A 45,331-nucleotide genomic window follows, 5' to 3' on the forward strand; every position below is an offset into this window, starting at 1 on the left:
CCCGAACCACTCACCACCACACCAGCAACAACCAAAGCCGAGACCGTTATCGGAGCAGATACACGCATTCGGCCACACCCAATCCTCGACGTCGTGGGAGCGGCCGTCCGGGACATCCCCTGCCCAGGCCGCTCTGGACAACGTTGTCCAGGTTACCCACCAGTCAGGTCCTTATTCGGTATTTCCGGTTGATCACTGGTTACCGACGGTGAAACCGATGCCGGAGCGGGCTTTCGGCCGGAGCTTTTCTTGCGACCGCCCTTTCCTGCGCTGTCCGTCCGGCTCTCCGCATCCGGGGATTCCGCGTACTCCATGCGGTCCAGAATTCCTTTCAGCTCTTCCAATTCCCGGCGCAGGTAATCGCGCGTGGCCACTTCGCCGACCGCGATGCGCAGCGATGCGAGTTCCCGGGCCAGGAACTCGGTGTCCGCCTTGGTCTGAGCGGCCCGCACCCGGTCCTCCTCCAGGGCGACCCGGTCCCGGTTGTCCTGCCTGTTCTGCGCCAACAGGATCAGCGGCGCCGCGTAGGCGGCCTGAGTGGAGAACGCCAGGTTCAGCAGGATGAACGGATACGGGTCCCAGCGCAGCGCGACCACGAAGATGTTCACCAGGATCCAGACCACCACCACGATCGTCTGGACCGCTAAATACCGACCGGTCCCCAGGAATCGCGCCACTCGCTCGCTGCTGCGGGCCAAAGCCTCGGCGTCCCACTCCAATCGGAACCGGCTTTCCACCGGCGTCTCCAGCCGTTGGCGGGCCCTGCTGTGACCGAGCCGCACGCCCGGGTCGTTCTCGCTCACGGTGTGTCCTTTCGGGCGTGCGCGGGGTCGTGCGGGCTCACGCTCCGCCCCGTTCGTCGGTCTCTTCCTGGTCGCGCCAGTCCTCGGGCAGCAGGTGGTCGAGGACGTCGTCGACGCTGACCGCGCCGAGCAGGTGATTCTCCTCGTCCACCACCGGTCCGCAGACCAGGTTGTAGGTCGCGAAGTACCGGGTCACCGCGGCCAGAGGCAGTTCGGGACGCAACGTCGACAGATCGGTGTCGAGGATTCCGCCCACCAGGTGGGCGGGTGGTTCGCGCAGCAACTGCTGGATGTGCACCGAACCGAGGTAGCGGCCGGTCGGCGTAGCGGTGGGCGGACGGACCACGAACACCATGGAGGCCAGCGCGGGAGTGAGGTCCGGGTTGCGCACGCGCGCCAGAGCTTCGGCCACCGTCGTGGAGGGGGTGAGAATGACCGGCTTGGGCGTCATCAAGCCGCCCGCGCTGTAAGGGGAGTGCTCGAGCAGCCTGCGCACCGGCTCGGACTCTTGCGGGTCCATCAGGGCGAGCAGCGATTCGGCTTCGCCCTCGGGCAGTTCGCCCAGCAGGTCGGCGGCGTCGTCGGGGTCCATCGCCTCCAGCACGTCGGCGGCCCGGCGCACCTCCAGGTGGCTGAGCAACTCGACCTGCTCGTCGTCGGGCAGTTCCTGCACCACGTCGGCCAGACGTTCGTCGTCCAGCGCGACGGCCACCTCGATCCGCCGTTTCTCCGGCAGCTCGCGCAGTTGCTGTGCCACGTCGGCCGCGCGCATGCCCTCGAACCGTTCGAGCAGTTGCGTCACGTCCTGTCCCGGCCTGCCGATCTCGTGGGGCGTCAGGCCGGACACCCTGGTCCAGTCCACCACGTGCACCGTGCGCCTGCGGCCAAGCCTGCGGTGCCCGCGCACAGCCACCCTGCTGACCAGCCAATCCCTGGAACGCGCCTGTTCGATGCCGAGATCGGCCACGTGGACGTCCACGCCGGCCAGGTCGGGCAGGTCGGGGTCATCGACCCGCACCATCGAGTCGACGATCTGCGCCAAGGCGAGCATCTCGCCCGGTCGCTGGGTGAAACGGCGCAGGCTGACCGTTCCGGTGTTCAGCGTGACCACGCCGGGCTCGATCGCGGTGATCCGCAGAATCGGCACGAAAATGCGCCGCCGGGTGGGCAGTTCGACGACCAGGCCGTGCACGCGGGGCTGCTGGCGGTCGGACCGCACGGCCACGACGACGTCACGAATCCGGCCGATAGACTCCCCGTCCGGTCCCAGTACCGCCAAACCGGCCAGCCTGGCGACGTACACCCTGGTAGCTGCCATGCTGCCAAGGCTAGATGTTCGCGCGCGGGTGTTCGCATCCCGCCACGATCGACGGGAGTGATCATGAAGCCACGCCGTTCGGTGCTCGCGTGCCCGGGCAGCAACCCGAAGATGATCGAGAAGGCCAAGACGTTGCCCGTCGACGAGGTGTTCCTCGATCTGGAGGACGCGGTCGCTCCGGTCGCGAAGGCCGAGGCGCGGGCGAACATCGTCGCGGCGCTGAACGACTCCGGGTGGGGAACGCAACTGCGGGTGGTCCGGGTGAATGACTGGACCACCGAATGGACCTACGCCGACGTCATTTCCGTGGTCGAGGGCGCGGGCGCGCGGCTGGACGCGATCCTGCTGCCCAAGGTGACCGACGCGGGCCAGGTGCGCGCGCTGGACCTGCTGCTGACCCAGCTGGAGAAGACCTGCGGCTTGGACGTCGGACGGATCGGCATCGAGCCGCAGATCGAGAACGCTGTGGGACTGCGCGACATCGACGCGATCGCCACCGCGAGTCCCCGGGTGCAGACCCTGGTCTTCGGCCCGGCGGACTTCATGGCCAGCATCAACATGCGCACGTTGGTGGTCGGCGAACAGCCGGAGGGCTACGACACCGGCGACGCCTACCACCACATCCTGATGACCATCCTGCTCGCCGCCCGCGCCCACGGCCTCCAGGCGATCGACGGCCCGTACCTGCAGATCCGGGATGTGGACGGCTTCCGCCGAGCCGCCGCGCGCACAGCCGCGCTCGGGTTCGACGGCAAGTGGGTGCTGCACCCCGGTCAGATCGAGGCGGCCAACGAGATCTTCAGCCCGCGGCAATCGGACTACGACCGCGCCGAGGAGATCCTGGACGCCTATGCCTTCCACACCTCGGCGGCGGGCGGCGCCCGCGGCGCGGTGATGCTCGGCGACGAGATGATCGACGAGGCCAGCGCCAAGATGGCCCAGGTGATCGCGGAAAAGGGCCGCGCCGCCGGAATGACGCGCACCACGCGTTTCACACCACCGCGGGATGCGTCGGAATAGCAGAATGGAACTATGACGAATCCCTTGGGGAACTCGAGCCGTGCGCGGCAGGCCCTCCCGACGCCTCCGTCGGGCTGGCCGGTCGGCTCCTACCCGACCTACGCCGAGGCGCAGAAGGCGGTCGACTATCTGGCCGACAACCAGTTCCCGGTGCAGGACGTGACCATCGTCGGTGTCGACTTGATGCAGGTCGAGCGGGTTCTCTACCGGCTGACCTGGGGCAAGGTGATCGGCGGCGGCGTGGTGTCTGGCGCCTGGCTCGGCCTGTTCCTCGGTCTGCTGCTGAGCCTGTTCACCACCAGCGGCGCGCTGGGCCCGCTGATCGTCGGCTTGGTCGGCGGCATCATCTTCGGCCTGATCTCGACCTCGATCCCGTACGCGGCGACCAGGGGTCAGCGCGACTTCGCGTCCACCATGCAATTGGTGGCTGGCCGCTACGACGTGCTGTGCGATCCGAAGTCGGCCGAGCAGGCACGGGACATGCTCGCGCGGCTGGCGATCTGACGTATGGAAGTGCTGGAGACGGTCCGCACCGAGGTGCTGGGCCATTTCGGTGTGGACGCCGCGAACGTCGACGCCGCGTCGGTCACTTTTCTGGGCTTGGAGCCGATCGAGATCCTGCGCATCGTCGAGGACGATCTGGTGCACTACGTGACGCTGGGCGGCAGCAGGCATCCCATGGGCGATCCCACCGCGGTGCACGCCGACCCGGTGCGCGGCCCGCGCGCGGAACTCGTGCTGACGTTGCGGTCCGGTGTGGGAGCCAGCTCGGGCCTGGCCAAGTCACTCGGCGTGCTCGCCGCGGCGCCGGTCGTGGAAGGTGTTGTGCTGCAAGCGGACGCGCTGATGGATCTGGGTGAGCCGATGTGGCGCGACGCGCCGTTCACCGCGGTTCTGCTCGGTGAGAGCGACATTCCCGCCGTGCCGCTGCCGGACCCGGCGGAGCCGGTGCGGTATTTCGCGGTGACGCCGGTGACCGCGACCGAGGCGGCATGGGTCCGGGTGCGGGGAGCGCAGGCGTTGCGGGAGGCATGGCAGGAGGCGGGCATCGACGTGCGCGACCCGAGGCGCGGCGCCGCCAGCTTGTGATGCCCAGCCCGGCTACAGCCACTTGTTGCGGCGGAAGGTGAAGAACAAGCCGGTGCAGATGGCGAGGATGAGCACCCACACCATCGGATAACCCCAGACCTGGTGCAGTTCGGGCATGTGGTCGAAGTTCATCCCGTAGATGCCCGCGATCATCGTCGGCACGGCAGCGATCGCCACCCAGGCCGATATCTTGCGCATATCCGTGTTCTGCTGCACGCCGATCCGGGCCAGCGCGGCGCTGATCAGCGCGCTGAGCGCCTCGTCGAAGTCGTTGATCCGCTCGGCCACGGCGGCGTGATGCTCGGCGACATCGCGCAGGTAGCGCCGGACCTCCTTCGGCACCGGCAGATCGGTTTTGCGGCTGAGCTGTTCCAGCGGCGCGGCGAGCGGATTCACCGCGCGCCGCAGCTCGACCACCTCGCGCTTGAGCTGGTAGATGGATTCCACCGTGACCTTGCTGCGCGGGGTGAAGATCTCCTCTTCCATCTCGTCGATGTCGTTCTCGACCGACTGGGCCACGTCGATGTAGGAGTCCACGATCCGGTCGGCGATCGCGTGCAGCACCGCGCCCGGTCCGAGGGCCAGCTGCGCGGAGTCCTCCTCCAGCGCCTTGCGTACCTCGGCCAGTCCGGAGTGCTCACCGTGCCGGACGGCGACCACGAAGTCGGGACCGGTGAACACGATGATCTCGCCGGTCTCCACGATCTCGCTGACACTGTTCATCTCGTGCGGGACGTAGCTGACCGTGCGCAACACCAGCAGCAGCGAATCGTCGTAGCGCTCCAGTTTCGGCCGCTGGTGCCGTTGCAGGGCGTCGTCGGTGGCGAGCTGGTGCAGGCCGAACGTCGCGGCGATGTCTTCCATCTGCGTCTGGTCGGGATCGTGCAGGCCCACCCAGACGAACCCGTTCGGCTCCTCGCGGGCTCGCGCGAGTGCGGCTTTGTGGGTGAACCGTCCGGGCAGACGCTTTCCGTCCACGTACACCGCGCAGTCGACGATCGCCTGCGCCGTCGGAACCGGGATGAACCGCTGCTCGGACTGCGACGGCGTCCGGCCGGATCCACGAAGCGAGGAAAGCGGAGAAAAGGACGGCACGCTGACGATGCTACGTCGCCGCAGGCCGGCGGAACGTCGCCTGCGCGTGCGGGGGGACGGCGCAGCACTGTAAGACTTGAAGGCGTGCGCATCGACCTGCATACCCATTCGACCGCGTCCGACGGCACCGATACTCCGGCGGAACTCGTACGGAACGCGGCCGCCGCGGGCCTGGACGTCGTCGCGATCACCGATCACGACACCACGGCCGGATGGTCGGAAGCGGTCGACGCGCTGCCGAAGGGGCTGACGCTGGTCCGCGGCATGGAGATGTCCTGCGTCGGCCTGGGGGAGGATGGCTGGCCGGTACCCGTACATTTGCTGGCTTACCTGTTCGACCCGACCCATCGCGGCTTCGCCGAGGAACGTGAGCGGCTGCGCGCCGAACGGGTGGAACGGCTGCGCGCCATGGCCGAGCGGATGGCGGCCGACGGACTGCCGATCGATCCCGACGCCGTGCTGGCCTCGGCTGGGCCGTCGGCCGGGCGCCCGCATCTGGCCCGGGCGCTGGTCGCCGCGGGCGTGGTGCCCAGCGTGGACGCGGCGTTCGACGAATTGCTCGCCCCGCACGGTCCCTACTACGCCGAGAAGGCCGACACCCCGCTGCGTCGCGCGGTGCAGATGATCGCCACCGCGGGCGGAGTCAGCGTGCTGGCGCACACCAGGGCGCGCAAGCGGGGCAGGCTGCTCGCCGTCGACGACATCCGGGAGCTGGCCGCGCTCGGGCTCGGCGGCCTGGAGATCGCGCACCCGGACCACTCCGCGGCCGACCGCGAGCTGCTCACCGATCTCGCCGCGGAACTCGGCCTGCTCACCACCGGTTCATCGGACTATCACGGCACAAACAAGACCATTCGGCTCGGCGAGTTCACCACCGACGCAACGCAATTCGAGAAGCTGGTGGGCAAGGCCTCCGGCGTGCCGGTGATCGCCGCGTGAGATTCGTGCGCGGCCTCAGCGGCGTCGTCGCCGGTGGCGTCGTGGTGGGCATGCTGGTCGTGGTCGGCGCCGCGGTCATCGCGCAGCGGCGCGGCTTCCCCGGTCCCGGTGCCGAATCGGTGGCCTGGCACGTGGCGGCCGCGGTGGTCGCCCTGGCGGCGCAGATATATTCGGACCGGCATCGTGGTTCGGCCGCCTTTACCGGTTCGATGATCGTTTTTCTGGCTGCTGGACTATTGCTGTGGACGCAATGGTGGAGCTGACTCCCGAGTTTGGTTGCGGGCCGATGAATTGTGCCCGAACATTTTTCTTTATGACCGAACTCGAGACGGATGTACTGGTACTCGGCGGTGGTCCCGCCGGTACCTGGGCGGCCGTCTCGGCCGCCGCGGCCGGCGCCACCGTGGTGCTCGTCGACAAGGCGCGCTGCGGGTCGAGCGGGCCGACGGCGTACGGCGCGATCTCGCTGTGGCACCTTCCGCCCGGCCCGGCGCGGGACGAGGCGGTCCGGCGCGGGCACGCGCACGGCGGCGCGCTGGGTGATCCGGACTGGATGCACCGCGTGCTCGAGGAAAGTCATCAGCGGGTCGAGCAATTGGCCCGCTGGGGCTATCACATCGCCGGTGACCCCGCGGGTCCGGCCAGGCGGCGCAGCTATCTCGACGGCGCCCGCTACCTGCGGCGAATGCGCCGCGCGGTGCGGGAAGCGGGGATCCGGGTACTCGATCATCACCCGGCGTTGCAACTGCTGGTGGACCGCGACGGCGTAGTGCGCGGCGCCACCGGGCTGCGCCCCCATGACGGGTTCGGGCGCTGGACCGTGCGCGCGGGTGCGGTCGTGGTGGCCACCGGTGGCTGCGCGTTCCTGTCCGGGGCGGCGGGCACCGACGTGGACACCGGCGACGGTCTGTTGTTCGCCGTGGAAGCGGGCGCCGAGCTGTCCGGGATGGAGTTCTCCTGCGCCTACAGCCTGATTCCGCCAGGCAAGGCCGAGCCGACCGCGCTGCGGAATCTAGCCTTGCGGTACGCCCCGCTCTACGACGAATCCGGCGTCGAGCTGCCCGGGCATCGCTCGGCGGCGCTCGCGGCCATCGCCGATGGTCAGCGGGTTTTCGCCGCCCTGGACGACGTACCGGTGGCCCTCCGGTCCCGGCTGGCGCGCCATGGCTTCGTCGACCGTGCCGAACGGGTGCCGCTGCGCGCCGTGCTGGAGGGCACCGTGCGCGGCACCGGCGGACTGCGCGTCACCGGACCGGAATGCGCGACCACCGTCGCGGGCCTGTTCGCCGCAGGCGCCGTGGTCAGTCGCGAGCCGCTCACCGGCGCGGTGAGTGGATTCGGCGGACTGAGCGCGGCGTGGGCGATCGCTTCCGGCGTCTGGGCAGGCGCGGGCGCGGCGAAATTCGCCCGGACGACGGACCGGCGTGCCCCGGCGCGCGAGGTGACCGGAGCCGGGCTCAACGTCGTGGCGCGGATCGATCCGAGGGCGGTGGTCGGCCTCGTCCAAGAGCACACTCTGCCGTTGCGGCGCAGCTACTGGCGCAGCGCGGGCAGCCTGCGCGACAGCATCGGCGAACTCGACGGCATGTGGCCCGGGGCGGAATTCGACCTCGGCGGCAGCGGCGCCGACCTGCTGCGGGCCCGGCAGGCCGCCGCGCTGCTCGCGGTGGCGCGCTGGACCAAATACAGCGCGCTGACGCGCACGGAGAGCCGCGGCATGCACCGCAGGACCGATCATCCCGGCGCGTCCGACACCTGGCGGACGCGACTGATGTCCGGTGGCGTGCGCAGCGTGTGGGTGCGCCCGGACGCGCAGAGGACGATGCCGGAGCAGCCCCGCGATATCGTCGCTTGACAGAGCGCCGCCGGGCGGAGCTCGGCCCGCTGGTACTCACACCGCCGCCGCCCCGAGCGGTGCGATCGCTCACCGCGTGCGACTGCTGAACGGGGAGTTTCCGCTTACCTGAGGGTAATTCCCGCCCCATAACGTTGGGTGATGGAGCGCGACACGGCCCAGGGGGTAACCGGTTTGGCAACTTGCCTACCGGACTGGCAGAATGTGTCGGATTCCTTGCCTCCGCCACCGCCGGGTGAGGGAATCACGGAGGTCTCCGCCTCGCCGACGTACCGTCGCGACCCGCGAGATCGCACCGCACGTTCTGTCCGGGCGCACCCGCTCGGTTCTGCTTCGCGGATCAGTGCCGCGCCCGCCATCGAGAACTCGGCAAGTCGCGTTCGCCGCTCGCAGCCAGCTCGAAACGCACCGGTCAGCGCACCCGATGAGCGTCGTGAAACCCCTTATACCCATTACCCGGTGGTAACCGTCCCCCGGTTTAGCCCGACCCGAGCAGGAGTGAAATCGTGTCACCTGTGACTGATGCACCGAATTCCACGGCAAGCTTGTCCGAAATCACAAACGACGAAATTTTCGCGGGACATCTCGGCGGCAAGCTCTCGGTCGAACTCAGTGCGCCCCTGGAGACCCAGCGCGATCTGTCGATCGCCTACACCCCGGGCGTCGCCCAGGTCAGCCGCGCGATCGCGGAGGACGAAGCGCTGGCCAAGCGCTACACCTGGACCGATCGGCTCGTGGTCGTGGTCAGCGACGGCACCGCCGTGCTCGGCCTCGGTGACATCGGCCCGCGCGCCTCGCTTCCGGTGATGGAGGGCAAGGCGGCGCTGTTCAAGAAGTTCGCCGGGCTGAATTCGATCCCGATCGTGTTGGACACCAAGGACGTCGACGAGATCGTCGAGACGCTGATCCGCCTGCGGCCGAGCTTCGGCGCGGTGAACCTGGAGGACATCTCCGCGCCGCGCTGCTTCGAGATCGAGAAGCGCGTCATCGAGGCGCTCGACTGCCCCGTGATGCACGACGACCAGCACGGCACCGCCATCGTGGTGCTCGCCGCGCTCAACGGCGCCGCCAAGGTGCAGGGCCGCGGCATCGAGGGCCTGAAGGTCGTGGTGTCCGGCGCGGGCGCCGCGGGTGTCGCGTGCACGAACATCCTGCTGGCCGCCGGTGTCCGCGACGTGACCGTGCTCGATTCGAAGGGCATCGTCGGCGCCGACCGCGGCGACCTCAACGAGGTGAAGGCCGAGCTGGCCACCCGCACCAACCCGCGCGGCCTCACCGGCGGCGCGGCGGAGGCGCTGGCAGGCGCCGACGTGTTCCTCGGCCTGTCGGCCGGTCTGATCGCCGAGGAGCTCATCGCGTCGATGGCTCCGGAGGCGATCGTGTTCGCCATGTCCAACCCGGACCCGGAGATCCACCCCGAGGTGGCGCGCAAGTACGCCGCGATCGTGGCCACCGGCCGCAGCGATTTCCCGAACCAGATCAACAATGTGCTCGCGTTCCCCGGCGTCTTCAAGGGCGCGCTGGACGCGGGCGCCCGGCGGATCACCGAGGGCATGAAGATCGCCGCCGCCGACGCCATCCTCAGCGTCGTCGCCGACGAACTCGGCCCGGACAAGATCGTGCCGAGCCCGCTGGACCCGCGGGTCGCTCCGGCCGTCGCCGAAGCGGTCGCCGCCGCCGCTCGCGCCGAGGGCGTCGCGTAACGCCACCGCACGCCGGCACAAGGGCGCCCATTCGACCGCGAATGGGCGCCTTTTGCGTGTCGCGGCCGAGTAAGCGCCTCGCGTCACCGACGACTGAGCGGACACGTGGAGAGCTAGTTGGGCACGGTGGCTCGGTCCTGGGTCGATAGCGGAGCAGATCGCGCGGCCGGGGTCGGGCGACGCAACCGGACGGTGCCCGGCGCGCTGACCCACACCGCGAACGCCAGCAGCCCGTCCAGCAGCATGGCAAGCACCGCCACCAGCAGCGCGCCGACCAGCACGCGGTCGTAGCGGTAGAGGCTGATGCCGTCGAAGATGTAGCGGCCCAAGCCGCCGAGGTTGACGTAGGCGGCGATCGTCGCGGTGGCCACCACCTGGAGGGTCGCGCCGCGCAGCCCGGTGAGCAGGATGGGCAGCGCGTTGGGCACCTCCACTCGGAACAGGATCTGCCGTTCGGTCATGCCCATGGCGCGCGAGGCGTCCACGACGTCGGCGGGAACGTTCGCGATTCCCGCGTACGCGCCCGCGAGCAGCGGGGGGATGCCGACCGTGATCAGTGCCAGCAGCGGCGGTATCAAGCCGAGGCCGAGCAGCAGCACCAGGAAGGTCAACAGGCCGAGGGTGGGCAGCGCGCGCATGGCGTTGGCGAAGCCGACCAGCACCGCCGCCCCACGCCGGGTGTGGCCGATGATCAGGCCGAGCGGTACGGCGATCACCGCGGAGACGGCGACGGTCAGGAAGCTGTACCAGAGGTGCTGAACGATGCGGCTCCCGATGCCCGACGGACCGCTCCAGTTGGCGCCGTCGGTGAAGTAGTGCCAGGCGTCGAGGAAAAGGTTCATGCCGCAGTGCCTTTCGCCCTGACGGTCCTGGCGTCCGCGCGCACCCAGGGCGTCGACCAGCGGCCCAGCGCGTACACCACCCGGTCGGCGACCAGCGCGAGCGCGAGCGTCACGATGATGCCCGCCATGATCTCGTCCGGATAATCGCGCTGGTAGCCCTGGGTGAACAGTTTGCCGAGCCCGCCGACGCCGATCAGCGCGCCGACCGACACCATCGCGATATTGGTCACCACCACCACCCGCAGACTGGATACGAAGACCGGCACGGCAAGTGGCATATCCACGGTGAGCGTGCGGCGCAGCGGGCCGTGGCCCACCGCGTCGGCCGCGTCGAGCACCGTGGCGGGCACCGAGTCCAGAGCCGCCGGGACCGCGATCACCAGCAGCGCCGTGGAATAGATGGTGAGCGCGATGATCACGTTCAGCGGGTCGATGGCCGAGATGCCGACGAGCGGAGGAATGATCACGAACAGCGCCAGCGACGGAACGGTGTAGGCCAGGCTCGCGGCGGTCACCGCGACCCGGCGCAGCCACGCCGCTCGCCGCACCAGCGCGCCGGCCGGGACCGCGATCGCCAGGCCCAGCAGTAGCGGCACCAGGGCGAGATAGAGGTGGGTCGCGGTGATTCCCATGATCTCCGAGAAGTTCTCGACGAGGTATCTCATGCCGCTCTCCGGATTCCGGCGTGCACGACGCCGTCTCGCTCACGTCCGTTCACGGCACTCGTTCTTCGAAGAAGTGCCGGTTGCGTTCGGCGTCTTCGTGGGCGCGCTGCCCGGCCAACTGCTCGAGCACCTCGGTGGCCAGCACTCCGCCGCGTACCGCACCGGCGCCGTCGACGGCGACACCGATTCCGGATGGCGAGGAGATCGCGGCGTCCAGCGCTTGGCGCAGGTCGCCGGACGGGGTGAACAGCGAACCGCCCGCCGACATGCTGTCCGACAGTGCGCGGCCCGCGCGGAATCCCTCGACGCCGGTGACGTCCATCCAGCCCACCGGCTTGCGGTCGGTGTCGACCACCAGCACCCACTCGCCCGCGTCGAGTCGCAGTTCGCGCACCTCATCCGTGACAGCCGTCCGGATCTCGTGCAGCGGAATCTCATTCGCGGACCGGAAGGACAATCCGCGGTAACCGCGGTCGCGGCCGACGAAGTCGGCGACGAAATCGGTGGCGGGCTGGGCGAGCACGCGTTGCGGCGCGTCGTACTGCTGGAGCACTCCGCCGCGTCCGAACACCGCCACGCGATCGCCGAGCGTGATCGCCTCATCGATGTCGTGTGTGACGAACACGATGGTCTTGTGCAATTCCGCCTGCAACCTTTGCATTTCGACCTGCAATTCGGCGCGCACCACCGGATCGACGGCGCTGAACGGCTCGTCCATCAGCAGGACCGGCGGGTCGGCGGCCAGCGCGCGGGCCACGCCAACGCGCTGCTGCTGACCGCCCGACAGCTGCGCCGGATACCGCTGCGCCAGCGAGCGATCCAAGCCGACCCGGTCGAGTACCTCGAGCGCCGCGGCACGGGCGGCCCGGCGCGAGTCACCGCGCAGGACCGGAACGGTCGCGACATTGTCGACGACCGTCCGGTGCGGCAGCAGTCCGCCGCTCTGGATGACGTACCCGATCCCGAGGCGCAGCCGGACCGGATCGACGGTCGAAACATCCTGCCCGGCAATGGTGATCGTCCCCGAGCTGGGCACGATCATGCGGTTGATCATTCGCATCGAGGTCGTCTTACCGCAGCCGGAAGGCCCGACGAACACGGTGAACGACCCGGACTCGATGCGCAGATCCAGGTCGGTGACGGCGTGCGTGCCGTCCGGATAGGTCTTGCTGATACCGGAGAATTCGATATCGGACACCGAATCTCCCTCCCTAGCCGACCGGCTTGTTCAGCCCCTTGGCGGCGACCCAGGCCGCGGCGGCGGCCTTGGGCTCGGTCTTGCCGGTGCCGGAGACCGCCTCGTTGAGCTTGATCAGTTCGGCGGTGGTCAGCTGCGCGGATACCGCGTTCAGCGCCGCGAGCGCCTTGTCCGACTTCTTGCTCGCGTTGAGCAGCGGCACCACGTTCTGCGGCGGGAAGTTGTGCTTCGGGTCGTGCAGCACCACGAGGTCGTTCTGCGGGATGGCGGGCGAGGTGGTGAAGATATCGGCCGCGGTCACCTGGCCCTCGACCAGCGCGCGAACCGTCGCGGGACCGCCGCCGTCGGTGATCGGCACGAAATTGCCCGCCGCGACATCCAGGTTGTAGTTCTTCTTCAGGCCGGGCAGACCGCCCGCACGCTCCTGGAATTCGGCGGGCGCGCCGAATTTCACCTCGGCCGAGTGCGCGGCCAGGTCGGCGATCGTGCTCAGGTTCCAGCGCTGGGCGGTGGCGCGGGTGACGACGACGGCGTCCGAGTCCTCGCCGGGCGCGGGCGTGCCGATCGCGAGATCGGAACCGAGCGCCTTGCCGAGCGCGCTGTTCACGTCGGCCGCGCTGGTGGCGGTGGCGTTCTTGTCCAGGTACTGCAGCAGATTGCCGGTGTACTCGGGGATCACCGAAATGGCGCACTTCCGCAGGGCGGGAAGGTAAGCTTCCCGGCTGCCGATGCCCAGCTTGGTATCCACGCTGAAGCCGTTCGCGCGCAGCACTTCCGCGTACACCTCGGCGATGGTCTCGGACTCGGGGAAGTTCGCCGAACCGACGGTCAATCCGTCTCCCGAACAGCTGCCGCCGGTGGCGAGTGGATCGGAATCGCCACAAGCCGACAGGGCCATCGCGACGGCGAGGGCGGTCGCGGCGGCGAGGATACGGGCGCCGCGCAGTGCGACACGCGCGGCGGGGTGCCGGTGCGCGGCGGCACCGGGGGTGCGGGTGGATTTCACGAGAGTCCTTCCGACATGACGGCGGGCGCGGTCTCGGCACCGAGCGGCCGCCGGTACATTCTGGGTGTCCATACTGCCCGCTTCCGGGTTTTTCTGTTGGCCGTGTCGAGTCGTCGGAGAGTTGGTGTCGCCGGATGGTGTTGGCCTCGTCACAGCGGGTGCTGGCTCGGTTGCTGGTCGTCGCTTCCGTCGCGCTGGTCGTGTCCTGCGGGAACGACGAGCCGCAGCCGTCGATCACGGTCGGCGCGGGTGATTCGATCGAGTCCTCCGTGCTCGCCGAAATCTATGCGGGCGCGCTCGCGCGCGCCGGTGTGCGGACCGCGGTGGACCCGCGACTGGGCAGCCGCGCGGACTACCTCGCCGCGCTCGATGCGGACCGGGTCCAAGTGGTCGGCGAGCACACCGGCGCGCTGCTGGCCCATCTCGACGAACACACGACGGCGCGGCTGCCTGAGCAGGTGAAAGATGCGGTGAGCGCCGCATTGCCCGAGGGGCTGGTCGTCTCCGATCTCGCCGACGGCACCGATCTGCGGCCGCGGGTGCTGCTCACCGCCCAGGCGGCGGCGCAGGACCGAGTGCGTTCGGTGCGTGATCTCGCGCCCCGCTGCGGTGGACTGACCGTCGGCGTAGCGGCCACGCCCGACCTGCTGCCGCAGGCCGGGAGCGATCGCGTCGCCGGGTGCGACTTCGCCGCCACCGTGGCCTTCCCGGATCCCGCCGCACTGCGGAAAGCGCTGCTGGAAGGCCGGGTTCAGGTCGGCCTGCTCGGCGGTCCCGCCGAACTGGCGCCCGGTGCGACCGACGGATTGGCCGTGCTGTCCGATGACGAGTACGCCGTGCGAGCCGAGAACGTGCTGCCGCTGTTCCGCAAAGGACTGCTCGACCGGCGGCAGATCAAGAAACTCGACTACGTCGCGGGCGAACTGACGACCGACGAGCTGGCGGCCATGATCCGGAATGTCCGGGACGACGGTGCCGCACCGAGTGACGTCGCGCGCGCCTGGCTGGACAAGCACTCCTTGTAGGCGTGACCCGCACGGCGCTTGCCACAGCCGGCCGGCACCGCTGAGTCCTAAGCTCGCGTCGTTTGCTGTCGGGAATCGAGCGATAGATGTCGCATCCGACACTGCCGCCGGTTGTGAGCCGCGACATAGGCTGGCTGAGCAGCCACTACACCATCCCGCACAGCAATGGCGCTGGAGAGGGTCGCCGACGTTGTCGGCCTTCGGCGGGAGCCGAAATCGAGAGGCCATCGAGAACTGACATCTCGATGGCCTCTCGTCGTGTACGAGCCGGGACATGGGGAACGCGATACGCGGGGCTGTGAATTGTGGGGGTCATCACGGGTCGCAGTGTCTTGTTCGCAGGCTGTTCCGCGCCGTATATTCCACGTGGAATATTTAGAGTGGAGCATGTCGGAACCGGGCGATAGCGTGCCGGTCGGCGGCAGGCTCGCAGCGTCGGCGGCCGAAGGCCGAGACGATCGAGTGACGGAGGTGAACAAGCATGGGGCAAGGGCAGGCGCATCCGTCGGTGACGCCGTTGGCCATCGCCGTGCTCGCACTGCTGGAGGAGCGGCCCATGCATCCGTACGAGATGTTCCAGACGCTGATCGCGCGGCGGGAGGACAAGCTGGTCAAGGTGCGGCCGGGCTCGCTGTACCACACCGTGTCCCGCCTGGCCGACCAAGAATTGGTGCACGCCGAGGGCGTCGACCGGGCGGGCAACCGGCCCGAACGCACCACCTACCGGATCACCGGGCGCGGCAGGGAGGCGTTGCGCAACCGGATCGCCGAGATCGTGCGGCGACCCGTTCCGGAGTATCCGATCTTCCCGGTGGCGCTGGGCGAGTTGCACAATCTGCCGAAGACGGAGGCGCTCACGCTGCTGCGCGAACGAATCGGCGTGCTGGAGACCGAACTGGCCGATGCCGACATGCTGATCGCCTGGGCCGAGGAGCACGTCGTTCCCCGCCGCTACTGGATCTCCCTGCAGTATCTGCGGGCGATCCTCGCCGCCGAACTCACCTGGGTCGAGGAGTTCACCGCCGAATTGGCCGGCGGCGCAGTGGAGTGGCTGGACTTCGACCCCGTGACCGGCGAACGCTCCGCGGCCGGACCGGCCGCCGACACCGCGGTGTCGCTGCCGGTGCCGCCCGGCGCTGTGGCGGCCGCCGACCCGAGATTTTCGGATCATCCGAGTTAGGAATCGAAACAGATGTCCACACAACGCAATCCGTGGCTGGCGCTGCTCGCGCTGGTCGTCGGCTTCTTCATGATCCTGCTGGACATGACGATCGTGGCGGTCGCCAATCCCGCGATCATGACCAGCTTGCACGCCGACATCTCCCAGGTGATCTGGGTGACCAGCGCCTACCTGCTCACCTACGCGGTGCCGCTGCTGGTCACCGGACGATTGGGTGATCGATTCGGCCCCAAGAACATCTATCTGATCGGCTTGGCGGTGTTCACCGCCGCGTCGCTGTGGTGCGGTCTGTCCGGCACCATCGGCATGCTGATCGCGGCACGCGCCGCCCAGGGCATCGGCGCCGCGCTGATGACGCCGCAGACCATGGCCGTGATCACCAGAACCTTCCCGCCCGACCGGCGCGGCGCTGCTATGGGTCTATGGGGTGGCGTCGCAGGCCTGGCGACACTGGTGGGTCCGATCCTCGGCGGTGTGCTGGTGGACGGTCTCGGCTGGGAATGGATCTTCATCGTGAACGTTCCGGTCGGCGTCGTCGCCTTCGCGTTGGCCGTCTGGCTGGTGCCCGCGCTGCCGACGCACGAGCACAAGTTCGACGTCCCCGGCGTGCTGCTCAGCGGCGTCGGCATGTTCCTGCTGGTGTTCGGCATCCAGGAGGGCAACACCTACGATTGGTCGTTGCGCATCTGGCTGCTGATCGGCGCTGGCTTGGTGGTGCTCGCGGTGTTCCTGGTCAACCAGGCCAGGAACAAGGGCGAGCCGTTGCTGCCGCTGAGCCTGTTCCGTGATCGCAACTTCGCGCTGTCCAATGCCGCGATCGCCGCGATGGGTGCGGCGGTGACCTCCCTGATGGTGCCGACGTACTTCTACCTGCAGGCCGTGCGGGAGCTGTCGCCGACCAAGTCCGCGCTGGTCTTCGCGCCCATGGCGATCGTGACCGGTTTCTCCGCCCCGCTGGTCGGCAAGTTCGCCGACAAGCTGCACCCGCGGATCGTGCCCACCATCGGCTTCGGCTTGTTCGCGCTGTCGGTGTTCTGCTTCGCGGCGCTGATGAAGCCGGACTCGTCGCTGGTCTGGTTCCTGGTGGCCGCGGCGCTGGCCGGTTTCGCCAACGCCTGCATCTGGGCGCCGCTGGCGTCCACCGCCACGCACAACCTGCCGGTCCAGCTGGCCGGCGCGGGCGCCGGTGTCTACAACACCACCCGCCAGGTGGGCTCGGTGCTCGGCAGCGCGGCGATCAGCGCGCTCGTGGCGGCCAGGATGACGGCGAACGGCCTGGGCGGCGGCCCGGTCGCCGAAGGAGGCGCGGGCCGGGGCCCGCTCCCGGAGTTCGTCAAGGATGCCTTCAGCACCGCGCTCGGCCAGTCCACGCTGCTCCCCGCGGCCGTCCTGCTGATCGGCGTCGCCGCCTCGGTACTGTTCATCCGCCACGGCGAGTCGGCCCCGCCGCGGCTCGAGAAAGAACGGGTCGAGGCGGACGCCGTAGCGAGCTGACCGCCGAAATCCCATGCCCCGCAGAAGAGGATCCTTCTGCGGGGCATGTTTCGTCAGCGTGCAGGCACGGTGCAGGGGCGGTCCGGTCGCGCTCAGGCAACCTGGACTGTGACCGAGGGGTAGCCGGTGGCGCCGTCGGGGATGACGTCGCGGCGTTCGGCTGTTTGAGTTTCGCCGGCGCCGTCGGTGGCGCGGGCGCGGAGGGTGTGCGGGCCGGAGGTGGCGTCCCAGTCGAATACCCACTGGCGCCAGGTGTCGATGGACTGCTCTTCGGAGAGGCGGGCCTGCTGCCAGGGGCCGTTGTCGACTTGCACTTCCACGGCGCGGATGCCGCGATGTTGCGCCCACGCGACTCCGGCGATGGGGATGCGGCCCGGCTGGAGGCGGCCGCGGGCACGGGGAGTGTCGATGCGGATGCCGGTCTTGATCGGGCCGAGTGCCGACCAGCCGCGGCGGGTCCAGTACGCGGTGGCGCGGTCGAAGCGGGTGACTTCCAGTTCGGTCACCCATTTGGTGGCCGAGACGTAGCCGTAGAGACCGGGCACGACCAGCCGGGCTGGATACCCGTGCCGCACCGGCAGCGGTTCGCCGTTCATGCCGACCGCGAGCAGCGCGTCGCGTCCGTCGGTGAGCACCGCCAGCGGCGTGCCCGCGGTCCAGCCGTCGGCGCTGTGCGAGAGGACCATGTCCGCGTCGGGGTGCGGTCCCGCCTCGGCGAGCAGTTGATCCACGCGGTAACCGAGCCAGCGCGCGTTGCCGATCAGGTCGCCGCCCACCGGATTGGACACGCAGGCCAGCGTGACCAGGTGTTCCTCCACCGGGCGAAGCGCCAGATCCGCCCAGGTGAGCCGGATCTCGCGGTCGACCATGCCGTGGATCCGCAGCGACCAGCCGTCCTTGGACACTTGCGGCACGATCAGCGCGGTGTCGATCCGGTAGAAATCGTCGTTCGCGGTCAGGTACGGCGTCAGTCCGGGGACACGAAGGTCCACGCCGGGCGCGACCGGCTCGGCGGGTGCCGACGGCTCCGGCAACTGCACGGCGGCTCGCTCGCCGGAAACGTCGCTGCGGCGGGCGCCGAGCACCCGTCCGGCGATTCCGGTCACCGCGGCCAGCCCACCGGCCACCAGTAGTCCCCGCAAGACTTGCCTGCGCTCCGGAGCCGCCGAGCTGAGCTCCGAAGCCCCGGCGGCCGATGCGGGCGAGGCCTCACCCGCCGGTCTGGCCTCGACCCTTCCCGGTTCGTCCGCGGCGGCGAGGTTCTCGCCCGCACCAGGGCGTTCGGTGCCTGGCCGGTGCACCGACGAGTCCGGGCGCGAGTCCGCGCCGGAGTCCACGTCGGTGATCGCCCGGTTCTGCCCGTCGGCGACATCGGCGTGCTCTGAGTGATCTCGGTCGGCGGAAGCCGAACCTTCGGCCACGGTTCGAGCAGGGGCGGTCGACGATGCCGTTTCCGCGTGCCTCGCACCGGACGACTTGTCGACCGCCGCGTCGATGCGAAGTGTCAGCGCTCGCAGCGAGTAGATGCCGACGGCGACGCCGACGACGGTCGGCAACGCGGCGGTGAGACCGGTGCGCGCCACCGCCACCCAAGCGGTGATCACTCCGAACACGGCGAACAACCACGACCCGGCGGCACGGGTGGTCCGCTCGATCGCTCCGGCCACGCCGGCGACCAGGACGGCGATGACGCTCATGATCAGGTACAGCGCGGCCTTGTCGTTGGTACCGAAGGTGGTGATGGCCCATTCCCGCACACCGTCGGGCGTGTGGTCGACCACGGCCGAACCGAGAAGGTGCAGCGGCGCGCTGTCGGGGCCGAGGAAGGCCGCGAGCAATTCGGCGACACCCAGCGTGAGGCCCGCCGAGACGATCCCGGCCACCACACGCAGTCGCAGATCGGCCATGGCATCGAGACTACTGCCGGTCGGCCGCCGACCGGCTCGGTCCGGCATCCGCGACAGCGCACGGATCGTCGCGGACGGACCCGGACACGCGAAAGGCGCTGCCCGCGAACGGACAGCGCCTTTCCGCGATCGGTTCAGTTGTAGATGTTCGCCACGTCGTCGGCGTGCTGTTTCATCACGACGGCGCGCTTGAGCGACATCTTCGGGGTGAGTTCGCCGGTTTCCTGGGTCCAGTCGATGGTCAGCAGGCGGATCTTCTTGATCTGCTCGGCTTTCGACACCTTCTTGTTCGTCTCGGCCACCGCCGCGTTCACCTCGGCGAGCAGATCCGGGTTCTCGATCAGCTTCTCGATGGGGGTGTCGGCGGGCAGGCTGTTGCGTTCCTTCCAGCCGGGCAGCGACTCCGGGTCCAGCGTGATCAACGCGCCGATGAAGGGCTGGCCGTCACCGACCACCATCACCTGGCTGATCAGCGGGTGCGCCCGCAGCGAGTCCTCCAGCAGCGCGGGGGAGACGTTCTTGCCACCGGCGGTGACGATGATCTCCTTCTTGCGGCCGGTGATGGTGATGAAGCCGTCCCCGTCGATGGCGCCGAGGTCACCGGTCTTGAACCAGCCGTCCTCGAACGCGTCGTCGGTGGCCTCCGCGTTGCCCCAGTAGCCGCTGAACACGACCGAGCCGCGCAGCAGCAGCTCGCCGTCCTCGGCGATCTTGGCGGCGTGGCCCTCGATCGGCCGCCCGACCGAGCCGACCCGGATGTGCTCCGGGGTGTTGACCGCGATGGCCGCGGTGGTCTCGGTGAGGCCGTAGCCCTCGTAGATGGTGACGCCGACGCCGCGGAAGAAGTGGCCCAGTCGCGCGCCGAGCGGTCCGCCGCCGGAAACGGCGGCCTCGCACTGGCCGCCGAGCGCGGCGCGCAGCTTGGCGTACACCAGCCTGTCGAACAGCGCGTGCTTCAGCTTCAGCGCCAGGCCCGGTCCGCCGTTGTCGAGCGCCTCGCTCCATGCGATCGCGGTATCGGCGGCGGCGTCGAAGATCTTGCCCTTGCCGCCGTCGTGCGCCTTCTGCTTGGCGCTGTTGAACACCTTCTCGAACACCCGGGGCACCGAGAGGATGAAGTGCGGCTGGTAGCTGCCGAACTGCTCGACCAGGGTGGACCAGTCGGCGGTGTGCGCGACGACCACCTTCGCGTCGAACGCGGCCAGCGCCACGGCGCGGGCGAAGACGTGCGCCAGCGGCAGGAACATGAGGGTCTTCTTGCCCTCGGTGACGTACTTGTTCAGCGCGATCCGGTCGGACTTGGACTCCGCGTACAGGTTCGCGTGGGTCAGCATGACGCCCTTCGGGCGGCCCGTGGTGCCCGAGGTGTAGATCAGGGTGGCGGGCGACTGCGCGCCGACCTGTGCGCGGCGCTCGTGCACGGCCTGGTCGTCCAGGTCGGCGCCGCGGCCGAGCAGCTCGTCCACCGCGCCCTTGTCGATCTGCAGGATCTCCCGCAGCTCGGGCAGCGCCCCGGTTTCGATCTCGTCGATCACCTTCCGGTGCTTGTCGCTGTCCACGAACAGCAGCTTGGTGGCCGAGTCCTGCAGGATCCACTTGGCCTGCTCGGCGGCGGAGCTGTCGTAGATCGCGACGGTGCAGCCGCCCGCGGCCCAGATGGCGAAGTCGAGGACGGCCCACTCGTAGCGGGTGGGGGCCATGATGGCGACGCGATCGCCGAGTTCGAGACCCGAAGCGATCAGGCCTTTCGCCACCCCGGTAACGGTTTTCGCGAACTCGGCGGCGGTGACGTCCCGCCAGCCGCCACTGCCGTTCGGCACGTTGAACAGCACCGTATTCGGCGACTGCTCGGCGTGGCGGAAGACGTTGTCGGAATTGTTCGCGTCATCCGGAATGGTGTAAGAAGCCGGGACTTCGAACTCTCGCATCAGTGCCCTTCCACGTGGGTTTACTCGCCAGTAATCTACGACACCTGCGCCGGGCCCGTGAGGTCGACCACCGCCAATCGCCTCCGTACATCACCGCAGGCTGGGGACCCGCTCGAATTTCATCCTAGTTCGCGCAGGTCCGCCGGTTGAATCGCTTCGCGCAGGAACTCGGCGAGTTCGCACAGCGCGGCCGCTGCGGGCGCCGCCAGCGCGGCCTGCAATTGAGCGACGTGCCACAAGCCCTTGCTCTCGGTGAAGCGCACGTGTACCCCCGCCTCGCGCAGCGCGGCGACCAGCGCGACGCACTGCCGGTGCAGCAGTTCGCTGACGTCCACCTGCACGTAGGTCGGCGGCAGGCCGCGCAGTTCGCCGGTCAGGGGTGCGTAAGCCGGGTCGGCGGAATCGCTGTCGCCCAGGTAAGCGGCGGCGCAGGCGCGTGACCAGGGCCTGTTGATAACCAGATCGCGTTCCCGCTCCGGGATCTCGTTCGGGTCCGCCCACGGCGCGATCAGACCGAGCGCGGCCGGGGTCTGCCCGTGCCGGGCGATCAGTCGCTGCGCCAGCGCGAGCGACAGACCGCCGCCCGCGGAGTCACCGGAGACGGCGATCTGGTCCGGCCGCAGTCCCGAGGTCGCCACCAGCTCCAGGAACGCCGCCTCGGCGTCGTCCAGTGCCGCGGGGAAGGGGTGCTCCGGCGCGAGCCGGTAGTCGAGCACGTAGACCGCGCAACCGATGTCTCGTGCCAGCCGGGCCGCGAGCGAGCGATGTGTCGCGACCGAGCCGACCGCGTATCCGCCTCCGTGGAGATAGAGCACGGCACCGTGCTCGGAGGTGTCCGCGAAATCGATCCGCTCGGCGGGCCTGCCGCCAAGGCGCACGGGCCGCACGACAGCGCCCGCGGGCAGCAACTGCGCCCGCGAAGTCACGTCGAGCAGCCTGCGCTGCACCGTGAACGGCAATCGCTTGTTCAGCGTGACCCGGAAGATCGGATTCAGTATCGCCCGCGCGAGGGGCAGTGGCAGGTCGATGTCCCGCATTCGTCGTTCCTCGAATCCGGGTCAGGGCAGGAAGCGGCGTTCGACGTTGGCCGCGATCCGCTGGTAGCCCGACGCGGTGACCCGGACGAACAGATCCAGCAGTTTGGCCTCCCAGCCGATCAGCACGCGGCCGTGCCCCTTGCGCACGCCCTCGACGATGGTCTGCGCCGCCATCTCCGGGGTGTGGATGGCCAGCTTCCGGTCGAACATCGTCGCGGCCGACTTGGCGTCGATGCCCTCGGCGTAGGTGGCGTTGCGCGCGACCGCGGTCTTGATGCCGCCGGGGTGCACGCAGGTGACCTTGACCGGGTGCCGCGCGACCAGCATCTCCTGGCGCAGCGACTCGGTGAAGCCGCGCACCGCGAACTTCGCCGCGTTGTAGGCGCTCTGCCCGGGAATCGCGATCAGGCCGAAAAGGCTGGACACATTGACGACGTGGCCGTCGCCGGACTCGATGACCATCGGCAGGAACGCCTTGGTGCCGTTGACGACGCCCCAGAAATCGACGTCCATCACGCGTTCGAAGTCCTTGTACTCCGAGCGGATGACCTCGCCGTGGTGGGCGATGCCCGCGTTGTTGTAGATCTGGTGCACCGTGCCGAAGTGCGCTTTCACCGCGTCGGCGTAGAGGATCACCGCTTCGCGTTCGACCACGTTCAGCCGGTCGGACTTGACCTCGGCGCCGAGCTGTTCGCAGCGGCGTACGGTCTCGTTCAAACCGTCGACGTCGATGTCCGACAGTGCCAGTTTGGCGCCGCGCCGGGCCAGATTCATTGCCAGCGCACGGCCGATCCCGGAACCCGCTCCGGTGATCACACATACCTTGTTCTCGAAGTAAGCGTCACTGCTCACGATGCCACTGCTTTCAAATCGGCCCGGGAAATGGAGATGTCGTACGCCGCCACGTCGAATGTCTTGGTCAGCCTACGGAATTCGAAAGTGAAGTCCGGCCACAACGTGGTGTTGTTGCCGTGCTTGTCCAGGTACCAGCTCGAGCACCCGCCGGTCAGCCAGACGCTGCCCGCCAGCTTCGCCTGCAGGTCGGCGTTGTAGGCATCCTGCACGTCGCGGCGCACCTCCACGGTACGCAGGTCGAGGCGGTCGATGGTAGCCAGTGCGTCGGCGATGTAATTGATCTGAGATTCGATCATGTACACCATCGAGGTGTGCCCGAGGCCGACGTTCGGGCCGAGCAGGAAGAACAAATTGGGGTAATTGGCGATCGCGGAGCCCTTGTAGCCCTGCTGGCCGATCTCGTCGAATACCTCTGCCAAAGTGCGACCGTCACGGCCCGCGATGGTGTTGTAAGTGGGGGAGTCGGTGACGTGGAAGCCGGTCGCCACGATCAACGCGTCGATCTCGCGCTCGGTGCCGTCCTCGGTGACGATCGAGTTCGCGCGCACCTCGGCGATGCCGTCGGTGACCACGTCGACGTTGGGGCGCGACAGCGCGGGGTAGTAGTCGTTGGAGATCAGCATGCGCTTGCAGCCGATCCGGAAATTCGGCGTGACCTTGGCGCGCAGCTGCGGATCGCGGATCTCGTGGCGGAGTTTGGCCTTCGCGATCGCCTCGAACAACTGCATCAGGGCAGGCACCTTGGCCAGGCCGACCACCTGGGTCTCGCGCGCGGCGTAGATGGCCGCGCGGGATAGTCGCTGCAGACCCGGCACGTACTTGAAGGCCATTCGCTCGGCCTTCGTGTACGGGCGGTCCAGGCGCGGCAGCAGCCACGGCGCCGTGCGCTGGTAGACGTCCAGGTGGCCGACCTTCGGGGCGATGGCGGGCACGATCTGGATCGCCGAGGCGCCGGTGCCGATGATGGCGACCCGCTTGCCGGTGAGGTCGGCGTCGTGGTTCCAGCGGGCGGAGTGGAAGATCTCGCCTTCGAATTCGCCGATGCCTTTGATGTCCGGCAGCGCGGGCTCGCACAGCGCGCCGACCGCGGAGACCACCGTGTTCGCGGTGAAGCTGCCTTTGGTCGACTCGATCTCCCAGAGCGCGGTCTCGTCGTTCCAGCGGGCGCTGGTCACGTCGCAGTCGAAGATGTGCTTGTCACGCACGTCGTAGCGCTTCGACACGTCCTGGATGTACTGCTGGATCTCGCCCTGCCGGGAGAACGACCGCGACCAGTTCGGGTTCAGCGCGAACGAGTACGAGTACAGGTGCGAAGGCACGTCGCAGGCCGCGCCGGGGTAGGTGTTGTCCCGCCAGGTGCCGCCGACGTCGCTGCCGCGCTCCAGCACGAGGAAGTCGTTGCGACCCTGCTGGGTCAGCCGGATGGCCAGACCCAGGCCCGCGAACCCGCTGCCGATGATGATCGTCTTGGCGTGGCGCGCGGGTCGGCCGGCGACAGCTTTGTCTGTAACCTTGCGACTCATGTAACCGAGCCTACGGTCCTATTGAGCGTGAGTCAACAGTGTATTGACTGACGTTCAGTAGGATTGGGCGCGTGACGAGAACCCAGGGAGACGCCCCCAAGCGCACGCGGCTGAGTCCCGACGAGCGCCGCGAGCAGCTGATCACTCTGGGTGCGAAGATGCTCGGCGAGCGTTCCATCGAGGACATCTCCGTCAGCGAGATCGCCGCCGAGGCGGGCATCTCCCGCGGCCTGCTGTTCCATTACTTCCCGACCAAGCAGGACTTCCAGCTCGCGATCGTGCACCACGCCAACGCCGAACTGCTCGAGCGTGTCGCCCCGGACCGCTCGCTGGGCCTGTTCGAGATGCTGCGCGACTCGATCGAGCGCTACATCGAGTACGTCACGGAGAACCGGACCTCCTATCTGGCGCTGCTACGCGGCCCCACCAGCGTCAGCCCCGACCTGGCCCCGCTGGTCGACCAGACCCGCGACGCGATCATCGGGATCATTCTCGCGGAGACTCCCACTCCCATTGTGGAATCCGACCACCCCCGCCTCATGCTCGCCATGCGCGGCTGGATCGCCTTTGTCGAGGAATCCACGCTCACCTGGCTGCGCTCGGAGCCCATCTCGCGTACGGAGCTGATCGATCTGCTGGTCGAATCGTTGATCGCCATCGCGTTCTCCGTGGACCCGGATCTGGCCGCGGCGCTGCGAGGTTGAGGGGGCTCGCTCGCGTCCGCCGCGCCGGCCGTGGGCCGATCAGCCGTCCGCCGCGTTGTAGCGGACCAGGTACCCGGCGAGTTCGGCGAGGTCCTCGTCGTCCCAGTCGCGGAACCGTTCCGCGAACGCCTCCCGGCGGCGCTGCTCGGCCTCCCGTGCGATCCGCTGCCCGGCGGGGGTGGCGCGCAGGATGTGGTTGCGGCGATTGGCGGGATCGACCTCCCGGGTGAGATACCCGAGCCGTTCCAGCGCCGCAACCTGCCTGCTCACCGTGGATTTGTCCAGCAGGAAGTGTTCGGCCAGTTCGGTGGCCAGGCAGCCGTCGCGTTCGATGACCAGGTCCAGGATGCTCGACGCGACCAGCGGCAGTTCCGGATGCAGTTCGGCGGCTCGGCCACGGGCTCGGCGGGCGAATGCGGTGAGCTCGCGCTGAATGGTGTGGATCGCGGTCGAGCGAGTGGGGAATGCCGGAGATTGCCGCATGGTTGTATAGTACAACGAAGATAGTTGTATTTACCAACCTTTTGGGGAGTCGTCTCATGCACCAACTACGGCATGTCGCCGCGCATCTGCTCACCCCACTGCTGATGTGCCTCGGCATGGCACTGGCGTATCTGGGCGCGTTCCACCAGCCCGAGCCGAACCACCTGAAGGTGGCGATCGTGGGTGACGCACCGCAGGTCAAGGTGCTGGCTCAGACGCTGAAGGACCGGGCCGGAGACGCGCTGGAGGTTGTCACTCTGCCAGGTCGGGAGGAGGCGGTGCGGCAGTTGCGGGAGCGGACACTGGCCGGCGCCTACGTGCCGGAATCGCACGAAGCGCTGGTCGCCAAGGCTGGTTCCGACACCACGGCGATGGCGGCCGAGGCCGTCTTCGACCGGATCGCCGCCCAGCAGGGCGCACCGGTCGAGGTCACCGATATCGCTCCGCCGAGCACCGGCGATCCGACCGCGCAGGGCTTGTTCTTCCTGCTGGTGGCATTGAGCATCGGCTCCTACGGCAGCGTCGCGGCGATCGGCGCGGCCGGGGCGGGACTGAGCATGGGCGTTCGCGCGCTGCTGGGCCTGGTCACGTCGCTGGCGGTGAGCGTCATCGGACTCGGCGTCGCGGGGCCGGTATTCCATGTGGTCGACCACGACTACGCCGCCGTCTGGGCGATGTCGTGGCTGTATTCGGCTGGGATTCTCGCGGTGGGCATCGGGCTGCACACCTTCTTACGGCGCTGGACCACGCTGACGATGATGGTGCTGTTCGTGATGCTCAACTTCACGACATCGGGCGGCGTGTACGGGCCGTGGCTGCAGAACGATTTCTTCGGCGCGCTGCATTCGTTCTGGAACGGAGCGGGTTTCGTCGAGGGCGCGCGCACCCTGTTGTACTTCGACGGCGGTGCGGGATTCGGCAACCGGGTGTTGAGCTTGGTGCTGTGGCTGGCGGCCGGTGCGGGACTGGTCCTGGCGGCGGGCGGCTACGAGCGCAGGCTGCGCACGGCCGCGCGCACCGAGACGGTCGGCGTCACGGAACATGCGGCCGAGGAAGAGATCGAAGAAGCGGTCGGGGTCTGACGCACCCGAGTGTGGCGCTGCCCACACGCCGTCCTTCGCACGCCCTTGTGCTGCCAATATCCTGCTGCTCCAGTGCCTTTCGATTTTGTGGCGGAAATCCCGGCGCATACCGTTGTGTGGTCGATGGTGTGGACGGCGATGGAGGCCGCCGATGTTGGTCATCAATGAACGAACGACGGCGCCGCGATCCGAACAGCGCGTGCTCGACTGGATGCGGAGCTGGACCGGCCAGTACGTCATTGTGGGACTCGCGATCTCGGGGTGTTACCTACCCGACCGCGAGCGCAAGGACGAAACGCAAGAAGCCGATCTGGTGGTGATCACACCCAGGGCGGCGGTCGTCGTCGAGGTCAAGGGCACCGTCCCGGAGGCGACGAGCGGTGTCCTGTCGGTGCAGGCCAACGGACGCTGGCGGCTGTCCGGCTACGCGGGCGACCCGATCCACGTGCGCGACCACGACAGCAGCCCGTTCGACCAGGTGACGAACAACGTCTTCAACTTGAAGACGCTGGTGCGCAAGCACAATGCCGAGGCCTTCGTCGACGGACTGATCGTCGTGGTGCCGCCCAAGGATTCGAACCTCACGCTCAACATCGAGTCGCGCAGGCGCGGATGCGCGGTGGTGCTCGGAGCCGGGCAGGCCGACCTGCGCGCGTGGTTCCACCGCACCGCGAGCCGCAAGCTCATCTGGACCGCCGAACGCACCCACGCCCTCCTGACGGACTTGAACCTGGGCGACCAGATCACCATCGACGACCTGGTGGCGGATGGTTTTCCGGCGGAGCGGAAGTTACGGGCCGGGACGCTGGCGGCGTTGGAGAGCGTGACGCGGAAGGCTCCCGAGCTCGAGGGTAGGACGTCCAGCGAGGATTCGGACACCGACGACGTGTCGGCTGGTTCGGACGCGCCACCGGTCGACGCCGTGCCCGAGCCGCACGACCTCGATCCGGATGCTGCGCGACTCAGCGAATCCGGCTCGACGCGAACCGTCGAAAACGGTGACGAGGCAGATGAGGGTTATCAGCAGGTCCCGGAGGTAGATCAGTCGCCCGCGTCGCAGTCCGCGATGCCTGCGCTGGAGCAGACCGACGCCTCGGGAACCGTGGCCGCGCAGGTTGTCGACGAGCACGAGGGCTCGGAGTTCGAGCCGTCGACGCGGCCCAGTGCCGAAAGCGCACAGCGAGCCCAAGGGGCGTCGTCGACGGCTGGACAGTCACTCGAGTACACGGATGTGCCAGGCGGCAGCCAGAAGGTGTCCGCGCCAGAGTCGCATTCCCCGCAGGCACTTGTCGCCGTAGCTGCGCAGGCGCAACCCGCCCAGGCGGATCCCTTCGCGCCGGAATACCTCGCGCCGGAGCCCGAATCACATCCCGCGGCGTCGGACCCGACAACTGATGCCGAGCACGCGGAGCCGCCTCGGTTCGAAGGCCGACTCGCGGCGAAGCCCGCACCGTCGTCCTTCACGGACAACTGGTCGTCGTGGATCGAGCCCGCCGCCGACCGGCCTCGGAGCCCACGTCCGGTGCAGGCGCCTCCGCCGAGCCGGCCCGCATCGTGGTCAACGCCCACCCCCGCGCCCGAGCCGCTGCGCCGACCCACGCCGACGGCTGTGCTCGAGCGCCGTCCACGGGTCCCGGTTCGCGAGCAGATAACCGCCCTGTCCGCGCGGATCCCCGGTCGCACCTCCGAGAAATCGAAGTCACGCGGCCACCGCTCGCAACAGATCGCCGCGGTGGCGCTGATCGTGCTGGTCATCGGCACGATATGGATACTGGCCGCCTCCTGCTCGACCCCCACCGGCGGCGCTGTGCAACCCACCCAAGTGCCTGTGCTCACGACCGAGGCGGTTCCCCCACCGCCGCCCGTCACGGAGACCCCGGCCCGCATGAACCTGCTGCCTCTGTGCACTCCGCTCACGCCGAAGTGCTGACGACGCAGGCGGGCATGCGGGGCCGATCGGGGTCGGCTCTCATGCCCCGGCGTGAAGGTAGGCGGCCCAGAGCGAGGGGGTGGCGGGAAGCGCGTCGCGCACAGCCTGGATGGCGCGATGCAGCGCGTATGCGGCATCGGTCACGTCCGGGTCGGTGACCAGAGCGGCGTAGAAGGCGTCGGCCACCTGCACGGCGATTTCGTCGTCGATGGGCCACAGTGTGCCGATGACGTGTGGGTATCCGGCGAGTTGGAACGCCGAGGTGAGGTGAATGGCTTCGTCGAGGAGCCGGGTGTTGGTGGTGAGGGCGGTTTCGCAGGCCGAAAGGTAGGCCAGACGCGCGTGGTCGAGGTGGACCGGGGCGAGTTCGGCGACGGTGAGCGGGTCCGCGTCGTGGTCGTGCAGCAGCAGGTGGCTGCGGGATGGGTCGGCCGGATCGGTGGTGCCGTGGCAGGCGAAGTGCGCGATGGCGCAGTCGGCCAGGCGATTCAAGACATTGGCCTTGGTCGGAAGGGTTGTGGCGGAGTCCGCTCCATTGAGATCGACCTGGATGCCGGAGTCCGGCTCGGAGAGCGTGATCGACGACGACAGGTGGGCGGCGACCGTGCGGACTTCCTCGGGCACGTGGTGCAGGCGCCCCGCTACGCCGGGGGTGGTAGGCATCGCGACGATGAGTGCGGGCCTGCTTGCGGACGGCTCGGTGCTCGGTGAGCGCCGCCGCGCATGGCGGAGGGCGGCGATGGTGGGGGTGTAGGAGGAGACAACCCGGTCCAGCACCGCCCGGCCCGCGGGATCAGGTGGTGCGGTGTGATAGCCCGCGGCGTGGATGGGCAGTAGACCCAGCAGACCCCCGGGTATCCACCACACCCGCGGGCCGGTCCGGTCCACAGGGAACCGATCGCGGTAGCCCAAGGCGTCCAGAACCGGGCCTGCGGCGTTGTCCCACAGCCATTCCAGGATCCGGCTGAGCTGTCGTTGGGCGGTTTGCCGCTCCGGCCCGGTGCGGCCGTGACCAGCGGCCTGCAAGGCTTCGTGGAAGGCGAGAACCTGGTCGATCACGGTCTCGAGCGGCAGGCCGGGCAGCGGCAGACAGGTCGCTGCGCCGGCGGTGAGCAGCAGCGCGTCGCTGCGGTGACCGCTGATGTTGAACACCACCACCGGGCCTCGGCCGGCCTGAGCGATGAGTTCCGCCGCCGACGGCGGCAGGGCGAAGTACTCGAATCCGCGCTGCGCCCGGATCCGCGCCAGCACGTCGTTCAACTCCCGCGCCGAGCGCGCCCGGTCCGCTATGGGGTCGGCTGCCGCGTCCGACGCGGCGGCGGCATGGGGAGTTCGGTCGAGAAGTTTCCGAAGCCGGACGAAATCGGCGGCCAGATCTGGATGCTGGTCTGCGAGGTCGGCTATGTCGCCGCGCACTTGCAACGCTTGGCTCAACAGCACCGCCCGCCCCGCCTCCAGCAGCTGCAATGCCAGGACGGGCCGCTGGTCCGGCGGTGTGGACGGATCGTCCAGCGCCAGTGCCGCCGCGTCGGAGGCGATTCCGGCGTACTCGCCCAGAGCATGTTGTTGATCCGACCGCGCCAACTCACGTGGCGCGACTTCGGGCAACAAGCGGACCGCCCGCCGCAGCAGTTCCGCCGCCCGGCCCGGCTGCGCCGTCGCGGTGAGCTCGGCGGCGCCGCGAGCAGCTCGGATGCGCAGGGACGGAGCCGCTGTGGCCAGTTCCGCAGCCTCCTGCAGGGCGGTCGTCGCCTCCTCCCGATCAGACCTCGTGCCTGTCCGCGAGTATCGGGCCCGCAAAGCTTCGGCGAGGTTGACCTGCATGACGGCGTGGCCAGGGTGCCCGGTCGGGATGGCCGCGACCGCCTGCCGGGCGAGACGGATCGCGTCGTCCAGATCGTGTGTCGCGCCCGTCAAGTCATACCGAATCGTCAGGGGCACGGCGAGGTTCGACAGTCGGTTGGCGCGTTCGGGGTGGTCGGTCGGCGTGGCCGCGACTGCCAGCCGGCCCATCCGGATCGCCTCGCCCAAGTCATCCGCCGTTTCCGTACGCTCGGAGCGCTTCCAAAGCACTACTCCGAGGTCGGCCAGTATCCCGGCGCGTGCGGGGTGGTCGACCGGGGTGATGTCCACGGCTTTCCGGAGCGTGGCTATGGCTTCGTCCGCGTCGGCGATCATGCCCGTCCGCTCGAACCGGCTGAGCAGGAAGGCCGCGAGTTCGGTCGACATGATGGGAAGGTCAGGATGGTCTTCGGGTGTGGCCGCGACCGACTGCCGACCCATTCGGATCGCTTCGTCCAGATCGGCCATCGCGCCGGTTCGCTGGAATCGAATCCGCAAAGGGATGGCTAGATTGGACAGATGGCGGGCTCGGAGGGGGTGGTCGTCCGGTATGGCCGCCACCGCTCGTCGGTTCGCGTATATCGCCTCGTCCAGGTCGACCGGGGCTCCGGTTCGATCGAACCGCTTCCACAATGCGACACCGAGATTGGACAGCAGCGTGACAAGATCGGGATGGTCGGGGGCAAGAACGTCCGCGGCATTCCGGAGGGTGGCGATCGCCTCGTCGAGGTCCGGCGTCTGCCCCGTACGGTGAAATCGGCTCACCAGGCAGATCGCGAGATTGGACCCGGTGGCGGCCGAGCCGGGATGGCCGGTGGGTGTGGCAACGACCGACTCCCGTCCGATCCGGATCGCTTCGTCCAAGTCGGCCATTTCGCCTGTCCGGTGAAACCGGCTCGCCAGGCAGGTAACGAGATTGGACAGTGTTTTGGCCAGGTCAGGGTGGCCGGTGGGCAGGGCTGTCACCGCCTGTCGGCCGAGTTCGATCGCCTCGTCCAGATCGGGCAGCTCGCCGGTCCGCTCGAACCGCTTCAGCAGGGTGACGGCGGAATTGGTCAGTATGCTCGCCAGATCGGGATGATCGGGAGACGTGACGTCCACGGCTTTCCGGAAGGTGATGACGGCCTCGTTCAGATCGCTCATTTCGCCGTTTCGCTCGAACCGCCGCAGTACCGCGACCCCCTGACCGGACAGGATGTTGCCGAAGTCGAAGCGGCCGAAGCCGGTTTCCACCGCCTGTCGGCCGACCTGAATCGCCTCGTCCAGGTCGGCCTGGGCCCCGGTCCTTTCGAAACGGTTCAAAAGGGCGATACCGAGATCGGACAGCGACACCGGGCGGACTGTTCGGTCGACGAGGTCCACATTCACGGCCTTCCGCAGGGTGGCGACGGCCTCGTCCAGATCGGCTGTCGAGCCTGTTCGCTCGGACCGGAGCCGTAGCGCTGATCCGAGGATGGACATACTTTCGGCACGGTCGGGATGCTCTGGGGCTGTGACCAATACCGCTCGTCGACCGATTTCGATCGCCTCATCTAGATCGTCCGGTAGACCCGCGCGTGCGAACCGGTGCACCAGAGCCCGGCAGAGGCTGGTCATGTGGTCGGCACGCTTGGGGTGGTCGGGGGATATTTCTGCTATCGCCTGCCGACCTACTCGGATCGCTTCCTCCAGGTCGGCCTGCCCGCCCGTTCGCTCGGCCCTTAGCCGTAAGGAGATCCCGAGATCGGACAGAATGCTGGAACGCTCGGGGTGGTACGGGGCCGCCGCGGCCACCGCCTGTCGGCCGACTCGGATCGCCTCGTCCAGATCGGGCAGCGCCATCGTCAACGTGAACTGATGCCGCAGGGCGCGACTCAGCGCGCTGATCCTTTGGGCCCGCTCGGGGTGATCGGGGGGCGTGGCCGCGATCGTCAGCCGCATTGTCCGGGCCATCTCGTCCAGATCGGCCATCGCGCCCGTCCGCTCGAACCGGATCTTCAGGGCTGCAGCGATGAAACCCAGCAGGCCGTCCACGGGGCGATCGGGTGGCGTGGCGTCCACCGCGCGTCGAGCTGTCCGGATCGCCTCGTCCAAGTCGGGCGACATCCCGGTCCGCTGGAAACGGATCCAGAGTCCGCCGCCGAGTTCGGTCAGTATGACGGCGAGGTTCGGGTGACCGGCGGGAGTGGCCTCCACGGCTTTCCGGAGGGAGACGATGGCTTCGTCCAGGTCGGCGATGGCCCCTGTCGCCTTGAACCGGCGATAAAACGCGTCACCGAGGCGGAACAGGCACAGCACCCGCGTGGGGTGGCCGTTCGGAAGGGTGGTCAGCTTGCGTTGCCACAGTTTGATTTCGGCCGTGATGATGGTGGCGTTGATCGTCATACCGCATCCATCCCCCTGCCCTATCGAGCCACGCTGATCACACGGCCACCCGTGGCACAACGGTTTACGGCGATATGATCACACGACACGCTCGCCGGATCGTGGCCTCGGCGGCATTGCCCATCGTATTCACCTGTGCACCTGGGGGTTCGGTTGCCGCCGTCGCAAGATGCAACTCGGGTCACCGCCGGGCTGGCGTATCTGTGCGGTCATCTGCAGGAGATCCGCAGCACTCTCGGGGATGACGGGACGGACACTTCGACCCCGCTGCACAAGCTGCTCAGCTCGGTCCGATCGGGGGACGGTGCGGGCATCGCCGCCGCGCTGGACGGGGTGCACACCGCTCTGCGGGCGGCCGGCGATGCGCGCGGTCTGTATGGACACCACCGCGGTCTGGTGCCGGTCGGCGTGCACAGCATCGAAGTCGTCTACCGCTGCCCGCTCGAACGCTGCGACGGCCGCGACGATGTCGATGCCGAGCCGCCCCGATGCGCCGTCAGCGGACGGGAATTACGGCGCGAACGGCTCTCCTGATGAACGGGTTGTGGAGTGAACTCGCCAAAAAGATGGCCGAGAAATGGTTTTCGCTTCTCGTGTTGCCCGGCGCGTTCTATCTGGCGGTCACCGCCACCGCGCTCACTCTCGGCCACGCGCATGCGTTGGACATCGGCCTGCTCACCCGACATATCACCGACTACGCCAGAAATCCCGGGGTGACCAGCACGGGCGGGCAGGTCGTCGTCTTGGCCGCGATTCTCGCAGCCGCCGCGGCGGTCGGTTTCGTCGCACAATCGATCGGAACGTTTGTGGAGCGGGCTGTGCTGGCGGCGGAATGGCAGGCTTGGCCGATTCCCGTCCGGTTCGCCGCTCGGTGGTCGCTCGCCCGCCGTCAGCGTCGGTGGGACAGCGCCAACGCCGACTACCTCCGTGAATACCAGAATGCCTTGACTCCCGATCCGGCGTCCCGGCCCGACCCGGCGCTCAGGCACCGTGCGGCACGCGCGCGAGCAAGGATTTCGGTCGAGCGGCCCGAGCGCCCGACCTGGAGCGGCGACCGAATCCAAGCAACGGCGATTCGACTCGATCGCGATCACCATCTCGACCTTGCGACCGTATGGCCGTCGCTGTGGCTGGTCCTGCCGGACCCCGTGCGCGAGCAGATCACCACCGCCCGCACCGCTCTCTCGCGAGCGACCACGCTTGCGGCCTGGTCCGTTCTCTACCTCGTTCTGACCGTCTGGTGGTGGCCCGCCGCACCTCTCGCCGTCGTCATCGCCGCGACCGCTCATCACCGAATCCGCGCTACCACCGATGCCTACGCCACCCTGCTGGAAAACGCCACACGCCTGCACACCACCACCCTCGCCACCCAGCTCGGCATCGACCACACCGGTCCCCTCGGCCCGCATCTGGGTCATGCCCTCACCCGCCACCTCCGTTCATCGACCGCGTGACCATGGATGGATGCGGTGCCTGCATTCCCACACGTGGCATCCGGCGCTGAGTTGCATTCTGGTTGAATGGAATTGGCGCAACCGTGATGTTGCTCGTAGCACCGATCTCTGGAAGGACGCGTGTTCACCACTACCGAATCCGAGCTGGAAGATCTCTACGCGGCCATCGAGGAATCCGCGCGGCTATGGAACGTGCCCTGCACTCGAGAAGCTGTCCGGCCCACTCTGACCGCGTACGGCGCGATGCTCACGCGTTCCGTGATCTCCCTCCGAGTGGTCACCGACGCCCGCCGCTCAGGAGACCTCGACTACCGCTTCTTGACGCTGCCGAGCGACATCGACCCCTATGACATCGCCCTTTCCAACGAACTCATTTCCGAGACCGATCATCCGGTCGGCGCTCTACTGGACGAGGTCCGGGAACGGTGCCCGATCCACAGCTACGGGATCGACATCGGTGTAGTCGGCGGCTTCAAGAAAATCTGGCCGTTCTTTCCCGCCGACGGCATGCAGAAAGTATCGGAGCTCGCCGAACTACCGTCCATGCCGCCCAGTCTCGCCGACCACGCCGGCATGTTCGCACGTCACGGCCTGGAGGACAAAGTCGGCTTGCTCGGTATCGACTACCACGACAAGACGATGAACGTGTACTTCCCCGGACTGTCGGCCGACTATTTCGAACCCCGCGCCATCGTGTCGCTGCACCGGGATGCCGGACTCCCGGACCCGAGCGATGACTTTCTCTCACTCACCGAGAAAGCATTCGATATATACGCCACCATCAGCTGGGAATCGCGCCGAATCGAGCGCCTCTGTTTTCCGGTGATAACACCGGACCCGACAACGCTCCCGGTTCGAATCGAACCGCGCTTCGAGCAACTCGTCGACAAAGTTCCGATCAGCACGACCGACCGTCGATTCACCTATGCCGCTACCTCGTCGCCCGATGGGGAGTCCTACAAGTTCAGTTGGTTCTACCAATGGCAGCCCAGGATATTGGACAGGATGAAGACGTCCGATTCATAGAACTGTCGATCGGGCGTTCTGTGCCAGCTGAAGCAATACCACTCCTGCTGACACAGCCTTTCGATAGTGGTGTCGAGCGGAGAGTTGGGCGGCCGCCTCGAACCGCGCCGCCCTGATGCAGACGGTGAGCGAGCGGTTTCGGGTGAACAGGCGCGGTTCACGCTTGCCTCTGACGGCCACTGCTTCCACGGCCGTCCTACCGGACCGCCCGGTGGCGTGCCCGGCCGAGCCGTTCGAGCGGACTGCCGAGAGCCGTCGTCAGGTCGGCGACTCTACTCGCGCAGGTGGGCGCAACGGCGATATCGGCAGTGGACGCCGCGTCAGCATCTGCGTGGTGACGATTACGGAGTTCACGCCAGGACCGTCTGTGACGTGGGGAACGCTATTCAACCGGCAACAACCTTCACCCGCATGTTGTACGGCGAGCGGCGCTGTGGGCCTACACGGCCACGTATGGGGGCGACGGGGCAGTGATCTCACCAGGTACTGCCACCCGCGTGAAGCCGTGGGCTGAACTGCTCCACCTGGAAGCGGCCTGGTGTCGGGTCGCGATCTATCCCTTCGTCTGATCGGTGGTGGGCGAGTTCGCGCGCTGGTATCCCGGGTGGACGCCCACGTCCAGACCTTGTTGATCGGCGATCCGCGCCAGCAGTGACGCCAATTGATCGCGTTCGGCGGGGGACAACGCCGCGGTGAGGTCGGCTTCGTGGGTCTGGAGTACCGGCCAAAGTTCGCCCATCAGCTGGTAGGCCGCCGGGGTCGGGTGCAGTTCGTGGTTGCGGCGGTCGGTGGCGCTGCGGCGGCGTTCGACGAGGCCTTTGCGGTCGAGGTTGTCGAGTAGGGCGACGACGCGGCTGGGAACCACGCCGAGTTCTTCCGCCAGAGCGCGCTGGCTGCGACCGGGGGACATGGCGATCATGCGCAGCACGCCGATATCGGGGGGAGTCAGGCCGAGCGGGGCGATGCGGTCGGTGAACCGCTGGGTGGCGTGTGCTCCGAGCTGGGCGAGCAGGAACGAGACCTGCCGGGTAAGGGCCTGTCGCGGAATCGGGTTGTCACCCGCTTGCTCTCCTGCTGTCACCGGGTTATCGTACACACGCCTCAATCGTTCACCGCAGTGAACGATTCACCTAGAAGAACGGACTCTTGTAATGAGCGCTCCCGCAATCGCTTCCACTCCACCGCGGCCGGATATACCCAGGCTGGGCCCGTCGCCGGGGGTCTTCGCCACCGCCTCGGCGGCGCTGTTCGTCGCCGGGTTGGCCGCGAGCACCGTCGCGGCCGGTGGCGATGTGTTTCCTTCCCCGTTCGCCGCGCCGGACGACGCGCTGTTCTACTTCACCGACCACCGCGACGCGGTCCGGCTGGGAGCGACGCTGCAGTTCGCCGCCGCGATCCCCGGTGCGCTGTTCGTCGCCGCGATCACCGCGCGGCTGCGGACGCGGGGCGCGCTCGCCCTCACCGGAGGCGCGCTCGCCACCGGATTCCTGATGCTGTCGGCGGTGGTGACCTGGGTGCTGACGGTGCCGGAGGTCGTCGAATCTCCGCACTTGGTGCGCGCTTTGCACACGCTGGCCTTCCTCGCGGGCGGCCCAGGCAATGTCGTCTCGACCGGGTTGCTCATCGCGGGCATCGCGTCGCCGGTAGCTGCCTTCCGTACCTGGCTGGCCAGGCTCGGCCTCGTCATCGCCGTCGCCGGACTGGCTACCACGGCAACGCTGATGCGCACGGAGGCCGCCGTCCTGCTGCCGCTGGCCCGTTTCACCGGCATGGCGTGGTTGATCGCCGCTGGCTTCCTCGTCTCGAAATCATCTGCCGCAGAAACGGAATGACCGATGAATCCGCACATTGAGAAGCTCGTCCGATTCCAGCGTCCCGAACGCTCGCTGCCCTACCTCCCCGGCCTCGGCGCCGACCGCGTCGCACCGCTGTTCGGCCTCACCCCCGTCGAATACGAAAAGCTCTGTGCCGATTTCGATGAGCAGGCGCGCTGGGCGGCCGCTGCCCTCCTGGACGACGCCGCGGTGGCCGCCGCGGTGGATCGGCTGCCGCTTCGACCCGGACAGCACGTGGTCGCCTTGGGCGAAAGTTCGACCGCCGACCGGCTGTCGTGGTTCGAAATCCTGCGCTATCTGCTCGACCTGCGCAGACCCGACGATGCCATTCGGCTCACCAATCTCGCCGTCTCGGGGGCGACCACAACGCAGACGCTGACGCTCGCTCCCGCTCTGGGTTTCCAGCGCCCCGACTGGGTGTTCTGCCAGCTCGGCGCCAACGACGCCCAGCGCATCGGCGGCCCCGGCGGTCAGCGTCTGGTCGGCCTGGCCGAGACCGAACGCAACTTGCGCATACTCCGATCCCGCGCCCCCGAATCGGCGCAGTGGATCTGGCTCACCCCGACCACAGTGGACGAGGCCCGCATCGCCGCGTTCGAGCCTTTCCAGCGAATCGCCATCACCTGGACCCGAGCCGACATCGCCGACACCTCGACCGTGCTGCACGACCTGGCCGACCTGACCGTCGACGTGGAGAACGACACGCTGCCAAACGGCGAGGACCCGCTGCTGCTCGATGACGGCGTCCACGCCACGTTGGCCGGTCAGCAGGCCGTAGCCGCCTCGTTCGTCGCCGCGCTGGCGGAATTGTGAGGGGCGCGGCGGGGTCCGTGGATCGCGGTGGGATCGTGCAGGACGCGGTTTCGTCGTTGCGGAGTCGCGGTGATGGCGCAATCGAGAAATCCGTCGCGGCGGCAGTCGCTCGCCGCCGCGATGGCGGAGTCGCGAGGACCCGCGCAGGTCGTCGTCGTGCTGTGGTCGTGGAAACCGTTGTGTCGGCGATCGCGCGTCGTCGCGATGGCGGGATCGTGGCGGGCGCAGTGCTGGCGCTCGCGTCGACTGCCGTCCTCGCCGCGGGCCCTGCTGGCGCGGAAACCGATTCGCGCCCGGTAGGTTTCAACGCGCACGCTACATCCACCTCCGCCGTCATCGAGATCGACGCGGGCTCGCTCACCGTCGACGACGCCGTCCTCCGGATCACGGGCGACGACGGCCGTGTGCTCGCCGCAGCCGAACTCGCCGCTCGTGTAGACGATTTCGTCTTCCCGATCGCCGCGGAGATCACCGACCGCACAGTGGTCCTGACCCCGCAATTGGATCCAGAGCACGCGACCTACCGCCCGGTGTCCCTGCCCTTCGAGGACCAGGCCCCATGGCGTTCGGAATACGACCGCGAACGCGACGCCTGGACCCGCCTGACCTCGACCATCTCAACCGGCGTCATGGTCGGCACCCTGGTCGGCGGAATAGGCGGCGCGGCAACGGGCTGCGTCCTGGGCGGCCTGGCCGGAGTAACCATCGCCTCGGCCACCATCATCGGCCTGTTCGGCCCGTTCCTCCCCGCCGCCCTCCTCGGCTGCCTGGGCGGCGTCGTGGCGATGGGCCCCCTCGGCGCCGTCGCGGGTCAACTACTGGTCTCGGCCCCGATCGCGATACTGGCCGCGGTGCAGTACTTCACCACGATCACTGCGCCCATGCCCACTCGATGACGCCCGGTCGGCACGCCGAACCATGGCGACGCTCTACGATGTGCAGCACGGGCGTGCCGCCGACGGCGTCAAGCTCAGCTACATGCAGGTCGCGGTCGTTCACTCGCAGCAGTCGTCACCAGGATGCGCCGAGCCAGTTGATGCGCCGCATGTGCCTGTGACTGAAGACGCCGACCTTCGGCCACTCGGGATTGCCGCGCGCTACGCGCGCCGAAGTGCAGGTCCATCTGGTCGGTCAGGTGGAACCCGAACACGATCCCGAGGTGGCTGAACTCCTCCAATCCCTGCGACTCTTCGGAGTAGGATCCATCACGGCTGCCGCCAAGGTAATGTTCTGTTTCGGAAGTAATCTCATTGTCTGCCGGGGGATTACATGGAACGTCCCAGCCCGTTGATCATGCCGAAGAAGGTCGCTGTCCGTTCAGTACGCGCAGAGCGCGACCGAGTTATTTCGCGCACTGTGAGTGAGCCCTACGGGGACAAGCCCGCCAGTCCTCTGGTGTATCGATCGGTCCTTCCGATTGTCGCCAGTGAGCAGGATGTCGTCTTCAATGGTGCACGAGCATGTTTCAAACGCTGGCTGGAGAGCAAGAAAGTCGATGTGCAGCTTTCGTCCGGCGTGCATCGAGTCGCCGCAGACAGGACTGTCACGGTCACTGACGCTTACGATGGCGGCGGCAGGCCGGTTGCGCTTCGATTGAGGATGCGTGAGAACGGCAATGACTCTCGTGCCCGGGGGATTTGGCAGACTACGCTGACTGCGGCGGTCAATCGCTTGGATGGCTTCGCCTTCATCGGTGTCGACGTTGAGCATTATCCCGCCCCGGAAGTTGGACGCCAGATGACCAGCTACAGTCCTCCGCGCGTGGCGCGTGAACTGCTGGAGCAGTTCACGATCATGGACGGGCGAACTCGCTTGTCATCGGTGCCGTATCACGTTGACGCAGGTGATGTCCCGGAACTGTACGACCGATTGACGGACCCCGAACGATCGCTGCCGCTGGTAATTGCGGTGGAGCCGGTCATCAGCAATCCGTCGTGGTATACGTTCGCTGACAGGACTGCCCGTGAGCTCGCGGGCTTGGCGACATTGCATCGTCTGTCCGATGCCGCGATGAATCGTTTCAATGCGATGGTGGGAGACACCCATGCAGTCCGACACGGTCAGTTCCGGAGGTACCTACCGGATGTCGCCGTTAACGATTGGGTGGATGGTCGGCGACATCGCTTCTTTATGTTCAGTTGGCTCAGGAAGAGCGACTTCCATGAGAAAGCTGCGCAAACGATCGCTCGTCAGCCGCGCCTTTTGTCGGCTCGAACACCTCAACCGGCCTTATTGAGCGAGGTCGAGTTCCCCGGTATTACCGACACATTGATCAGTGTCGACCCGTCGCCCTCCACAGGCACTGTGTCGGACGTCGACTCGATGCTTTCCGACGCGGCGAAGCCGCATCTATCTGGGGTTATCGAGAAACTGCGTGAAACCCAACAGCAGCTGGAGCTCTTGGAACGCAAAGCGAGGGCCCTCGAAATCCAAGTCCAGGATGCGGAACAGAGATACGAACATGAAGTCATCGATCATGACACGGACGCCAACGAGCTCGGCGACCTCCGCAAGACTGTCGCGGAGCTGCAGCGCCGACTTGTCGAAGCGGGTCGGTCGGACGAGGCGTACACGCCGGTCGAAACAGAGCCGAGTCCGACCTCATTCGACCAAATCAACCAGCTGGTGCGCACATCCATGACTAATCTGATTCTCACGTATGACCCTGATAAAGCAGTGGAGCTAGACGACGAATGGAAGGGTTCGACGTGGGCCGCGAAGGTTTGGGACTGCCTCTCGGCGTTGAATGACTACAGTGGGCTCCGACGGTCGAACGGATTCAGTGGAACATTCAGGGAATACTGCTCGAACGTTCCGCCAGGCGCGCGCGGCTATCCATCGACTCGTGTCGCGATGGTGGAATCGGAGTCCGTGCGGAACCACCCCAGAATGAGGCAGGAGAGAGTGCTGCCTGTCCCCCGCGAGATAAGTCGTACTGGAACAGTTTTCATGAAGTCGCACGTGAAGATCGACAGCGCGGGCGCTACGTCTCCTCGGGTGCACTTCTTCGATGACACTGCCGGCGAGACAGGAAAGGTGGTTGTCGGCTATGTCGGTCGTCACCTGAGAAACACGAAGACGAACTGACATCGAAGGTTCTGCTGATGCGGCGTGGATGAGCAGAGTCACCGGTCGAGAAGGTGCGTCTGGGTCGTGAACCCACCGGAACCAGTCGACGTCACCGGCCGCCCCCGGCACGAGCCGAGGAACCTGGGGGACGGTTGACGGTGGGGCGTGAGGTTCGTTGGTCATGATCAGCTTCGGGGTGCCCACGACCAGACGCACTGAGACTAATTGAAACGGAAGCCGAACACCCGCCGTGTCTGTCTCGTCGGTAAGTCGCTGGTCGAGTATGGACGGTCCTGCGTCGAAAGCTCCGTCGCTCTGCGCTTCGACGCTGTCGAGGAAGGCGGAGTTGAGCGCCACGATGTATTGGAATCTGTACTCGCCAACCGACCAAGATCTCCCACCTCGCTCTACCGGTACCGAAGCGCGTATCGGTTAGGATTCGCGTCATGAGTGATGGGGGGACACCAGCCTCGGGCCAGAACGTCGCGGTGGTGCCCGAGAAGGTGCGCGAGGTAGGCAAGTATGTCTACGAGTTGGCGGAGGCGCTGCGCGCGGCGTTGGACTCCACCGCGCAGGAGGTCGCTTCGCTGACCGATGGCGGCTGGTCCGGGGACGCGGCCAACGAATTCTCCGAGGGCTGGACCGAGGTCCGCGATGGCGGCGCCAGAATCATGACCGCCCTGACTGGTATGGCGGAAAAGCTCGGAGTCACCGCGGAAACCTATCAAGCACGCGATGAAAGCAACGCTGCGTCTCTGAGCACTTCGAGTTTGGATCTGCCATGAACTCTCGGTTTTCCGTCGACCTGGACCATCTCGATGAGATCGTGGTTCGTCTGTCGGGTCTGGCCGGGTTCATCGGCGAGCATCTCGATGAGATCGATCACCGGGTCGCGACCCTGGCCGGTACCGGGTGGGAGGGGGTTGCGGCCCAGGCGTATGCCGATGCCCACACTCAATGGATCGCCGGGGCACGGGAGTTCGTCGAGGGTGTGAAGGATGTCAGCGACGCGGCGAAGGCGGCCCATGCGCGCTACACCACCGCCCACGACACGAACTACAAGATGTTCTCCCAGGGGTAAGACACATGGGTGTACTGGTTATCGACTGGCAGACCTACTACGACGCCGGCAAGAAATGCCACGCGCTGGCAACCGACCTCCGTGCCGCCGACAAACCGGTCCACGACGCGGTAAAGGGTGAATGCGCTGGCATGGCCGGGAACACCGCGGGCTGCGAACAATGGGGGATCACCTACGACCGCGTCGCCCGGGAAACGATGCAGACCTGCACGAACCTGGCCGACGCCCTCACCAACTTCGGCAACATGCTCTACGCGGCCGGGTACAACTGGGCACTGTCCAACAACTCCAACCCGATGCCCGACCGGCCCACCGTGACGGCGATGTCGGAGTACAAGGTGACCATCCCGACTTCGGTCGGCAATAACGGCGACGGTGTCACCGAGGGAAGTGGCAGTGTCCCCGGCTTCTACGACGCCCTGGTCGGGAAAGTCCAGGAGGAGTTCGGAAGCAAGCTGCCCAACGGCAACAAGGACAAGCTCGCGAAGGCCGCATCAACCTGGAAGACATTCGCCGAACATAAGACCATCACCGATGCCGCATCCCGGATCACCGAGATCAGCAACCTTTTCAGCGACATCCAGGACAAAAAAGGCCTCGACCCCATCCTCGGTCACCTCACCACCCTCAACGGCGGCGCCACCCAGCTTGCCTCCGCGTCCCTCAACCTCGCTACACCTGTCGCGGAGTACAGCACCGCCACCTCCGAAACCCGCGACAAATTCAGGGACGCGGTCACCAACGCTTTGATAGCAGCCGGAACCACTGTCGTCATCGGTGTCGCCGCCTCCTGGATCACCGCCGCACTCAGCGACGTCGCCGCCGGTGTGGGCGTCGTAGCGATCGCGGGTAACACCGCCAGAGTGCTCAAAAGCACCTACGACGCCAGCAAACTCATCAAAATAATCGGCACTGCCTCCGCGGTGGCGGGCGTCGCAGCCTTCACCGTCACTGCGTTCGACAAAGTCCCCAGCCTCACCGATATCGCGCTCAAACTTGCTGCCATCATCGCCATGAAGGTTTACATCGATGATGAGGACAAATTCGAGAACTTGCCGCTGGCTCCGGGCAACCCGGCTCCGGGCATGACCGATGAAGTTGAAAAGTACATCCTCGGCAAGCATGTCAAAGGCGCTCCCAACTATAATCCGTCGAAGGGGACGTGGCCCGACACGATTACCGGCGAGGAACTCGATGAGCTGGCCGAAGCGGCCGAGAACTCACCGGCACGTGGACCCAACCACGACGGCAACTTCGAACGCGAGGTCGACGCCGGTAAAGTCATCGGCAGCGTCTCGGAGCAGTTGGGTGGTCACGCCACCAGTCGATACAAAATCATCACCGACCGATTCGGCGGCATCATCACCATGTATCCGATCCCGTAAAAGCCAGGGAGTTGAATTGGGAATCGACATAGTTGTTCAAAATCAAATCCACGAACGGGTCGAACTGGTATACGGGGACGTGGAGGACACGCTTGTCAAGTATCGAGAGAATGCTCCGGCGGGCTCTCTACTTCGAGGTCTCCACGCGCACGCTGACACAATGTTCAACACGACCCAACTGGCCATGCTCTTGGACGAACTCGTACATCTGTCGCCGAACAACGATAAAGAAGCGGAGATGCTCGCAGTATTGCGCGATGCTGCCGAAGCCGCTATCCGTAGGAATGGGTATCTCTGGTTCAGTGGAGACTGAATTCGTGCACGTTTCCGCGTCTGCTGTAGCCGGTCCTGCGCGCGGCGCGCGGCGGTGAATTCGCGCATACGGGGTGCCCGGCACAACGGCCGGTATGGCCATGATCTCCGCGCTCATGCCCGCTCGATGACGCTCGGTCGGCATGCCGAACCAGGGCGACGTGCCGACTCCACAGTCGCGGGAGAGGAAAGGCACGTGTGCTACGTGCTGGTTCAGCGACACCCTTTCCTCATACACCGTCGTCGTCCTTCGGGAGGTAGTCGTCGACGCTCCGATGCCGACTGCTACGGGTTCGGCTCGGCTGTACGAAGCAGTTGCAAGAGCCCGGTGACCGCGGCGAATTGTTCTTCCGACAAGGGGTCGGTCGCGAAGTGCATCAAGTCGTTGCGAACGTTCCGGACTCTTTCCAGCAGATCGACGACCTGGCTTCGGTCCAGTCGCCAGCCGAGCTTGCGCCAGCGGTCGGGGTCTCGCAGGAGGAAGACGTAGTTGCCGAAGGTCAAATCCGAGGCGTCCTTGACCCGGGACTTCTGATGGTTGGCCACCGAGCCCTTGAAGTCCTCGAGGTCGAAATGTTCGTCGGCAGCACGACGCAACCGGTTCTCAGCCTCTTCGATCAGGATGAACGGACGTGCGAGCGTGCCGAACTGACGAGTGAGATCCGAGGCGGTCAGGATACCCGTGACTCTGACGCGGTCCTGATCCCGGACGAAGATGAATCCTCTGTCGTAGATCGCATCGATCTGATCGAGCAGAAGGGCATCGTGATCGACAACGAGGGCCGATACGGTCGCGTTCGCCAAGGTCGGGTCATCGCTGGCGATGTGTGCCTGCCCGATCGACTCCCAGGTCACCGCACCGTGATAGGTGCCGTCCTCATCGATGACAGCGACCTGGGAGAACTGGTGTTGCAGCATCAAAGTTTTGACGTAGGTCAGATCGACCGAGGACGGCACGTACACAAGCCGAGCGGGGAGGCTGCCGAGCCGACGAGACATCGGCTCGGGCTCGGTCACGTTCTCGATGTCCTCGGCCGCGCCGGTGACCGTGACGCCCCCGGGTTCTGTTCCGAGCGGCACAAGCGCGACGATGTCACTCAACGCGCCTTCGGTGAAGGCGGGCCGCGTGGTCAGTCCGTTGCTCGCGAGATCCGACTTGATCATGGAGATCACCGCGGCAGTGCGTCGTTCGACACCCCAGTGTTCGAGCAGGCTTCGAATGGTCAGCTCACGCGGATTCGATGGGTCTCTGGACGCGGCGTCGTCCAACAGCTCGGCCGAGCTGGTGGCCTCCTCGTCCCCGTCGAAGCCGGGATCGGTACCATGAGCCGCCAAATGCTCGATGCGTGTGGCGGCGTTGTGGCGGGTTAGGCCCAAGGCCGCGCAGTTTGGGTTCCTGCCCGGTTGTCAACCGGGCAGGATATGGATGCTGATCTGGGTTTTGTAGGTGTTGCGGTCGATGTCGCCCT

Annotated in this window: 40 protein-coding genes; 24 read left to right on the plus strand and 16 right to left on the minus strand. The window is 67.3% G+C overall.

Annotation, left to right across the window (positions count from 1 at the left end):
- Positions 1-152 precede the first annotated feature (152 nt).
- A complete protein-coding gene (locus tag AB0L97_RS35130) occupies positions 153-782 on the minus strand; it encodes a DUF1003 domain-containing protein (RefSeq protein WP_364438475.1) in 630 nt (209 codons plus the stop codon).
- 58 nt (positions 783-840) lie between these two features.
- On the minus strand, positions 841-2,121 hold the full coding sequence (locus tag AB0L97_RS35135; RefSeq protein WP_355077356.1) for a CBS domain-containing protein: 1,281 nt from the start codon (positions 2,119-2,121) through the stop codon (positions 841-843).
- A 63-nt stretch (positions 2,122-2,184) separates the two neighbouring features.
- Here AB0L97_RS35135 and AB0L97_RS35140 point away from each other — a divergent pair, with 63 nt between their 5' ends.
- Genes AB0L97_RS35140 through AB0L97_RS35150 form a run of 3 tightly spaced genes read left to right on the plus strand, consistent with a single transcriptional unit; the run spans position 2,185 to position 4,230 of the window.
- On the plus strand, positions 2,185-3,141 hold the full coding sequence (locus tag AB0L97_RS35140; RefSeq protein WP_355077354.1) for a CoA ester lyase: 957 nt from the start codon (positions 2,185-2,187) through the stop codon (positions 3,139-3,141).
- 12 nt (positions 3,142-3,153) lie between these two features.
- Entirely contained in the window at positions 3,154-3,645 is a 492-nt protein-coding gene (locus AB0L97_RS35145) for a general stress protein (protein WP_039800517.1), read from the plus strand.
- Between the two features lie 3 nt (positions 3,646-3,648).
- Entirely contained in the window at positions 3,649-4,230 is a 582-nt protein-coding gene (locus AB0L97_RS35150) for a suppressor of fused domain protein (RefSeq protein WP_356969749.1), read from the plus strand.
- A 12-nt stretch (positions 4,231-4,242) separates the two neighbouring features.
- On the opposite strand, the gene AB0L97_RS35155 is transcribed toward AB0L97_RS35150, so the two are convergent.
- Positions 4,243-5,334, minus strand: coding sequence for a magnesium and cobalt transport protein CorA (locus tag AB0L97_RS35155; protein ID WP_355077388.1), 1,092 nt, complete (start codon positions 5,332-5,334; stop codon positions 4,243-4,245).
- Positions 5,335-5,409: 75 nt separating this feature from the next.
- On the opposite strand from AB0L97_RS35155, the gene AB0L97_RS35160 reads away from it, so the two are divergent.
- The 4 genes from AB0L97_RS35160 (at position 5,410) to AB0L97_RS35175 (ending at position 9,822) form a co-directional block, all read left to right on the plus strand.
- Positions 5,410-6,264: a PHP domain-containing protein gene (locus AB0L97_RS35160; protein ID WP_355077350.1), complete on the plus strand. Its 855-nt coding sequence runs from the start codon at positions 5,410-5,412 to the stop codon at positions 6,262-6,264.
- Complete coding sequence (locus AB0L97_RS35165; RefSeq protein ID WP_355077348.1) at positions 6,261-6,527, plus strand: hypothetical protein; 267 nt, start codon at positions 6,261-6,263, stop codon at positions 6,525-6,527. The genes AB0L97_RS35160 and AB0L97_RS35165 overlap by 4 nt, the downstream gene beginning before the upstream one ends.
- Before the next feature lie 50 nt (positions 6,528-6,577).
- Positions 6,578-8,119: an FAD-binding protein gene (locus tag AB0L97_RS35170; protein ID WP_364438398.1), complete on the plus strand. Its 1,542-nt coding sequence runs from the start codon at positions 6,578-6,580 to the stop codon at positions 8,117-8,119.
- Positions 8,120-8,634: 515 nt separating this feature from the next.
- Positions 8,635-9,822, plus strand: a complete 1,188-nt coding sequence (locus AB0L97_RS35175; protein ID WP_355077345.1) for an NADP-dependent malic enzyme — start codon at positions 8,635-8,637, stop codon at positions 9,820-9,822.
- A 113-nt stretch (positions 9,823-9,935) separates the two neighbouring features.
- Here AB0L97_RS35175 and AB0L97_RS35180 read toward each other — a convergent pair whose 3' ends face one another.
- From AB0L97_RS35180 to AB0L97_RS35195, 4 genes are read right to left on the minus strand one after another with little or no spacing between them, the layout of a single operon-like run.
- The gene (locus AB0L97_RS35180; RefSeq protein ID WP_364438402.1) at positions 9,936-10,664 is read right to left on the minus strand and encodes an ABC transporter permease; all 729 of its coding nucleotides are present in this window, start codon (positions 10,662-10,664) and stop codon (positions 9,936-9,938) included.
- Positions 10,661-11,329: an ABC transporter permease gene (locus tag AB0L97_RS35185; RefSeq protein ID WP_364438405.1), complete on the minus strand. Its 669-nt coding sequence runs from the start codon at positions 11,327-11,329 to the stop codon at positions 10,661-10,663. Before AB0L97_RS35185 ends, AB0L97_RS35180 begins: the two co-directional genes overlap by 4 nt.
- Positions 11,330-11,378: 49 nt before the next feature.
- A complete protein-coding gene (locus tag AB0L97_RS35190) occupies positions 11,379-12,527 on the minus strand; it encodes an ABC transporter ATP-binding protein (protein WP_356969741.1) in 1,149 nt (382 codons plus the stop codon).
- A gap of 13 nt (positions 12,528-12,540) precedes the next feature.
- A complete protein-coding gene (locus AB0L97_RS35195) occupies positions 12,541-13,473 on the minus strand; it encodes an ABC transporter substrate-binding protein (RefSeq protein WP_364438479.1) in 933 nt (310 codons plus the stop codon).
- A gap of 194 nt (positions 13,474-13,667) precedes the next feature.
- Between AB0L97_RS35195 and AB0L97_RS35200 the strand changes: the two genes are divergently transcribed.
- The 3 genes from AB0L97_RS35200 (at position 13,668) to AB0L97_RS35210 (ending at position 17,232) form a co-directional block, all read left to right on the plus strand.
- Positions 13,668-14,558 carry a glycine betaine ABC transporter substrate-binding protein gene (locus AB0L97_RS35200; RefSeq protein WP_364438409.1) on the plus strand — a complete coding sequence of 297 codons (891 nt, stop codon included), beginning with the start codon at positions 13,668-13,670 and terminating at the stop codon, positions 14,556-14,558.
- A 481-nt stretch (positions 14,559-15,039) separates the two neighbouring features.
- Entirely contained in the window at positions 15,040-15,738 is a 699-nt protein-coding gene (locus AB0L97_RS35205; protein ID WP_364438412.1) for a PadR family transcriptional regulator, read from the plus strand.
- Between the two features lie 12 nt (positions 15,739-15,750).
- Positions 15,751-17,232: a DHA2 family efflux MFS transporter permease subunit gene (locus AB0L97_RS35210; protein ID WP_364438415.1), complete on the plus strand. Its 1,482-nt coding sequence runs from the start codon at positions 15,751-15,753 to the stop codon at positions 17,230-17,232.
- A gap of 92 nt (positions 17,233-17,324) precedes the next feature.
- Here the strand turns inward: AB0L97_RS35210 and AB0L97_RS35215 are convergent, their stop codons facing one another.
- From AB0L97_RS35215 to AB0L97_RS35235, 5 genes are all read right to left on the minus strand, one after another.
- Entirely contained in the window at positions 17,325-19,139 is a 1,815-nt protein-coding gene (locus AB0L97_RS35215; protein ID WP_364438418.1) for a molybdopterin-dependent oxidoreductase, read from the minus strand.
- Between the two features lie 134 nt (positions 19,140-19,273).
- Positions 19,274-21,067, minus strand: coding sequence for a long-chain fatty acid--CoA ligase (locus AB0L97_RS35220; RefSeq protein WP_364438421.1), 1,794 nt, complete (start codon positions 21,065-21,067; stop codon positions 19,274-19,276).
- A gap of 119 nt (positions 21,068-21,186) precedes the next feature.
- The gene (locus tag AB0L97_RS35225; RefSeq protein ID WP_356969729.1) at positions 21,187-22,104 is read right to left on the minus strand and encodes an alpha/beta hydrolase; all 918 of its coding nucleotides are present in this window, start codon (positions 22,102-22,104) and stop codon (positions 21,187-21,189) included.
- A gap of 21 nt (positions 22,105-22,125) precedes the next feature.
- Positions 22,126-22,956: an SDR family NAD(P)-dependent oxidoreductase gene (locus AB0L97_RS35230; RefSeq protein ID WP_355077329.1), complete on the minus strand. Its 831-nt coding sequence runs from the start codon at positions 22,954-22,956 to the stop codon at positions 22,126-22,128.
- The gene (locus AB0L97_RS35235; RefSeq protein ID WP_355077327.1) at positions 22,953-24,482 is read right to left on the minus strand and encodes an NAD(P)/FAD-dependent oxidoreductase; all 1,530 of its coding nucleotides are present in this window, start codon (positions 24,480-24,482) and stop codon (positions 22,953-22,955) included. The genes AB0L97_RS35230 and AB0L97_RS35235 overlap by 4 nt, the downstream gene beginning before the upstream one ends.
- A 71-nt stretch (positions 24,483-24,553) precedes the next feature.
- On the opposite strand from AB0L97_RS35235, the gene AB0L97_RS35240 reads away from it, so the two are divergent.
- Positions 24,554-25,186, plus strand: coding sequence for a TetR/AcrR family transcriptional regulator (locus AB0L97_RS35240; RefSeq protein ID WP_355077325.1), 633 nt, complete (start codon positions 24,554-24,556; stop codon positions 25,184-25,186).
- A gap of 39 nt (positions 25,187-25,225) precedes the next feature.
- Here the strand turns inward: AB0L97_RS35240 and AB0L97_RS35245 are convergent, their stop codons facing one another.
- Positions 25,226-25,669: a MarR family transcriptional regulator gene (locus AB0L97_RS35245; RefSeq protein ID WP_355077323.1), complete on the minus strand. Its 444-nt coding sequence runs from the start codon at positions 25,667-25,669 to the stop codon at positions 25,226-25,228.
- Positions 25,670-25,725: 56 nt separating this feature from the next.
- On the opposite strand from AB0L97_RS35245, the gene AB0L97_RS35250 reads away from it, so the two are divergent.
- Positions 25,726-26,751 carry a hypothetical protein gene (locus tag AB0L97_RS35250; protein ID WP_364438429.1) on the plus strand — a complete coding sequence of 342 codons (1,026 nt, stop codon included), beginning with the start codon at positions 25,726-25,728 and terminating at the stop codon, positions 26,749-26,751.
- Between the two features lie 151 nt (positions 26,752-26,902).
- A complete protein-coding gene (locus tag AB0L97_RS35255; RefSeq protein ID WP_364438432.1) occupies positions 26,903-28,681 on the plus strand; it encodes an NERD domain-containing protein in 1,779 nt (592 codons plus the stop codon).
- A gap of 39 nt (positions 28,682-28,720) precedes the next feature.
- Here the strand turns inward: AB0L97_RS35255 and AB0L97_RS35260 are convergent, their stop codons facing one another.
- Positions 28,721-32,887 carry a CHAT domain-containing protein gene (locus AB0L97_RS35260; RefSeq protein ID WP_364438435.1) on the minus strand — a complete coding sequence of 1,389 codons (4,167 nt, stop codon included), beginning with the start codon at positions 32,885-32,887 and terminating at the stop codon, positions 28,721-28,723.
- Positions 32,888-33,022: 135 nt separating this feature from the next.
- Here AB0L97_RS35260 and AB0L97_RS35265 point away from each other — a divergent pair, with 135 nt between their 5' ends.
- The 3 genes from AB0L97_RS35265 (at position 33,023) to AB0L97_RS35275 (ending at position 35,367) form a co-directional block, all read left to right on the plus strand.
- Positions 33,023-33,421 carry a hypothetical protein gene (locus AB0L97_RS35265; RefSeq protein ID WP_364438438.1) on the plus strand — a complete coding sequence of 133 codons (399 nt, stop codon included), beginning with the start codon at positions 33,023-33,025 and terminating at the stop codon, positions 33,419-33,421.
- Positions 33,421-34,341 carry a hypothetical protein gene (locus AB0L97_RS35270; RefSeq protein ID WP_364438441.1) on the plus strand — a complete coding sequence of 307 codons (921 nt, stop codon included), beginning with the start codon at positions 33,421-33,423 and terminating at the stop codon, positions 34,339-34,341. The genes AB0L97_RS35265 and AB0L97_RS35270 overlap by 1 nt, the downstream gene beginning before the upstream one ends.
- A 120-nt stretch (positions 34,342-34,461) precedes the next feature.
- Positions 34,462-35,367 (plus strand): aromatic prenyltransferase, encoded by a 906-nt coding sequence (locus tag AB0L97_RS35275; protein ID WP_355077312.1) that lies wholly within the window; start codon positions 34,462-34,464, stop codon positions 35,365-35,367.
- Positions 35,368-35,920: 553 nt separating this feature from the next.
- On the opposite strand, the gene AB0L97_RS35280 is transcribed toward AB0L97_RS35275, so the two are convergent.
- On the minus strand, positions 35,921-36,448 hold the full coding sequence (locus AB0L97_RS35280) for a MarR family winged helix-turn-helix transcriptional regulator (RefSeq protein WP_364438445.1): 528 nt from the start codon (positions 36,446-36,448) through the stop codon (positions 35,921-35,923).
- 70 nt (positions 36,449-36,518) lie between these two features.
- Between AB0L97_RS35280 and AB0L97_RS35285 the strand changes: the two genes are divergently transcribed.
- The 8 genes from AB0L97_RS35285 (at position 36,519) to AB0L97_RS35320 (ending at position 43,863) form a co-directional block, all read left to right on the plus strand.
- Positions 36,519-37,199 (plus strand): hypothetical protein, encoded by a 681-nt coding sequence (locus AB0L97_RS35285; protein WP_364438448.1) that lies wholly within the window; start codon positions 36,519-36,521, stop codon positions 37,197-37,199.
- 3 nt (positions 37,200-37,202) lie between these two features.
- On the plus strand, positions 37,203-38,015 hold the full coding sequence (locus AB0L97_RS35290; protein ID WP_364438451.1) for an SGNH/GDSL hydrolase family protein: 813 nt from the start codon (positions 37,203-37,205) through the stop codon (positions 38,013-38,015).
- Between the two features lie 167 nt (positions 38,016-38,182).
- A complete protein-coding gene (locus tag AB0L97_RS35295) occupies positions 38,183-38,911 on the plus strand; it encodes a hypothetical protein (protein WP_364438454.1) in 729 nt (242 codons plus the stop codon).
- A 373-nt stretch (positions 38,912-39,284) separates the two neighbouring features.
- A complete protein-coding gene (locus AB0L97_RS35300; RefSeq protein WP_364438457.1) occupies positions 39,285-41,102 on the plus strand; it encodes a hypothetical protein in 1,818 nt (605 codons plus the stop codon).
- A 428-nt stretch (positions 41,103-41,530) separates the two neighbouring features.
- Positions 41,531-41,869: a WXG100 family type VII secretion target gene (locus tag AB0L97_RS35305; RefSeq protein WP_364438460.1), complete on the plus strand. Its 339-nt coding sequence runs from the start codon at positions 41,531-41,533 to the stop codon at positions 41,867-41,869.
- Positions 41,866-42,165, plus strand: coding sequence for a WXG100 family type VII secretion target (locus tag AB0L97_RS35310; RefSeq protein ID WP_364438463.1), 300 nt, complete (start codon positions 41,866-41,868; stop codon positions 42,163-42,165). The genes AB0L97_RS35305 and AB0L97_RS35310 overlap by 4 nt, the downstream gene beginning before the upstream one ends.
- Positions 42,166-42,170: 5 nt before the next feature.
- Positions 42,171-43,550: a hypothetical protein gene (locus AB0L97_RS35315; RefSeq protein ID WP_364438466.1), complete on the plus strand. Its 1,380-nt coding sequence runs from the start codon at positions 42,171-42,173 to the stop codon at positions 43,548-43,550.
- A 160-nt stretch (positions 43,551-43,710) separates the two neighbouring features.
- A complete protein-coding gene (locus AB0L97_RS35320; protein ID WP_364438469.1) occupies positions 43,711-43,863 on the plus strand; it encodes a hypothetical protein in 153 nt (50 codons plus the stop codon).
- A gap of 284 nt (positions 43,864-44,147) precedes the next feature.
- On the opposite strand, the gene AB0L97_RS35325 is transcribed toward AB0L97_RS35320, so the two are convergent.
- Entirely contained in the window at positions 44,148-45,239 is a 1,092-nt protein-coding gene (locus tag AB0L97_RS35325; RefSeq protein ID WP_364438472.1) for a CBS domain-containing protein, read from the minus strand.
- Between the last annotated feature and the right edge of the window lie 92 nt (positions 45,240-45,331).

The organism is Nocardia sp. NPDC051911 (genome assembly GCF_040681035.1).
Lineage (GTDB): Bacteria > Actinomycetota > Actinomycetes > Mycobacteriales > Mycobacteriaceae > Nocardia > Nocardia sichangensis.

Bases quoted from the DNA above. Each gene is read 5' to 3' on its own strand.
- AB0L97_RS35145 (WP_039800517.1), top strand. From the start codon at position 3,154: ATGACGAATCCCTTGGGGAACTCGAGCCGTGCGCGGCAGGCCCTCCCG.
- AB0L97_RS35250 (WP_364438429.1), top strand. From the start codon at position 25,726: ATGCACCAACTACGGCATGTCGCCGCGCATCTGCTCACCCCACTGCTG.
- AB0L97_RS35205 (WP_364438412.1), top strand. From the start codon at position 15,040: ATGGGGCAAGGGCAGGCGCATCCGTCGGTGACGCCGTTGGCCATCGCC.
- AB0L97_RS35140 (WP_355077354.1), top strand. From the start codon at position 2,185: ATGAAGCCACGCCGTTCGGTGCTCGCGTGCCCGGGCAGCAACCCGAAG.
- AB0L97_RS35135 (WP_355077356.1), bottom strand. From the start codon at position 2,121: ATGGCAGCTACCAGGGTGTACGTCGCCAGGCTGGCCGGTTTGGCGGTA.
- AB0L97_RS35235 (WP_355077327.1), bottom strand. From the start codon at position 24,482: ATGAGTCGCAAGGTTACAGACAAAGCTGTCGCCGGCCGACCCGCGCGC.
- AB0L97_RS35150 (WP_356969749.1), top strand. From the start codon at position 3,649: ATGGAAGTGCTGGAGACGGTCCGCACCGAGGTGCTGGGCCATTTCGGT.
- AB0L97_RS35270 (WP_364438441.1), top strand. From the start codon at position 33,421: ATGAACGGGTTGTGGAGTGAACTCGCCAAAAAGATGGCCGAGAAATGG.
- AB0L97_RS35185 (WP_364438405.1), bottom strand. From the start codon at position 11,329: ATGAGATACCTCGTCGAGAACTTCTCGGAGATCATGGGAATCACCGCG.
- AB0L97_RS35305 (WP_364438460.1), top strand. From the start codon at position 41,531: ATGAGTGATGGGGGGACACCAGCCTCGGGCCAGAACGTCGCGGTGGTG.
- AB0L97_RS35215 (WP_364438418.1), bottom strand. From the start codon at position 19,139: ATGGCCGATCTGCGACTGCGTGTGGTGGCCGGGATCGTCTCGGCGGGC.
- AB0L97_RS35255 (WP_364438432.1), top strand. From the start codon at position 26,903: ATGTTGGTCATCAATGAACGAACGACGGCGCCGCGATCCGAACAGCGC.
- AB0L97_RS35315 (WP_364438466.1), top strand. From the start codon at position 42,171: ATGGGTGTACTGGTTATCGACTGGCAGACCTACTACGACGCCGGCAAG.
- AB0L97_RS35170 (WP_364438398.1), top strand. From the start codon at position 6,578: ATGACCGAACTCGAGACGGATGTACTGGTACTCGGCGGTGGTCCCGCC.
- AB0L97_RS35285 (WP_364438448.1), top strand. From the start codon at position 36,519: ATGAGCGCTCCCGCAATCGCTTCCACTCCACCGCGGCCGGATATACCC.
- AB0L97_RS35225 (WP_356969729.1), bottom strand. From the start codon at position 22,104: ATGCGGGACATCGACCTGCCACTGCCCCTCGCGCGGGCGATACTGAAT.
- AB0L97_RS35300 (WP_364438457.1), top strand. From the start codon at position 39,285: ATGGAACGTCCCAGCCCGTTGATCATGCCGAAGAAGGTCGCTGTCCGT.
- AB0L97_RS35260 (WP_364438435.1), bottom strand. From the start codon at position 32,887: ATGACGATCAACGCCACCATCATCACGGCCGAAATCAAACTGTGGCAA.
- AB0L97_RS35220 (WP_364438421.1), bottom strand. From the start codon at position 21,067: ATGCGAGAGTTCGAAGTCCCGGCTTCTTACACCATTCCGGATGACGCG.
- AB0L97_RS35210 (WP_364438415.1), top strand. From the start codon at position 15,751: ATGTCCACACAACGCAATCCGTGGCTGGCGCTGCTCGCGCTGGTCGTC.
- AB0L97_RS35200 (WP_364438409.1), top strand. From the start codon at position 13,668: ATGGTGTTGGCCTCGTCACAGCGGGTGCTGGCTCGGTTGCTGGTCGTC.
- AB0L97_RS35245 (WP_355077323.1), bottom strand. From the start codon at position 25,669: ATGCGGCAATCTCCGGCATTCCCCACTCGCTCGACCGCGATCCACACC.
- AB0L97_RS35180 (WP_364438402.1), bottom strand. From the start codon at position 10,664: ATGAACCTTTTCCTCGACGCCTGGCACTACTTCACCGACGGCGCCAAC.
- AB0L97_RS35290 (WP_364438451.1), top strand. From the start codon at position 37,203: ATGAATCCGCACATTGAGAAGCTCGTCCGATTCCAGCGTCCCGAACGC.
- AB0L97_RS35320 (WP_364438469.1), top strand. From the start codon at position 43,711: ATGTTCAACACGACCCAACTGGCCATGCTCTTGGACGAACTCGTACAT.
- AB0L97_RS35310 (WP_364438463.1), top strand. From the start codon at position 41,866: ATGAACTCTCGGTTTTCCGTCGACCTGGACCATCTCGATGAGATCGTG.